The 55,528-nt window shown below is 69.8% G+C and carries 58 protein-coding genes and 2 tRNA genes (2 of these 60 only partly in view); 42 read left to right on the forward strand and 18 right to left on the reverse strand.

All coding sequences use genetic code 11. From position 1 onward, the window contains the following. Positions 1-134, reverse strand: the beginning of a protein-coding gene (locus ACIGFK_RS22235) for a superoxide dismutase (RefSeq protein WP_376662051.1). 523 nt of this gene lie to the left of the window's left edge; the window shows 134 of its 657 coding nt (coding positions 1-134); it begins with the start codon at positions 132-134; its stop codon lies beyond the left edge, outside the window. Positions 135-279: 145 nt separating this feature from the next. Continuing rightward, positions 280-1,701, reverse strand: a complete 1,422-nt coding sequence (locus ACIGFK_RS22240) for an amino acid permease (RefSeq protein ID WP_376662052.1) — start codon at positions 1,699-1,701, stop codon at positions 280-282. 287 nt (positions 1,702-1,988) lie between these two features. Here ACIGFK_RS22240 and ACIGFK_RS22245 point away from each other — a divergent pair, with 287 nt between their 5' ends. After that, complete coding sequence (locus tag ACIGFK_RS22245; RefSeq protein ID WP_376662053.1) at positions 1,989-2,573, forward strand: biotin transporter BioY; 585 nt, start codon at positions 1,989-1,991, stop codon at positions 2,571-2,573. An 87-nt stretch (positions 2,574-2,660) separates the two neighbouring features. On the opposite strand, the gene ACIGFK_RS22250 is transcribed toward ACIGFK_RS22245, so the two are convergent. Further along, the gene (locus tag ACIGFK_RS22250; RefSeq protein ID WP_376662469.1) at positions 2,661-4,094 is read right to left on the reverse strand and encodes an amino acid permease; all 1,434 of its coding nucleotides are present in this window, start codon (positions 4,092-4,094) and stop codon (positions 2,661-2,663) included. A gap of 220 nt (positions 4,095-4,314) precedes the next feature. Here ACIGFK_RS22250 and ACIGFK_RS22255 point away from each other — a divergent pair, with 220 nt between their 5' ends. Both ACIGFK_RS22255 and ACIGFK_RS22260 read left to right on the forward strand, forming a co-directional pair. Beyond that, on the forward strand, positions 4,315-4,800 hold the full coding sequence (locus ACIGFK_RS22255; protein WP_376662470.1) for a ribose-5-phosphate isomerase: 486 nt from the start codon (positions 4,315-4,317) through the stop codon (positions 4,798-4,800). Positions 4,801-4,882: 82 nt separating this feature from the next. After that, positions 4,883-5,689, forward strand: a complete 807-nt coding sequence (locus tag ACIGFK_RS22260) for an Fpg/Nei family DNA glycosylase (RefSeq protein WP_376661044.1) — start codon at positions 4,883-4,885, stop codon at positions 5,687-5,689. A 218-nt stretch (positions 5,690-5,907) separates the two neighbouring features. On the opposite strand, the gene ACIGFK_RS22265 is transcribed toward ACIGFK_RS22260, so the two are convergent. Further along, positions 5,908-7,143 (reverse strand): GNAT family N-acetyltransferase, encoded by a 1,236-nt coding sequence (locus ACIGFK_RS22265; RefSeq protein ID WP_376661043.1) that lies wholly within the window; start codon positions 7,141-7,143, stop codon positions 5,908-5,910. Between the two features lie 117 nt (positions 7,144-7,260). Between ACIGFK_RS22265 and ACIGFK_RS22270 the strand changes: the two genes are divergently transcribed. Both ACIGFK_RS22270 and ACIGFK_RS22275 read left to right on the forward strand, forming a co-directional pair. After that, positions 7,261-8,403 (forward strand): PP2C family protein-serine/threonine phosphatase, encoded by a 1,143-nt coding sequence (locus tag ACIGFK_RS22270; protein ID WP_376661042.1) that lies wholly within the window; start codon positions 7,261-7,263, stop codon positions 8,401-8,403. 135 nt (positions 8,404-8,538) lie between these two features. Continuing rightward, entirely contained in the window at positions 8,539-9,381 is an 843-nt protein-coding gene (locus ACIGFK_RS22275; protein WP_376661041.1) for an ABC transporter ATP-binding protein, read from the forward strand. A 147-nt stretch (positions 9,382-9,528) separates the two neighbouring features. Here the strand turns inward: ACIGFK_RS22275 and ACIGFK_RS22280 are convergent, their stop codons facing one another. Together ACIGFK_RS22280 and ACIGFK_RS22285 are read right to left on the reverse strand one after the other, a co-directional pair. After that, positions 9,529-10,131 carry an AAA family ATPase gene (locus ACIGFK_RS22280; RefSeq protein WP_376661040.1) on the reverse strand — a complete coding sequence of 201 codons (603 nt, stop codon included), beginning with the start codon at positions 10,129-10,131 and terminating at the stop codon, positions 9,529-9,531. Then, the gene (locus ACIGFK_RS22285; RefSeq protein ID WP_376661039.1) at positions 10,128-10,775 is read right to left on the reverse strand and encodes a DUF4232 domain-containing protein; all 648 of its coding nucleotides are present in this window, start codon (positions 10,773-10,775) and stop codon (positions 10,128-10,130) included. Before ACIGFK_RS22285 ends, ACIGFK_RS22280 begins: the two co-directional genes overlap by 4 nt. A gap of 147 nt (positions 10,776-10,922) precedes the next feature. Here ACIGFK_RS22285 and ACIGFK_RS22290 point away from each other — a divergent pair, with 147 nt between their 5' ends. From ACIGFK_RS22290 to ACIGFK_RS22300, 3 genes are all read left to right on the forward strand, one after another. Further along, a complete protein-coding gene (locus tag ACIGFK_RS22290) occupies positions 10,923-12,314 on the forward strand; it encodes a pyridoxal phosphate-dependent decarboxylase family protein (RefSeq protein WP_376661038.1) in 1,392 nt (463 codons plus the stop codon). Further along, the gene (locus ACIGFK_RS22295; RefSeq protein WP_376661037.1) at positions 12,311-12,766 is read left to right on the forward strand and encodes an HD domain-containing protein; all 456 of its coding nucleotides are present in this window, start codon (positions 12,311-12,313) and stop codon (positions 12,764-12,766) included. Before ACIGFK_RS22290 ends, ACIGFK_RS22295 begins: the two co-directional genes overlap by 4 nt. Before the next feature lie 130 nt (positions 12,767-12,896). After that, a complete protein-coding gene (locus ACIGFK_RS22300) occupies positions 12,897-13,091 on the forward strand; it encodes a hypothetical protein (protein WP_376661036.1) in 195 nt (64 codons plus the stop codon). A gap of 85 nt (positions 13,092-13,176) precedes the next feature. Here the strand turns inward: ACIGFK_RS22300 and ACIGFK_RS22305 are convergent, their stop codons facing one another. Beyond that, on the reverse strand, positions 13,177-13,578 hold the full coding sequence (locus ACIGFK_RS22305; protein WP_376661035.1) for a cupredoxin domain-containing protein: 402 nt from the start codon (positions 13,576-13,578) through the stop codon (positions 13,177-13,179). A gap of 925 nt (positions 13,579-14,503) precedes the next feature. Between ACIGFK_RS22305 and ACIGFK_RS22310 the strand changes: the two genes are divergently transcribed. Then, positions 14,504-14,842 (forward strand): hypothetical protein, encoded by a 339-nt coding sequence (locus ACIGFK_RS22310; RefSeq protein WP_400053251.1) that lies wholly within the window; start codon positions 14,504-14,506, stop codon positions 14,840-14,842. Positions 14,843-14,856: 14 nt separating this feature from the next. On the opposite strand, the gene ACIGFK_RS22315 is transcribed toward ACIGFK_RS22310, so the two are convergent. Together ACIGFK_RS22315 and ACIGFK_RS22320 are read right to left on the reverse strand one after the other, a co-directional pair. Further along, the gene (locus tag ACIGFK_RS22315; protein ID WP_400053253.1) at positions 14,857-15,369 is read right to left on the reverse strand and encodes a hypothetical protein; all 513 of its coding nucleotides are present in this window, start codon (positions 15,367-15,369) and stop codon (positions 14,857-14,859) included. Positions 15,370-15,402: 33 nt separating this feature from the next. After that, entirely contained in the window at positions 15,403-16,158 is a 756-nt protein-coding gene (locus ACIGFK_RS22320; protein ID WP_400053254.1) for a GntR family transcriptional regulator, read from the reverse strand. A gap of 78 nt (positions 16,159-16,236) precedes the next feature. On the opposite strand from ACIGFK_RS22320, the gene ACIGFK_RS22325 reads away from it, so the two are divergent. From ACIGFK_RS22325 to ACIGFK_RS22350, 6 genes are all read left to right on the forward strand, one after another. Further along, positions 16,237-16,515: a hypothetical protein gene (locus ACIGFK_RS22325; RefSeq protein WP_400053256.1), complete on the forward strand. Its 279-nt coding sequence runs from the start codon at positions 16,237-16,239 to the stop codon at positions 16,513-16,515. A 248-nt stretch (positions 16,516-16,763) separates the two neighbouring features. Next, positions 16,764-16,988 (forward strand): hypothetical protein, encoded by a 225-nt coding sequence (locus ACIGFK_RS22330; RefSeq protein ID WP_400053258.1) that lies wholly within the window; start codon positions 16,764-16,766, stop codon positions 16,986-16,988. Next, on the forward strand, positions 16,985-17,713 hold the full coding sequence (locus tag ACIGFK_RS22335; protein WP_400053260.1) for a GntR family transcriptional regulator: 729 nt from the start codon (positions 16,985-16,987) through the stop codon (positions 17,711-17,713). The genes ACIGFK_RS22330 and ACIGFK_RS22335 overlap by 4 nt, the downstream gene beginning before the upstream one ends. After that, positions 17,710-18,054 carry a hypothetical protein gene (locus tag ACIGFK_RS22340; RefSeq protein WP_400053262.1) on the forward strand — a complete coding sequence of 115 codons (345 nt, stop codon included), beginning with the start codon at positions 17,710-17,712 and terminating at the stop codon, positions 18,052-18,054. Before ACIGFK_RS22335 ends, ACIGFK_RS22340 begins: the two co-directional genes overlap by 4 nt. Positions 18,055-18,488: 434 nt before the next feature. Continuing rightward, the gene (locus ACIGFK_RS22345) at positions 18,489-18,821 is read left to right on the forward strand and encodes a trypco2 family protein (RefSeq protein WP_400053264.1); all 333 of its coding nucleotides are present in this window, start codon (positions 18,489-18,491) and stop codon (positions 18,819-18,821) included. Positions 18,822-19,230: 409 nt separating this feature from the next. Then, positions 19,231-22,656 carry a tetratricopeptide repeat protein gene (locus ACIGFK_RS22350; protein WP_400053266.1) on the forward strand — a complete coding sequence of 1,142 codons (3,426 nt, stop codon included), beginning with the start codon at positions 19,231-19,233 and terminating at the stop codon, positions 22,654-22,656. 347 nt (positions 22,657-23,003) lie between these two features. Here the strand turns inward: ACIGFK_RS22350 and ACIGFK_RS22355 are convergent, their stop codons facing one another. The 3 genes from ACIGFK_RS22355 to ACIGFK_RS22365 all read right to left on the reverse strand — a co-directional run bounded on the left by ACIGFK_RS22355 (position 23,004) and on the right by ACIGFK_RS22365 (position 24,644). Beyond that, the gene (locus ACIGFK_RS22355) at positions 23,004-23,474 is read right to left on the reverse strand and encodes a hypothetical protein (protein ID WP_400053268.1); all 471 of its coding nucleotides are present in this window, start codon (positions 23,472-23,474) and stop codon (positions 23,004-23,006) included. Between the two features lie 496 nt (positions 23,475-23,970). Further along, entirely contained in the window at positions 23,971-24,183 is a 213-nt protein-coding gene (locus ACIGFK_RS22360; protein WP_400053270.1) for a bacteriocin immunity protein, read from the reverse strand. Then, positions 24,180-24,644, reverse strand: a complete 465-nt coding sequence (locus tag ACIGFK_RS22365; RefSeq protein WP_400053272.1) for an NUDIX hydrolase — start codon at positions 24,642-24,644, stop codon at positions 24,180-24,182. The genes ACIGFK_RS22360 and ACIGFK_RS22365 overlap by 4 nt, the downstream gene beginning before the upstream one ends. 18 nt (positions 24,645-24,662) lie before the next feature. Between ACIGFK_RS22365 and ACIGFK_RS22370 the strand changes: the two genes are divergently transcribed. The 11 genes from ACIGFK_RS22370 (at position 24,663) to ACIGFK_RS22420 (ending at position 31,813) form a co-directional block, all read left to right on the forward strand. Next, a complete protein-coding gene (locus ACIGFK_RS22370) occupies positions 24,663-25,442 on the forward strand; it encodes a GntR family transcriptional regulator (protein WP_400053274.1) in 780 nt (259 codons plus the stop codon). Between the two features lie 139 nt (positions 25,443-25,581). Beyond that, on the forward strand, positions 25,582-25,920 hold the full coding sequence (locus ACIGFK_RS22375; protein WP_400053276.1) for a hypothetical protein: 339 nt from the start codon (positions 25,582-25,584) through the stop codon (positions 25,918-25,920). Positions 25,921-25,922: 2 nt separating this feature from the next. After that, complete coding sequence (locus tag ACIGFK_RS22380; RefSeq protein WP_400053278.1) at positions 25,923-27,284, forward strand: FtsK/SpoIIIE domain-containing protein; 1,362 nt, start codon at positions 25,923-25,925, stop codon at positions 27,282-27,284. Between the two features lie 84 nt (positions 27,285-27,368). Further along, a complete protein-coding gene (locus ACIGFK_RS22385; protein WP_400053280.1) occupies positions 27,369-28,019 on the forward strand; it encodes a DUF2637 domain-containing protein in 651 nt (216 codons plus the stop codon). Between the two features lie 12 nt (positions 28,020-28,031). Further along, positions 28,032-28,223: a mobile element transfer protein gene (locus ACIGFK_RS22390; protein ID WP_400053282.1), complete on the forward strand. Its 192-nt coding sequence runs from the start codon at positions 28,032-28,034 to the stop codon at positions 28,221-28,223. A gap of 17 nt (positions 28,224-28,240) precedes the next feature. Further along, entirely contained in the window at positions 28,241-28,399 is a 159-nt protein-coding gene (locus ACIGFK_RS22395) for a hypothetical protein (protein ID WP_384743931.1), read from the forward strand. Positions 28,400-28,422: 23 nt separating this feature from the next. After that, positions 28,423-28,731 carry a SpdD protein gene (locus ACIGFK_RS22400; RefSeq protein WP_400053284.1) on the forward strand — a complete coding sequence of 103 codons (309 nt, stop codon included), beginning with the start codon at positions 28,423-28,425 and terminating at the stop codon, positions 28,729-28,731. A gap of 89 nt (positions 28,732-28,820) precedes the next feature. After that, complete coding sequence (locus tag ACIGFK_RS22405; protein WP_400053286.1) at positions 28,821-29,009, forward strand: hypothetical protein; 189 nt, start codon at positions 28,821-28,823, stop codon at positions 29,007-29,009. A gap of 47 nt (positions 29,010-29,056) precedes the next feature. After that, entirely contained in the window at positions 29,057-30,472 is a 1,416-nt protein-coding gene (locus tag ACIGFK_RS22410) for a replication initiator (protein ID WP_400053368.1), read from the forward strand. Beyond that, positions 30,465-30,668, forward strand: a complete 204-nt coding sequence (locus ACIGFK_RS22415; protein ID WP_400053288.1) for an excisionase family DNA-binding protein — start codon at positions 30,465-30,467, stop codon at positions 30,666-30,668. Before ACIGFK_RS22410 ends, ACIGFK_RS22415 begins: the two co-directional genes overlap by 8 nt. Then, positions 30,668-31,813 (forward strand): tyrosine-type recombinase/integrase, encoded by a 1,146-nt coding sequence (locus ACIGFK_RS22420; protein ID WP_400053290.1) that lies wholly within the window; start codon positions 30,668-30,670, stop codon positions 31,811-31,813. The genes ACIGFK_RS22415 and ACIGFK_RS22420 overlap by 1 nt, the downstream gene beginning before the upstream one ends. 76 nt (positions 31,814-31,889) lie before the next feature. On the opposite strand, the gene ACIGFK_RS22425 is transcribed toward ACIGFK_RS22420, so the two are convergent. Further along, positions 31,890-32,126, reverse strand: coding sequence for a hypothetical protein (locus ACIGFK_RS22425; RefSeq protein WP_400053292.1), 237 nt, complete (start codon positions 32,124-32,126; stop codon positions 31,890-31,892). 153 nt (positions 32,127-32,279) lie between these two features. Beyond that, positions 32,280-32,350, reverse strand: a tRNA-Gly gene (locus ACIGFK_RS22430). A gap of 168 nt (positions 32,351-32,518) precedes the next feature. Between ACIGFK_RS22430 and ACIGFK_RS22435 the strand changes: the two genes are divergently transcribed. From ACIGFK_RS22435 to clpX, 5 genes are all read left to right on the forward strand, one after another. Further along, positions 32,519-32,595 (forward strand) — tRNA-Pro (locus ACIGFK_RS22435). Between the two features lie 160 nt (positions 32,596-32,755). After that, positions 32,756-34,144 (forward strand): trigger factor, encoded by a 1,389-nt coding sequence (gene tig / locus ACIGFK_RS22440; RefSeq protein ID WP_376661034.1) that lies wholly within the window; start codon positions 32,756-32,758, stop codon positions 34,142-34,144. 296 nt (positions 34,145-34,440) lie between these two features. Further along, the gene (locus tag ACIGFK_RS22445; RefSeq protein ID WP_376661033.1) at positions 34,441-35,058 is read left to right on the forward strand and encodes an ATP-dependent Clp protease proteolytic subunit; all 618 of its coding nucleotides are present in this window, start codon (positions 34,441-34,443) and stop codon (positions 35,056-35,058) included. 53 nt (positions 35,059-35,111) lie between these two features. Next, positions 35,112-35,780 carry an ATP-dependent Clp protease proteolytic subunit gene (locus tag ACIGFK_RS22450; protein WP_376661032.1) on the forward strand — a complete coding sequence of 223 codons (669 nt, stop codon included), beginning with the start codon at positions 35,112-35,114 and terminating at the stop codon, positions 35,778-35,780. Positions 35,781-35,942: 162 nt separating this feature from the next. Then, on the forward strand, positions 35,943-37,229 hold the full coding sequence (gene clpX / locus ACIGFK_RS22455; protein WP_030026955.1) for an ATP-dependent Clp protease ATP-binding subunit ClpX: 1,287 nt from the start codon (positions 35,943-35,945) through the stop codon (positions 37,227-37,229). A gap of 546 nt (positions 37,230-37,775) precedes the next feature. On the opposite strand, the gene ACIGFK_RS22460 is transcribed toward clpX, so the two are convergent. Together ACIGFK_RS22460 and ACIGFK_RS22465 are read right to left on the reverse strand one after the other, a co-directional pair. Further along, positions 37,776-38,681, reverse strand: a complete 906-nt coding sequence (locus ACIGFK_RS22460) for a hypothetical protein (protein ID WP_400053295.1) — start codon at positions 38,679-38,681, stop codon at positions 37,776-37,778. A 130-nt stretch (positions 38,682-38,811) separates the two neighbouring features. Then, entirely contained in the window at positions 38,812-39,441 is a 630-nt protein-coding gene (locus tag ACIGFK_RS22465) for a hypothetical protein (RefSeq protein WP_376661723.1), read from the reverse strand. Positions 39,442-39,540: 99 nt separating this feature from the next. Between ACIGFK_RS22465 and ACIGFK_RS22470 the strand changes: the two genes are divergently transcribed. Next, a complete protein-coding gene (locus ACIGFK_RS22470; protein WP_376661724.1) occupies positions 39,541-42,162 on the forward strand; it encodes a valine--tRNA ligase in 2,622 nt (873 codons plus the stop codon). 68 nt (positions 42,163-42,230) lie between these two features. Here ACIGFK_RS22470 and ACIGFK_RS22475 read toward each other — a convergent pair whose 3' ends face one another. Further along, positions 42,231-42,548, reverse strand: coding sequence for a vitamin K epoxide reductase family protein (locus tag ACIGFK_RS22475; RefSeq protein ID WP_400053297.1), 318 nt, complete (start codon positions 42,546-42,548; stop codon positions 42,231-42,233). A 175-nt stretch (positions 42,549-42,723) separates the two neighbouring features. On the opposite strand from ACIGFK_RS22475, the gene ACIGFK_RS22480 reads away from it, so the two are divergent. After that, positions 42,724-43,875: a sensor histidine kinase gene (locus tag ACIGFK_RS22480; RefSeq protein ID WP_400053298.1), complete on the forward strand. Its 1,152-nt coding sequence runs from the start codon at positions 42,724-42,726 to the stop codon at positions 43,873-43,875. On the opposite strand, the gene ACIGFK_RS22485 is transcribed toward ACIGFK_RS22480, so the two are convergent. Further along, positions 43,872-44,921 carry a rod shape-determining protein gene (locus ACIGFK_RS22485; protein WP_376661727.1) on the reverse strand — a complete coding sequence of 350 codons (1,050 nt, stop codon included), beginning with the start codon at positions 44,919-44,921 and terminating at the stop codon, positions 43,872-43,874. The genes ACIGFK_RS22480 and ACIGFK_RS22485 overlap by 4 nt on opposite strands. A 117-nt stretch (positions 44,922-45,038) precedes the next feature. Between ACIGFK_RS22485 and ACIGFK_RS22490 the strand changes: the two genes are divergently transcribed. From ACIGFK_RS22490 to ACIGFK_RS22530, 9 genes are all read left to right on the forward strand, one after another. Beyond that, the gene (locus ACIGFK_RS22490; RefSeq protein WP_376661728.1) at positions 45,039-46,556 is read left to right on the forward strand and encodes a bifunctional folylpolyglutamate synthase/dihydrofolate synthase; all 1,518 of its coding nucleotides are present in this window, start codon (positions 45,039-45,041) and stop codon (positions 46,554-46,556) included. Between the two features lie 3 nt (positions 46,557-46,559). After that, a complete protein-coding gene (locus tag ACIGFK_RS22495; RefSeq protein WP_376661729.1) occupies positions 46,560-46,910 on the forward strand; it encodes a DUF4233 domain-containing protein in 351 nt (116 codons plus the stop codon). Between the two features lie 665 nt (positions 46,911-47,575). Further along, entirely contained in the window at positions 47,576-47,986 is a 411-nt protein-coding gene (ndk, locus tag ACIGFK_RS22500) for a nucleoside-diphosphate kinase (protein ID WP_376661164.1), read from the forward strand. A gap of 296 nt (positions 47,987-48,282) precedes the next feature. Continuing rightward, entirely contained in the window at positions 48,283-49,302 is a 1,020-nt protein-coding gene (locus ACIGFK_RS22505; RefSeq protein WP_008738981.1) for a rod shape-determining protein, read from the forward strand. 145 nt (positions 49,303-49,447) lie between these two features. Next, entirely contained in the window at positions 49,448-50,389 is a 942-nt protein-coding gene (gene mreC, locus ACIGFK_RS22510; protein ID WP_376661165.1) for a rod shape-determining protein MreC, read from the forward strand. Positions 50,390-50,400: 11 nt separating this feature from the next. Continuing rightward, a complete protein-coding gene (mreD, locus tag ACIGFK_RS22515; protein WP_376661166.1) occupies positions 50,401-51,108 on the forward strand; it encodes a rod shape-determining protein MreD in 708 nt (235 codons plus the stop codon). Between the two features lie 12 nt (positions 51,109-51,120). Beyond that, positions 51,121-53,301: a penicillin-binding protein 2 gene (gene mrdA, locus ACIGFK_RS22520; protein WP_376661167.1), complete on the forward strand. Its 2,181-nt coding sequence runs from the start codon at positions 51,121-51,123 to the stop codon at positions 53,299-53,301. Between the two features lie 12 nt (positions 53,302-53,313). Continuing rightward, the gene (gene rodA / locus ACIGFK_RS22525; protein ID WP_376661168.1) at positions 53,314-54,513 is read left to right on the forward strand and encodes a rod shape-determining protein RodA; all 1,200 of its coding nucleotides are present in this window, start codon (positions 53,314-53,316) and stop codon (positions 54,511-54,513) included. 71 nt (positions 54,514-54,584) lie between these two features. After that, positions 54,585-55,528 carry the 5' portion of a CHAD domain-containing protein gene (locus tag ACIGFK_RS22530; protein ID WP_400053303.1) on the forward strand. 577 nt of this gene lie beyond the right edge of the window, so the window shows 944 of its 1,521 coding nt (coding positions 1-944); its start codon is at positions 54,585-54,587; its stop codon lies beyond the right edge, outside the window.

A 55,528-nucleotide genomic window follows, 5' to 3' on the forward strand; every position in this document is an offset into this window, starting at 1 on the left:
TCCAGCGTGTTGTTGGCGCCCGTGACGTAGGCCGCGTGGTGCTTGTCGTGGTGCAGCTCGATGATCTGCGGGTTGATCACGGGCTCGAGTGCCGCGTAGTCGTACGGAAGTTCGGGAAGCGTGTAGATGGCCATGCGTGTGATCCGGTCCCCTCGGCGTGCCAATCGCTTATTGCAATTAATGCGCAACTGCACGCTAGCAGTATGTATTCCACGCTGCGCAAACGGGTACGGCCCGGGACTCCCGTCCCGGGCCGTACCCACGCGCATTCCCGCCCGTTCAGGACCGGCGGTCCCGCAGCTCCCGCACCCACGCCACGACCAGCACCGCCGAGGCGGCGCCCGCCGACCACAGCAGCTGGGGCCGCGCCGAGTCGTCGAACAGCATCAGCACCAGCACCGCGGCCATGCCCAGCAGCGCGCACCAGGTCGCGTACGGGAACAGCCACATCGGCAGGGTCAGCCGCTCCGGCATGTCCCGCTCGATCCGGCGGCGCAGCTTCAGCTGCGAGACCGCGATCAGCGCCCACACGAACAGCAGCACCGCGCCGACCGCGTTGAGCATGTACAGGAAGATCGTGTCCGGCCACAGCAGGTTCAGCACGACCGACAGGAAGCCGAAGGCCACCGACGCGAACACCGCCCGCCGCGGCACCCCGCCGCCCGAGACCTTCAGCAGCGACCGGGGCGCCTCCTCGCGCTCGGCCAGCGAGAAGATCATGCGCGAGGACCCGTAGAGGTTCGCGTTCAGTGCCGACAGCAGTGCCACGAACACCACGATGTTCATGATCTGGCCGGCCGCCGGGATGCCGATGGAGTCGAGGGCGGCGACGTACGGGCTCTGGCCCGGCTCCAGCGAGTCCCACGGCAGCAGGGTGACGATCACCAGCATCGAGCCGATGTAGAAGAAGAGGATGCGCCACACGGCACTGCGCACCGCGCGGGAGACGGACCGGGCGGGGTCGTCGGACTCTGCGGCGGCGATGGTGACGACCTCGAGGCCGCCGAAGGCGAAGATGACGGCGAGCATGCCGGCGACCACGCCGCCGATGCCGGTGGGGAAGAAGCCGCCCTGGCCGGTGAGGTTGGCCAGGCCCACGGGATCCCCGGAGAAATCGGGCCCAGCCGGGAGCAGGCCGAAGATCGCGAGGGTGCCGAGGACCAGGAACAGCACGATGGCGCCGACCTTGAGCGCGGCGAACCAGAACTCGAACTCGCCGAAGTTCTTCACGGCGGCCAGGTTGCTCACGGTGAAGAGCACCATGAACAGCAGCACCCAGACCCACTGGTCGACGGAGGGCACCCAGCCGTTCGCGATCTTCGCCGCGCCGGTGGCCTCCACCGCCAGCACCACGACCAGCAGGAACCAGTACAGCCAGCCCGCGGAGAAGCCGGCCCAGCGCCCCAGGGCCTTCTCCGCGTACACCGAGAAGGAGCCCGAGGCGGGCATCGCCGCCGACATCTCGCCCAGCGCCCGCATCACGAGCATGGCGAGGACGCCGGCGAGCAGGTAGGAGCAGATGATCGCGGGACCGGCGATGCCGATGCCGGCCCCCGAGCCCACGAAGAGCCCGGCGCCGATCACGCCGCCCAGGCCCAGCATCGTCAGATGGCGCTGCTTGAGGCTGTGGCTGAGGGGTTCCGGGGGGAGCCCGGACGTCGGGGGAGGGGGCGGGGGGACTTCGGACAGGCGCTCGCGCATGAGGGGTGCTCGTACTCTCGTTGGGCCCGGCGGCGGTGAGGGTTCCGCATCAGGGTTGGCGGGACCCTACAGTCTCTCCGAGCGGAACCGTCGTGTGCAAAACGGACGTGCTGACAGATCTTCCCAGTGACGCGGATCACCCCGGGCGGGGCGTTGATCGCGTTCTTTGTGTGATTCCCACGAAACCGGCCGGTACGGCTTTGTGCCGGGCGGCGGTGGGACGGAGCCCGCGAGCCCCATAGCGTCGGTGATCGTCCCGCTCTGCCCCTCACCTTCCGGAGCCACCGATGAGCACCGCTTCCGTCTCCTTCCGGCCCGGCGCCGTTCTCGCCGACCTGCTGCCCGCGAGCCGCGTCCGCGACGTCGCGCTCGTCGTCGGCGGCGCCGCCCTGACCGGGCTGGCCGCGCAGATCTCCGTACCGGTCCCCGGCTCCCCGGTCCCGGTCACCGGCCAGACCTTCGCGGCGCTGCTCGTCGGCTCCGCCTTCGGCGCCCGCCGCGGGTTCCTCTCCCTCGGGCTGTACGCCCTCGTCGGCATGGCCGGCGTGCCGTGGTTCGCGGGCGGCACCTCCGGGGCGGGCGGAGCCTCCTTCGGGTACGTGCTCGGCATGCTGCTGGCCGCCACCCTCGTCGGCGCCCTCGCACGGCGCGGCGCCGACCGCTCGGTCCTGCGTACCGCGGGCACGATGGTGCTGGGCTCCGCAGTGATCTACGCGGTGGGCGTGCCGTACCTGATGGCCGCCACCGGCATGTCCCTGAGCGCCGCCGTCGCGGCGGGCCTGACCCCGTTCCTGATCGGCGACGCGCTCAAGGCCGCCCTCGCGATGGGCGCCCTGCCGGCCGCCTGGAAGCTGGCGGGCCGCCGCGGCTGAGCCGCCGCCCCGTTCGTACGGCAGCAGCCCCGGACCACCACGCTGTGGTCCGGGGCTGCTGCCGTACGGGTGCGCGCCTGCTGCGCTCTAGCGGAGCGCAGCGCGGCGGCGGCGGAAGTCCAGCACCACGCCGACGGCGACGACCAGGCCGGCGACCAGGGTGGACAGGGTGACGACCTCGCGGTTGGCGTCGTCCACGAACATGTAGCCGATCACGAACATGATCAGTGCGGCGGTGGCCCAGGTCAGCCACGGGAACAGCCACATCTTCACGGTCAGCTTCTCCGGGGCCTCGCGGACCAGGATCCCGCGCATCCTCAGCTGGGTGAAGCAGATGACCAGCCAGACGAAGAGCGCGATGGCGCCGGAGGAGTTCAGGAGGAAGGTGAAGACCGTGTCCTTGAACGCGTAGTTGAAGTAGACGGCGATGAAGCCGAAGACCGTGGAGCCGAGGATCGCGGCCACCGGAACGCCACGCGAGTTGACCTTGGCGAACGCCTTGGGCGCGTCGCCGCGCTCACCGAGCGAGAAGGCCATGCGGGAGGCGGTGTAGAGGCCCGAGTTCAGGCAGGACAGCACGGCGGTCAGGACGATGACCTCCATGATCGTGCCGGCGTGCGCGATGCCGATCGAGTCGAGGGCGGCGACGTACGAGCCCTTCTCGGTGATCGACTTGTCGTTCCAGGGGAGCAGCGTCAGCACGATGAAGATCGAGCCGAGGTAGAAGACGCCGATCCGCCAGATGACGGAGTTGGTGGCCTGGGTGACCGCCTTGCGGGGGTTCTCCGACTCGCCGGCGGCGAGGGTGACGATCTCGCTGCCCATGAAGGAGAAGACGACCATCAGCACGCCGGTGAGGACCGCGCCGTAGCCGTTCGGGAAGAAGCCGCCCGCGTCGGTCAGGTGGGCGAAGCCCGCACCCGGGTTGTGGGAGCCGGGCAGCACGCCGAAGACGGCCAGCATGCCGATGACCACGAAGGCGCCGATGGCGACGACCTTGATGCCGGCGAACCAGAACTCGAACTCGCCGTACGAGGCGACGGAGCCGAGGTTGGTGGCGGTCAGGACGGCCATCACGATCAGGGCCCAGGCCCACTGCGGGACGGCCGGGATCCAGCCCTCCAGGATCGAGGCGCCGGCGGTGGCCTCCACGGCCAGGACGACGACCCAGAAGAACCAGTACAGCCAGCCGATGGAGAAGCCGGCCCAGCGGCCCAGCGCGCGGTCGGCGTAGGCGGAGAAGGAGCCCGAGTTGGGGCTGGCGGCCGCCATCTCGCCCAGCATCCGCATCACGAAGACGACCATCGCGCCGACCAGCGCGTAGGAGATCAGGATGGCGGGACCGGCCTTGGCGATACCGCCGCCGGAGCCGACGAAGAGGCCGGCGCCGATGACACCGCCGATGGCGATCATGGACAGGTGGCGGTTCTTGAGACCGGCCTTCAGACCGTCGGAAGGCAGACCGTCACCGGGGTTGCCGGTGGGGCTGCCTTCCTTCTGAAGGGTCGTCGTGTCGCTCATGGACGGATCCTTAGGTTCTCGGGTTGCGAGCCCCGGCATTCAAACCTGAGATGAACGCAGGACGGAAGACCTCAATCCGGATCGTTGCGTTGGGACGAAAGTCCAGGACCTTGGTCCCGCCCTGTCCCATCTGCGTTCTTTGGGTTTACTTGAGCTTTAGAAGTGACTTACGCGACACCCTGCCGAGCTCTGTCGGGGGCTCTCGTGCCACACTCGTCCCATGCGCGTGTACCTCGGATCCGACCATGCAGGCTTTGAGCTGAAGAACCACCTCGTGGACTGGCTCAAGAACAACGGCCACGAGCCCGTCGACTGTGGGCCCCACATCTACGACGCGGTGGACGACTACCCGCCGTTCTGCCTCCGCGCCGCGGAGAAGACCGCCGCGGACGCCGACAGCCTCGGCATCGTGATCGGCGGCTCCGGCAACGGCGAGCAGATCGCCGCGAACAAGGTCAAGGGCGTCCGCGCCATCCTGGCCTGGAGCGTCCAGACCGCCCAGCTCGGGCGCGAGCACAACAACGCCAACGTGATCTCCGTCGGCGGCCGGATGCACACCCAGGACGAGGCCGTCAGCTTCATCGAGGCCTTCCTGAACACTCCGTACTCCGACGAGGAGCGCCACACGCGCCGCATCGAGATGCTCTCGGCGTACGAGCAGACGGGCGAGCTGCCCCCCATCCCGGCGCACCACCCGCAGGGCTGATTCCGCTTCCGGCCGTGCCACCCGTGGAGCGGGTGGCGCGGCCGTTTTCTTTGAGCACTCTGAGTACGTTGAGGAGCACGCAGTGCCCGAGGGGCATACGATCCACCGCCTCGCGCAGGACCACACCGAGCGGTTCGCCGCCCGCACGGTCCGGGTCAGCAGCCCGCAGGGCCGCTTCGCCGAAAGCGCCGCCCTGCTCGACGGGCGCGAGCTGGAGAGCGCCGAGGCGCACGGCAAGCACCTCTTCCTCGAGCTCGGCGACGCCTGGATCCACATCCACCTGGGCCTCTTCGGCAAGCTCGGCTTCGGGCCCGCCCCGGCGCCGCCGGCCACCGACACGGTCCGGCTGCGTCTGCTCAACGAATCCCACTACGCCGACCTGCGCGGCCCCACCGCCTGCGAGCTGATCGGCGACGGGGAGAAGAAGGCGATACACGACCGGCTCGGCCCGGACCCGCTGCGGCCGGCCGACGACCCGGACCGCGCCTGGGCCCGCATCTCCCGCTCCCGCACCACCGTCGCCGCGCTGCTCATGGACCAGAAGGTGATCGCGGGCGTCGGCAACGTGTACCGCGCCGAGGTCCTCTTCCGGCACGGCATCGACCCGTACCGCCTGGGCAAGGACCTCACCCGCGCCGAATGGGACGCCATGTGGGCGGACCTGGCCGGCCTGATGCGGGAGGGCGTGCGCAACAACCGCATCGACACCGTCCGCGACGAGCACCTGCCCGAGGCCATGGGCCGACCGCCGCGGGTGGACGACCACGGCGGCGAGGTCTACGTCTACCGCAGGGCGCACATGCCCTGCCACATCTGCGGCACCGAAATCCGCACCGCCGACCTGTCCACCCGCAACCTCTTCTGGTGCCCGGGCTGCCAACAGCGCTAGGGGGTGTCCGGCGGATCATGGCCGGGCGGGGCGGGGAGCGGCTCCGCGCAGCGGCACCCCGGGGCGGCCCGCAAGCAACGGGCCGCCGGGGCCGGGCGCGCGGCGGGGCACCTCCTCGGCCGTCGAACGTTTCCACGGGGTCGGACACGTACGGCGTGGTTGCGTTCGACGCCCTGCGGGGGCGCCCCACCGCACACCCGACCCCGGCGCGGGCGGTGCTAGAAGCCGTGCGGCAGCCAGGGGGCCACGTCACCCGCAAAGGCCCGCGAAGCCTCCCGCACCGCACCCCGCCGCAGCTCCCGCACCCGCCCCGCCGCCGCCAGCGACGTGAGGCTGATCCCGCCCAGGTACGCCGCCCCCAGCTCCCGCACCGACAGCGCCAGCTCCGCCGGCTCCCCGCTCCGCGTCACGCGAGCCGCGCCTTTCGCGTCGGCGACCACCCGCCACCGCCCCTCGTTCCACGGGCAGAACGCGTCCTCGACCTCCATCACCACGTCCAGCGCGGCCCCGTACGTCCGTGCTTCGAGCGCCCGCGGCAGGTCCACCAGCCGCACGTACAGCGAGTCCCGCGAGCGCGGCTGCGACCGCCGGACGTCGCTGACCAGGTGCAGCACCGGATCGTCCACCGGACGCCGGTGCGCCCGTACCGTCCAGGTCAGGTCGATCCCGAACAGGTAGCGCCACAGCGCCGCGTACGCCGCCGGGTCGAGCGCGTCGAGGTCGGTCACCTCGACCTTGCCGTCGGAGCCGGTCGGGTCCCACTCCGGCTTCACCCGGTAGCGGGCGTACCCCACCACCCCGCCGCCCTCCCGCTCGGCCACCACGCACTTCAGCGGAGACCCGCCGCCCCGCATCGCGGGCGCGTCCAGCAGCGGCAGGTGCTCCCAGCCCGGCTGCCGGGCGGGCATGCCCGGGCGGCCCGCGAGCAGCTCCTCGTACACCCGCTCGCAGTCGTCCAGCACGTCCAGCGGATCGGCCAGCCGCACCGTCACCCCGTCCGTCCCAGGCGGCACGGAAAGCCGTACGCGGGTCGTGTCGATGTCGACGGAGAGGGCGTACGTCGCGGTGGCGTACCCGAAGCGCCCGTAGATCGCCGGATCCGAGGCCGTCAGCACGGCGAGCGGCTCGCCACCCGCCCGGATGTCGTCCAATTGGCGGCGCATGAGCGAGGTCAGGATCCCGCGGCGGCGGTGGGTGGGGGAGACGCCCACCATCGTGACGCCCGCCGCCGGGACCAGCGCACCGCCGGGGACGGAGAGACGGAAGGTGAAGGCACCCGCCGAGGCCACGCAGACCGGACCGTCCCAGACGCCGAGCGACCGTTCCGTCTCCGTCAGCCGCCGGTACAGCTTCCGCTCCGCCGGGGATTCGGGCACTCCGCCGAAGGCCAGTTCAAGCTGGTCGTACCAGACATCCCACTCATCGGCCTGCAATACGCGCGTCTCAAGAGCCATATGGCCATCCTTACCAGGGCATTACGCCCCAGTCGACATGTTTTCGAGCGCAGAAGGTCCCCCGGTGCGGGGGTACCCCTGCGCACACGCAGCCGACATGGATAGGGTCCCGAAGCAATGGCCGGAGCACGCGTGGAGACGCTGATGGCCCGGGGGCGCATGCTGTCGCACCGGGCCCGTACCGCCCTGCGCAAATCCGCGGTCGACTACTTCCGCGGCGACGCCTCCGACTGGCTCGCCTTCGCCGGGCTGCTGCTCACCGTCCCCGCGATCGCCTGCGGCACGATGATGCTGCCCGTCTGGTTCTCGCCCTCCGCCCTCGTCCTGCCGATCGTGGCCGGCGGGCTGCTCCTGCGCCCCGCGAGCCTCCTCGCCCTCTACGCTGCGTCCGCCGCCGCGCTGATCGTCGAGGCCCTGGTCCTCGGCCCGTACACCCAGGGGCCCGCCCGGGTCACCCCCGGCACCGTCCTGGTGGTGGCGGCGTGCGGGTTCTTCGGCCTGGTCATCGCCCAGTTCCGCAGCCGCGTCGGCGTGCCGTGGCGGCGGGGCGGCACCATGCTCTTCGACCTGCGCGAACGGATCAGGGTGCAGAGCAAGCTGCCCGCCCTGCCGCGGGGCTGGCACCGCGAGATGGCCCTGCGACCGGCGGGCGGCCAGTCCTTCTCCGGCGACTTCGTGGTCGCGGCCCGCACCAACGGCGGCCGCACCCTGGAGATCGTCCTGACCGACGTGTCCGGCAAGGGCATGGAGGCGGGCTCCCGCGCCCTCCTCCTCTCGGGCGCCTTCGGCGGCCTGCTGGGCGCCCTGCCCCCGCACGGCTTCCTGCCCGCCGCCAACGGCTACCTGCTCCGCCAGGACTGGGACGAGGGCTTCGCCACCTCCATCCACCTCGTCCTGGACCTCGAGACCGGGGACTACGAACTCCTCTCGGCCGGCCACCTCCCCGCCCTCCAGCTCTCCGCGGGCACCGGCCGCTGGCAGGAGAAGACGGGCGAAGGCCCCCTCCTGGGCGTCTACGACGGCGCGGAGTTCACGCCCACCCGCGGCAGCCTGCGCCGGGGCGACGTCCTGATGCTCTTCACCGACGGACTGGTCGAGACGGCCGACCGCGAGATCAGCGAGGGCATCGACCGGCTCACGGGCGAGGCCGACCGCTACGTCGCGGCCGGCTGGGAGGGCGCGACCTGGCACCTGATCGAGAAGGTCGCCAAGGACGTCAACGACGACCGGGCCCTCCTCCTCATCCGCCGAGCCCCCTGACCGCAGGGGTGGGGTTTGCCCCACCTCCCGTCCGCCGGGCCGCGCCATGTCGGGGCCGTGCGGTGATCCGTAGCGTCAGTGACACGTTCACGGACACACGGACACGACGGCCCGCGGCACGGAAGGCGGCACATCATGGGGCTCCGACGGAGCAAGCAGCAGCGGCAGCAGCGGAACGACGGCCCCGCGCAGACGCCCGACCCGTACGGCACCACCACCCCCGCCGCCGCTGCCGTCGAGCTGCGCGGCGTGCGCCGCGCGTACGGCCGCGGCGCCGCCACCGTGCACGCCCTGCGCGGCATCGACCTCAGCCTGCCGCGCGGCAGCTTCACGGCCGTGATGGGGCCCTCCGGCTCCGGGAAGTCCACCTTCCTGCAGTGCGCCGCGGGGCTCGACCTCCCCACCGAGGGCTCCGTCCGCCTCGGCGGCACGGAGATCACCGGACTCGACGAGAACGAGCTCACCGAACTCCGCCGCAGCCGCCTCGGCTTCGTCTTCCAGGCCTTCAACCTCCTGCCCTCCCTCACCGTCGAGCAGAACGTGCTGCTCCCGATGAGGCTCGCCGGCGGCCGGCAGGACCGGGCCCGGGCCGCCGACCTGCTCGCCCGCGTCGGCCTGGAGGGCAAGGGGAGCCGCCGCCCCGCCGAGCTCTCCGGCGGCCAGCAGCAGCGCGTCGCCATCGCCCGGGCCCTGGTCACCCGCCCCGACGTGGTCTTCGCCGACGAGCCCACGGGCGCCCTGGACACCACCACCGCCGCGGAAGTACTCGGCCTCCTGCGGTCCGCGGTCGACTCCCTCGGCGCCACCATCGTCATGGTCACCCACGACCCGGCCGCCGCGGCCCACGCCGACCAGGTCCTCTTCCTCGCCGACGGCCTCATCGCCGACCGCCTCCCGCGCAGCCCGGCCACGACGATCGCCACCCGCATGACCACCCTCACGACCCGCGCCCACACGACGGCCGCCGTGGCCGCCTAGAGGCCGTCTCTTCCGGATCTCGCCCGACCCTCCCCCAGCCCCAGGGGGCCGGGAGGTACCCCCTGCTGCCCGGCACCGCACCTCGCCGCCTCGGCGGAGCGCCCGAGTACGTGACCGGCAAGATCCGAAAGGGCCGGAAGAGACGGCCTAATCGAAGCGGATGTGCCGCACGCCGATCAGGGCCCGCCGCAGGCGCCCCCGCAGGGGGCCGTCGGCGTCCGGGGCCAGGCTCAGGCCCGCCGAGGCGGCGACCCGGTCCGCGACCTGTGACACGGTGAGCCGGTCGGTCGCCAGGTGCTCCGCGAACTCCGGTTCCGCGAGCGCCTCCAGGCACCCGTCCAGCCGGGCCACCGCGAAGCCCTCCCGCTTCAGCCCGCGCCCCAGCCCCCGCTCGCGCAGCCTGCGCAGTACGGTCTCCCGCTGCGCCAGCAGCGCGAAGTGCCGTACGTCGTGGCCCCGTTCGCGCAGCCGGCCCACCGTCTCCGCGAAGTACGCCGGCTCCGTGACGGTCATCGGCACCAGGACCACCCCCGGGTGCCGCGCGGCCGCCAGCTCCAGCACCTCGAACACCCCCTGCCGCCATGCGGGCAGGTCCTGGAAGTCCCCGCGCAATGCGGCCGGCATCATCCGGTGCAGCCCGAACCCGACGTGCTCCGGATCGCACACCACGCTCCCCGCCAGCCGCCGGTGCAGCGCGTACGCGGTCTGGGTCTTCCCGCCCCCGAAGGGCCCGTTCAGCCACACGATCACCGGGCCGCCGCCCTCCACGGACCGAGCCCGAGCTTCCCGGTGTTGCCGAGGTCCACCGGCCGCCGCAGCCGGAGCGACAGCCGGGGCGCTCCGGCGCGCGGCTCGATCTCCACGATCGGCGCGGACACGGCGGGCACCGCGAAGTCGGTGACGAGATTGCGCCACACCATCGCCACCGAGGCGGCCTGCCCCGGCGCGAGCGTCACCGGTTCCGGGGGCGCGTCCACGTTCGGCACGCCGGTGGTGATGCCCGCCGCCCCGTGCTCGACGGACACCTCCACCGGATCGTTCCTGTCGTCCCGCAGCGTCAGCCGGGGATACCCCTCCAGTACGTAGGGCTGCGCGCCGCAGTTGACGAGCCCGACCTCCGCGACCCGCAGCCCCATCGCCGCGTCCCCGTCCCCCTCGACGAGCCGCACCCCGCCCTCGGGACACTCCGGCTGCGACGACGGCGACGGCTGCCCCGTCCGTGACGGCCCCGGCGGAGCGGGCCGGAGCGACGGCGCCGACGCACGCGGTGGCGTACCCGTCGGCCCCGGCGCGGCCCGCGGCGGCGGAGGCGTCTCGCAGCCCGCCACCCCCACCAGCACCCCCGACACGGCCACGACCCCCACAGCGCCCCGCACCCACCGCTTCGCGATCATCCCCCGACCCTACGACGCCCCCATCCACCCCGAACCCCCAGCCGCCCCGCTGCTCCGACGGCCCCCCCCGCACCCCACCTCCCGATCCGGGCCACTCGCCTCGGATTGGCCCGCCCCGCCGGGCCCGGCGGGGCATAGCGTGCCCCCATGGACCGCACGCTCGCCGCAGACCTCGCCCGGCTCCCCGAACTGCTCGAAGCCACCCGCCGCGCCGCGGCCGACGCCCTCGCGACGCTGGACGCGCGTCCCGTCGTACCGCCTGCCGGGAGGAATCCGTACGACCCCGAGCCCCTCCCGGACCACGGCGACGGCACGGAAGCGGCCCTCGCCGCCTTCCGCGAGCGCTGGGAGCCCCGCCTCTCCGCCTCCGCGGGCCCCCGCTACCTCGGCTTCGTCACCGGCGGCGCCACCCCGGCCGCCCTCGCGGGGGACTGGCTGACCGCCGCGCACGACCAGAACTCCAACTCCGCCCTCGACGGCGGCGGCCAGGACCTCGAACGCGAGACCACCACCTGGCTCCGCGAACTCTTCGGGCTCTCGGACGCCCACACCGGCACCTTCGTCAGCGGCGCCACGATGTCCAACACCACCGGCCTCGCGATCGCCCGCGAATGGCTCGGCGAACGCCTCGGGGTCTCCCCGGCCGACGACGGCGCCGCCGCCCTCGGCCCCGTCCGGGTCCTCTCCGGCGCCCCCCACTCCTCCATCGCCAAGGCCCTCTCGGTCCTCGGCCTGGGCCGCAACTCCCTCGTGCGCGTCCCGACCCTCCCCGGCCGCGAGGCCGTCGACCCCGCCGCCCTCGACCGCGCCCTCGCCGACGGCCCCGGCCCGGCCGTGGTCGTGGCCAACGCCGGCACCGTCAACACCGTCGACTTCGACGACCTCCGCGCGATCGGCGCCCTGCGCGAACGGCACGACTTCTGGCTCCACACCGACGCCGCCTTCGGCGCGTTCGCCGCCCTCTCGCCGGACCACGCCCACCTCACCGACGGCCTCGACGCCTCCGACTCCGTCTGCGTCGACCTCCACAAGTGGCTCAACGTCCCCTACGACAGCGCCGTCCAGTTCACCCGCCGCCGCGACCTCCAGGCCCGCGTGTTCGCCAACTCCGCCGCCTACCTGGGCCCCCTCGGCGAACACCCCGACCTCGTCCACCTCACCCCGGAGAACTCGCACCGCCTGCGCGCCCTCGCCGCCTGGTTCACGCTCCGCGCCTACGGCCGCCGGGGCCACCGCGAGATCGTCGAGCGCGACATCGCCTGCGCCCGCGCCCTGGGCGAGCGGCTCTCCGGGGACCCGTCCTTCCGGCTCCTCGCCCCGGTCCGCCTCAACGTCGTCTGCTTCACCCTCGCCGAAGCCCCCACCCAGGCCCGCCTGACGGCCCTGCGGGAGGCGGCCACCCCCGAGGTCTTCCTCACCCCGACCGTCTACGGGGGAACCCCCGCCCTGCGCGCCGCGTTCTCCAACTGGCGTACCACGCACGCGGACGTACGCCGGGCCGCAGAGGCCCTCCGTACGGCAGCGAAGGAGCTCACATGACGGCGGCCCCCCTGACCCTCCTCGAGATCGAGGCCCTCGCCCGCGCCGCGCACGAGGGCCAGACCGACAAGGCCGGCCGCCCCTACGCGGAGCACCTCGCGGCCGTGGCGGAGGGCGTCCGGCTGCGCGGAGGCAGCCCCGAGCAGCAGGCGGCGGCCTGGCTCCACGATGCGATCGAGGACGAGGCGCTCAGCCTCACCTGGCTGGATTCCGCCGCCCTCCCGCAGTCGGTGAAGGACATGGTCCTGGCCGTCACGAAGCGCCCCGGCGAACCGGTCGAGGAGTACACGGCCCGCATCCTGGCCACCCCCGGCGCCCTCCTGGTGAAGGAGGCCGACCTCGCCCACAACGCGGACCCGGCCCGCCTCTCCGTCCTGGACGCCGCCACCCGCGACCGTCTGTCCGCGAAGTACGCCTATGTCCGCTCCCTCTTGGGCCTCACCACCCCCTGACCGCACAAGCGGAACGATGGTGATTCGTCACGAGGCGGATAGCCGGGGCCGGTTGGTGGGAGGATGGTCCATGTGGGGGTGTGCTGTGCGCCCCGGGCCGACCAGGGGACGACCGAAGGTGTGATCAGTAGTGGCCATTTCGCTGTCAGTGGTGGTTCTGTTGGCGGTCATCCTGGTGGTGCTGATCCGCGGCAACCACATCAAGCCGGGCCCCGCCATCGTCGCCGCCCTCTTCGGCTTCTTCCTCGCGTCCAGCTCGATCGCGGACGACGTGAACCGTTTCCTGAACTCCCTGGCGACGATGATCGCGAACATCCAGCTCTAGACCCCTCCGCCGAACGGCCCCTGACGGGGATCGGTGGTCAGGGGCCGTCGGTCTCGCTCGGCACGCATGCGACGAAGCTGCGACGTCACTTGACGGTGAGCGTTCCCGTCATCTGCGGGTGGAAGGAGCAGACGAAGGGGTACTGGCCGACCTTGGACGGCGCGGTGAAGCTGCCGGACTTGCCGGCGTCGATGGTGCCGGTGTCGAAGGCGTAGCCGTCGGAAGCGGTCAGGGTGTGCGGGGTCGAGTCCTCGTTGACCACCGTGACCTTCGTGCCGGGTTTGACCGTCAGGGTCGACGGGTTGAACTTGAAGTCCTTGATGTGGACTTCCGTGGTCTCGGCCGTCACGCCCGACGCGGCGGCGGGCTGCGACACGGGCGCCGCGCTGGTACTCGTGACGCCGACGACGGCGAGCAGGGCGCAGGCGGCACCGACCGCTGCTGCCCGGGTGCGGTGACGATTGCGGCGGGAACGGGTGAACGACATGGTCACCCCTCTCACATGTCTGTGATGGTCCTGACCGGCCCTGACGGTCTCGCCTGCGACTTCGTCCGGCCGGCCGGCTGGTAGGCCGCCGCCCGCCGTGGGCGGGACGGCACGTGCGCCGCGGGTGTCCGTGATCAGCCGCGCGACGGCGTACGGGATGGTGTCGAGAGCCGGTGCGCCGATGAGTACAACAGGCCCGATCCGAGCTCTCCCCCCACTATCCCAGCCCACCGCCGGGCGGCCACTTCGCAGCCCCCGGGAACGACGAAGGGCCAGGCGGAGGAAACATCCTCTGACCTGGCCCTTTCGTCTTCAGAGCGGGTGACGGGAATCGAACCCGCGTAGCTAGTTTGGAAGATCGCGTACGCGGATCCCGCCTGACCTTCCCGTTCGCTGACCTGCGGCTGAGCCGCACCGGCACCGCCGTTCCCCGCGATTCCCCCTCCGCCGCTGCCCGATCGGGCACGCAAGGGGCACGGTGTCCCGGGAGCGGGCTCACTGTTGTGCGAGCTGCGCTATCCCGGTGATCGCACATGCCGGGCCCACGACCGCGAGCACCCACCCCACACGCCTTGCGATGCCGCGTCTCCGCTCCCGTGTCGCAGCATCCGGCGGAACACCCCGTCCGTACGCGTCGTGGGCGTCCTGTTGCGTCTGGTCGCCATACGCCGCCATGGCCTCGGCGCCGCTCCTGAGCGCCAGGAACCCGCCCACGAGACTCAAGCCCAGCCCCCAGAGCAGCAGGAAGACGGCCTCCCCCTGGGGTGACATCTCCCGGCCAGCCAGACTCGTGAGTGTGTGCATGGCTACCCCCTGTCGTGAGGAACGACTGACGTGCGGCGGCGAGCGGTATACGCGGTTGCGGCACATCCCTGCCGCATCGCAGGATGCCAGCCAGGGAGGGACGATGGAACGGCATTAGCTGATGCGGCTGCTGGCCGGCGACGACGAGGCATCCAAGGGCGCTCTGGCGGCCCTCGCCGACGGCTCCGAGTACGTCGTGTGGGAAGCCGGTACGAGGCTTTCAGACAGCCACGCAGGGACTTTCGCGATTCGGCTTCGAAGCGTGCGGCGGAAGGGCGCCGAGAACCTGGGATGGGAACGAGCGCTGGAACTCCTCCGGGAGCGCGCTCAGCCCATCCGCATCGGGCAGATCACAGCCTCCGACGGGTCGTGGATCTACACGGTCTTCCTCACGCAAGACGGCGGCGCACTGGTGGCCTGCGCCGGCGTACGGCTGGCGGGCTCGTACTCACAGCCTTAACGTTCGTTTTTTAATCAGGACACGGGGCCGCGCTGGCACTGCTCGTGTCGGCACGTGTCGTTTCGCTGGTGCAGCCGTCGAAGGTCTTGCAGAGCGGCGACAGGGAAGGGGCGCAGTACCCACTTCTCTCGATACCCGGCCTCGCCGTGAGTCCGCAACACCTCCTCAGCGGCCTCCATCACCGCGTGGCCCAGCACACTACGGGGCCGTGTCGTGCGCCAGGAGAGGGTGCCCGCGTCGTCGGGCGCGTCCCAGCTCGTCGCCCCGTCCGGGAACCGATAGATGGCGACGGACACGTCCGCACCTTGGCGCCGGAGTTGCCACCTCACGACGGCCGGTTCGAGGTCGAAGAAGAACCGCTGGACGGTCGAGGCCCCATAGAGCCCGACCATCGCATACAACGTGTCGGCCAAAGCATCCGTGCAGTAGCTGACGAAGTCCTTCCACTCCGAAGCGTCATCGGCAATCCGGCACGTAGCCCACCCAGAGCCGCTCAGTACCCAGCTGAACCGGAGATCACCCGTCATCCCTACCCCTCCCTATTCGATCAACGGCGGCCATCAGCGGTCGACGCGGACCTCGTAGACGATCTCGCACAGGGAGGTGGGGATGACGATGTCCGCCGTCTCCACGGGCTGCCCTTGGTCGCTGTAGTACGTCCGCCGGATGTGCGTCACCAGAGCCGCCTTCTGGATCCCGAGGAGCGATGCCTCCTCGGCGGTCGCCTGTCGCGGCTCCGGCTGTTCGACGGCATGGCTGACGGTGATCCCGATCTCGGACATCCGGTTCACGACGCCCGCCCCAGCATGCGGCCCACCCTCCGGCAGGACCACGAGAGTGCCAGCAGTCAGCTCGTACGGCTCCCAGCTTGTCGACAACTGCACCGGCCGACCGTCAGCAAGGAACTCGTAAACGGTCCGGACGCACAGCTGGCCCTCGGCGATACCGAGCCGCGCCGCGATCTCGGCAGGGGCCGGCACCTTCGCTTCGGTCCGGCTCTCCCAGTCGCCCTGCTTGCCCAAGGCCTGCATGTCCGCCCGGAACGGCGAACCGCCGGGCTGCTCACGCGCCGAGGACCGAACAACCCGCACACGCCGTCGCGGCTCGGCGACATAGGTGCCCGAACCCGCCCGTCCCTCAAGCACACCCTGGGAGATCAGCAACTCCTGCGCCCGGCGGACCACGTTCTCGCCGACACCGCACTCCTCGGCGATCTGGGCGCGCGAAGGCAGTCGATCGCCGGCAGTCCACTCGTGCTCCGCGATCCGCTGCCGCAGGACGTCGGCGATGCGGAGATAAGGCGGCTGCTCAGGCATGTGGAAAATCTAGTCCACTAGCTCTAATCTAGTTAACTAGCTTCACTCAACGTGATCGATCGGCGACGGAGGCTCTCGGTGCCCGCTTCGGAAGCAAGGGCCAAGGACCTCGCCACCCGGCTCGCAGCCCTTGGGCTGACCACACGAGTGGAGCCGCACGCCACGTACACCTCGATCGAAGCGGAGGTACCGGAAGCGCTGCCCGCCGAATCGTGGCGGGAGGTCCTGGACGTGGTGGCGGAGGCCGACCGATTCGGTCTCCTCGCCAGCAGCTTGACCGGCCGCACCCTCTGGGCCGCCGTAAACGAAGCGGTCCCCGCGACGGGCGACGTCCGGGGACCTGGCCATCAGCGATAGGAGCTGATCAGCGTGTCGAACCGTATGGTCCCCACCCCCGCCCGCACCAGTGGGCGCCCCCTCAGGCGGGGCCCACTGCCCGGCGCGGATGACCCCTACCGGTCGAGCTCGTGCGCGATCGGAACCCACCGTGAGTGCGCGCAGTCGTCCCCTGCCACGGCCCCCATCGGGGTGGCCGTGACCTACGAAGCCTGCGATTGCCCTTGCCACACGGCGGGGGACTGGTCCGAGCTGCGGCAGGTGACCCAGTGACGGGATGGACGCCAACCGGTGCCCTCGCCACGAACGTCGAGATCACCTCGACCAGTGTGCAGCGCGGCGACGTCATCCAGGTCGGCGGTCAGCCGTGCCGCGTCGTAGACCTGGTCCAACTCCCCGCCAACGCCAAGCGACTCCGATTCGAATCGGGCGAGCAGCTGACCATGCACGTCCGGACCCGTCTTGTCGCCCTTCGAATGCGGAGGCACTGGTGACCCAGCCCGCGCCCTCCCGCCGGCACGCCATCGCCGATGACATCCGAAAGCAGATCTCAGTAGGCCGCCTGAAAGCCGGCGAGCGCCTCCCTTCAGAAGCCCAACTCGCGGCCCGCTACAAGGTCAGCACGCCAACGCTCCGGAACGCCCTTGCTCTCCTCCAGGGCGAAGGGCTCGTGGAGAAGATCCACGGCAGCGGCAACTTCGTTCGCCACCCTCTCCGCAGGACCAGGTACGTCGGCGGCGGATACCCGCCGAGCGCCCTGACCCCGGCCGAAGAGCCCCTCCACACCACCGTCCGCGCCAGCAACCTCCGAGCGCACGGCCATCTGACCGCCCTCCTCAAGGTCTCGCCCCGCAGTCCCCTGATGGAATTCCTCTGCCTCAGCCACGAGGGGAGAACACCGCACAGCCTGGCCCGAATCTACGTGCCCCGAGACCTGGCGCCGGCCGACGTCCCGGAAGGGCTGTTAGCCGCACGACTGCCAGACCTGCGACCACCGCTGGCCGTGGTCCGGGAAACGGTCAGCACCCGGCTCCCCACTCCAGATGAAGCGGCGACCCTTCGCATCAGCTCGACCCTGGCCATCCTCTCGATCACACGCGTGGCGACCGACACCACCGGCCGCGTGGTGGAGGCGGCCCTTCTGGCACTCCCCGGCGATCGCGCCGATGCCGTCTTCACTACCCACCACACGACCGAAGTCAGGAGGGCGGAAGCGTGACACCCTCAATCGAACTGCGACTCCTGCCATGGTCGGGCCCAGACGGCAAGCCTTGCTTCTTGAGCGCCGACGACAATGCCAGCTACCTGTCCCGCCTAGCCGACAACGCCGAGGGGGCGCAACTCGGCTTGAGCGCCGAACTCCTCGACCACGCCGCTGAAGTCCTCGCCGACGAGGAGGCAGATCCGGATGAGCTCCGCCTCCTGGCAGCGGACCTGGCTGGAGCCTTGAGGGACGTGGTCCGGGTAGCAACCAGCCGAGGGCACCGCCTAGCGATATCAGCCCGATACACCCGCGAAGGAGAGACCGCAGCTCCTCGCTCACCAGCAGCCCCTGACTAGTGGCACCGCAGCCAACGTAAATGAAGCCCCCAGCCGATCGCTGGGGGCTTCACGGTTTGTGTGTGTCGGCGACTGGCAAACGACGTGGAGCCCGCCGCCGGCCGTTCCCCCTCCGGTGCCTGGACCCTTGCCATGCCGTTGATCCCGGACTCCAGCAGGGCCCGGGCGAGCCCGGCAAGTGGGTTACGTGGTGGAAGTTGGGGCAGCCCTCCCGCGCCCATTGCCGAGGCCTGCGATCGCCTCCGTGCGGAAAGCGCGAGCCGCCTCGTCCTCGACGATGACGGCCCGTCTGATGACTAGTGCGTGGCGGTAGGTGGGTGGCTTCGGCGGCAGAACTGATCTGCCTAGCCGAAATTGTGGATTGACTGCGGAGAGTTGGGCTGCGGTCCTTAAGGTGTCTTCATTTGGTGGTGCATCGAAATGGGGCGGGGCGAGTGGACATTCCTCTGGTAGACGCGGTGGCTGCGGTGCGCGACGAGTTGATCGCAGCGGCGGCGCTCGGTGGCAACCATCCGGATGTGGTGTTTGCCGTAGGGCCAGTGGAGATGGAGTTCGAGGTCGAGTTGCGGGCGGACGCGAAGGCGAAAGCCGGTTTCAAGCTGTGGGCGGTAGGAGCGGAGGCGGAGGCTGGGTTGTCTCGTGGTCGTACGCACCGGGTGTCGTTCACGCTGACGCCGAGGAGCCCGCAGGGTGGTGACTTGCTGGTTAGTGGCGCACTTGAGCGCCCCTCGGGCTCTGGTGACACTGCGGGCCGTATCCCGGACTGACCGGGTCACCACCAGATGAGGCCGCCTCCGGCCGGAGGCGGTTCGTTGCTTACACGTCTTGGGGCTGCGGGTGGAGCGGGCGCGTCTGATGGGGGTGACCCGGCTGGGTCACCCGGGTTCGGGGTATGCGATAGGCAGTCGGCTAGTCCTGACGTCCGCCCACGTCGTTGCCCGGGTCGGTGAGCGGGTGGATGTGTTCCGCCCCTCCGAGGATGGTGTTTTCTCTGGCGTGGTCGTGTGGTGCGGCACGCCGGGTGGGAGAGACGATGCAGCCCTTGTTCGTGTCGAAGCCACGCAGTGGCAGGCGCCAGCAGGATCAGTGCGCTGGGGCCGTTTGGCGACGGACCTTCCCGGCACTGACTGTGAGACCTGGGGTGTCCCTGACGTTGCACAGCGGCCCGGGGCCGGGGTGGAGACAACCCAGCTCAAGGGTCGTATGAATCCCGGCAGTGGGTTCGTCGGCAATCAGTATGTGATGGATCTGGCCCAGCACCTGCCGCAGTGGTCACTCACGGATACCTCGCCGTGGGGAGGCCTGTCGGGAGCGGCGATGTTCGGCGGCCGCCTGCTGACAGGCGTCGTTGCCTCGGACCGTGCCCACTCCGCCCATGGCCAGCTCAACGTGGTGCCCGCCTACGTCCTCCACCATGACCCTGCCTTCCGTGCCGTGCTTGCCGAGCATGGCGGCGGTGTGGGCAGGTTGGAGGCGGTGGAGTTCCAGCACCTCCAGGACCCCGCGAGCACCGCGCCCCGAGGTAAACCGCAGTCCCCCGCTGCGCTGCTGGAGGCAGGGCGTGAGACCGTCCCGTTTCATGGTCGTGAGGACCTGCTTGAGCAGCTGCGGGCATGGTGCGCGTGGGATGGGTTTGGAGCGTGGCTGCTGCACGGGCCCGGAGGCCAGGGCAAGACTCGCCTTGCCCACCAACTTGCCGCTCTCCTGGCGGCAGACAACTGGGCCGTGCTGCTACCGCGGCCGGACGCCTCTGTGGTCGAACTGAAGGAGATCCGGCACGCAACTAAGCCGCTCCTGGTCGTCCTTGACTATGCCGAGACTCGCACCAGTCAACTCAACGCCCTGATCGAGGCCGCTGCCGACCGCCCTGGGGCCACCCCGCTCAAGATCTTGCTCCTGGCTCGAACCGACGGCGACTGGTGGACCCGTGCGAAGACCGCCTCCAGCCTCGCCCAGAACTACCTGGACACCGCCCTCACCCACCGCCTGCCCCCGCTGGAGGACGACCCGGCCGACCGGCCGCAGGCTTACCATTCGGCTGCGAGCGCCCTCGCCACGGTTCTCCCCTGCATCACCGGTGCTGCCGCACACGACTGGCACGCCGCAGCGGCCACTCTGCAGGCGCCCCGCCTGGACCAGGACGGCTACGGCAACGCGCTCACCCTCCAAATGACTGCCCTCGCTGACCTCCTCGACACGGTTGCCCCAGCCGACTCTTCCGGTCCGGCTCAGCAGGGAGCCGAAGGGGTGGAGGACCGGCTACTCGGCCACGAGTTCCGCTACTGGCGCGATACCGCCACAGCCCGTGGGCTGGCGCCGGGGCTGAGCCTCGACACTCTAGAGAGGGCCTTGGCCGCTGGCCACCTGGTCGGTGCGGCGGACCGCGAGCAAGCGGATCGGACCTGGTGCAGGATTCCCGAACTGGCCGACCAGGCTCGTGATCGCCGTGATGGGGTCACCGGCTGGATTGGCGCCCTCTATCCGCCTACCGACTCGGGCCGGCCTTGGGGCAGCCTCCAGCCCGACCGACTTGCCGAACGGCACATTGGACGCGTTCTGGCCGCTGACCCCACGCTCGCCGAGAACCTTCTACAGGACGCCGATGCGGTCCAAGCCGCCCAGTTGCTGACCAACTACAGCCGTGCCGCCGCCCACCCCGTATTCCACGGCAGCCTCGACACACATCTGACCGACCTATGCGTACGGCGTCACCACCAACTGGCGAAGCATGTCATCGCCACTGCTATTCAGACGGATCGTCCGGCGCCCCTCATCACTGCTCTTGAGAAGATCACGACAGACCAGGGTGCATCCCTGAGAGACCTCACTAGCCTCCAGAGCTGGCTCCCAGAGTCCAGCCGGCGCCTTGTTGACTTGGCAGTTCGCCTCGCCAGAGAAATCGTCGACCGGTACCGAGTCCTTGCCGAGACCGGACCGACTGCATACCGACCCCCGCTCGCCGCCGCCCTGAACAATCTTTCCGTCCAGCTAAGTGCGCTGGGGTCTGGGGAGGAGGGTCTGGCCGCGATTGAGGAGGCTGTCGACCACTACCGCGCTCTCGCCAAGACCAACCCGGACATGTACCTGTCCGCCCTCGCTGGGGCCTTGAACAACCTTGCTGTCGACTTGGGAAAGCTGGGGCGTGGGGAGGAGGGTTTGGTCCCCGTCCAGGAAGCAGTGCGCATCCGCCGCCTTCTCGGCGGGACCAACCCTGACGCGTACCTGCGCTGCGACCTCGCCGTGGCCCTGACTAATCTCTCCAACCGGCTGGATGAGGTGGGGCGTAGGGAGGAGGGTCTGGCCGCGATCAAGGAGGCTGTCGACCATTTCCGGATTCTCGCAAAGACCAGCCCGGACGCGTACCTGCTCAACCTTGCTAGTGCCCTGAACAATCTCTCCGTCCAGCTGAGTGAGGTGGGGCGTGGGGAGGAGAGCCTGACTGTGGTCAAGGAGGCTGTCAGCCACTACCGCGTTCTCGCTGAGAACAACTCTGATGCGCACCTTCCAGACCTCGCCATGGGCCTAAACAACCTCTCTGCCCTGCTGGGGGCGGTGGGGCGTGGGGAGGAGAGTCTGACTGTGGTTGAGGAGGCTGTCGACCACTACCGCCTTCTCGCCAAGACCAACCCTGGTGCGCACCTGCCTAACCTTGCGACTTCCCTGAACAACCTTTCCAACCAGTTGGGTGAGGTGGGGCGTGGGGAGGATGGTCTGGCCGCGATCGAAGAAGCTGTTGGTCTATTCCGCGTGCTCGCTGGGACGAACCCTGGCGCGTACCTACCCAGTCTTGCGCGGACTCAGCACACGCTCGCCAACCGGCTGCGCGAGATGCGACGTTGGGAGGACGGTCTGGCTGCGATTGAGGAGGCCGTCGGCCATTTCCGCGTCTTCGCAGAGGGCAACCCTGGCGTGTACCTGTCCAACCTTGCGCTGGCCCTGAAAAGCCTCAGCAACCTGTTGGGTGAGGTGGGGCGTGGGGAGGAGGGTTTGGTCGCGATTGAGGAGGCCGTCGGCTACTACCGGACTCTCGCCAAGACCAATCCCCATGCCTACCTGCCTCACCTCGCGCAGGCCATGAACAACATCAGCAACCGGTTGGATGCGGTGGGGCGTGGGGAGGAGAGTTTGGCTGCTGTCGAGGAGGCCGTCGACTACTACCGGACTCTCGCCGAGAACAACTCCGATTTGTACCTGCCCAACCTGGCGACCGGCCTGAATAACCTCTCCGCCCATCTAGGCGCGGCGGGGCGTGGGGTGGAGGGCCTGCCTGTGGCCGAGGAGGCTGTCGGTCATTTTCGTGCTCTCACCAAGAGCAACGCTAGTGCGTACCTGCCCAAGCTCGCTATGGGTCTGAACAACCTCAGCAACCGGCTGGGTGAGGCTGGGCGTAGGGAGGAGGGTGTAGTTGCGGCCGAGGAGGCTGTCGGCCACTACCGCCTTCTCGCAAAGTCCAATCCTGATTCGTACCTTCCCTATCTCGCGACGTCCCTGAACAACCTCTCTGTCCAACTAGGTGCGGTGGGGCGTGGAGAGGAGGGGGTGCTTGCGGCTGAGGAAGCTGCGTACATCCGCCGATCTGGCGGAGCGCAACCTTCCCGATGAAGAAGGCGTCAAGAATCCTTGATCCGTCTTACAGGACCGAGGGACAGTCGCAGACCTCGAATCAGCTGATTCTGTACTCCGTGGGCTATGGGTGGGCCAGACGTGGGGTAGCTCAAACCTCCGTCGGGCGCTGCTGTGCAGTTCAAGTGCCATGTGAAGGCTGCAAGCGGAACCCTCTTGAAAACCGTCGTGGCGCGAGTCACCGTGGGTTCAAATCCCACACCCACTGCAGATGAATGGCCCCTGACCAGCATGAACGGTCGGGGGCCGTTCTTGTCTTCTGGATGATCTGCTCCGTGGTTCCCCGTGAGATCCCGCCTGATCGGGCACGGGAGGGCACGTTCAGGTCAGCTCCGAGACACCAGCTCGATCGTCACCGGTGCCGCTGAATCGATGTAGATCGTGTCTACGTCGTCCTCGGTAACGGTTTCGTCGGGGTAGTCGGCCGGCACTACGCCGAGCAGCGTGTGAGGGCGGGGAAGCCAGCCCACATCCTGTGGAGGGTCGTAGCGGCCGATATCGGTGATCCGCACCAGCGTCTCAGGTATGCCTACGAGGCAGTTGTCACCGACGCTCAGGTTCCACGGCTCAGGGTCGGTCCTGAACAGGCTCGTGGTCCAGTCTGGGGCGTCGGGCGACGTCGCAAAGGCCCTCTGACCATTCCACCTGAACCGAGACTGCGGATCGATCTCGCCCCATGGCCACTCGACCGCGATATCGAATCGGGACACGTTGGCTACTCGGGCCTGCGTCGGCGGGCAGCTCACGCGTAGAACGTCGCCGATTCGGAAGTCTTGATGCGGTGCGTTCTTGCCCATGCTGCCCCTGTCTTTGTTCGTTCCGAGAGCTGGACCGTACCGACTGCCTCAGCCACAGCTCGCCCAGGCTGTCATCCCGTCTGCCGTCGTCCCATACGGAGTGGTAGCAGGGCAGTCGCCAGGGGCCCAGGTGGAGCGCCCTGCTGGACGAACGACCTGGGCCCCTGGTGGCTGGTCTGCTACGGCTTGCCCTGGGACGACGGCAGACGGGATGACAGCCCCCACCCCGAACCACAACGCACCCGCGGTCGCACGACGAGCCCCCGCATCCCGGAGTCGGAGCGCCCCCGCCGGAGGCATCAGTCCTGGCAGAGGGGCGACCGATTAGGCCTGGCCCTCCCCATCAAGCTCTTAGCCATTGGCGCGCGGCCGGCGCCCCGGGCTGGAGCGGGGCGGAGACAGGAGCGCAGGCCCGGGGCGCCGGCCGCGCGACGCCGCCTTGGCGGCGGAAGCGCCCTTGATGAAGTAGGGAAACTCTTACCGCATCGCTTCGGGGTCAGAGAGCGATCGGTCGGTAGGCCATGGCTCGTTCGACTACCTGCTCGGCGGAAGGCTCCTGCCCGGGGTCTGGGTAGAAGATGTAGTCACTGATGTGCGGGCATCTCAGGCTCAGTTCCAGCGCTTCGATGATTGCGTCGTCCTCAGCCTCGCTCGCGGTGCCGCCGTCCATGACTAGCTGGACCAAGCGGACTGCCTCTTCACGGGTCATGACGTGACGAGGTGACGGCCGTCGTGGCTGCGGACGTGCGGGCCTGCGTGGTCTAGGGCGTCCAGGAGACGGATCGCGTAGACCTCGGACATCTGCTCGGACACCTCTTCCGGTGTGAGCCATGCGACCGCGGTCGATTCCGCTGAGGTGCGCTCTGTGCCGCCGGACGGCTTGCAGCGGAAGACCAGGGCGACGATGCCTCGGGTCGTGTTCTTGTAGACCCCCGTGAGCTCGTCCACCTCGACGTGGATGCCCGTCTCCTCTAGGACTTCGCGGCGAACGCCGGCCTCGGGGGACTCGGTGAGTTCGAGGACTCCGCCCGGCAGTTCCCAAGTTCCGTTGTCTGCCCGGCGGATCGCCAGGAGTCGACCGTCCTCGCGAAGCACTGCCCCGGCCACGGACACGGAGTGCAGTGGCGTTGACTTGGCCTGCGGGGAACCCGTACTCATGTACAGGAGCATAGGAGGAAGAGAAGGACTATGGGAACCGCAGCAGGAGGTGGCAGGGCCGTACCTCGCTACGTGCAGATCGCCGACGACATCGTCCAGCAGATCCGGGCCGGGGTTCTCGGCGCGGGCGACATGGTGCCGAGTGAGTCCGAGCTCGTCGAGCGCTACGGCGTGGCCGGCGGGACGATCCGGAAGGCCATGGTGGAGGTCCGCGCGAGTGGGCTCGTCGAGACGCGGCACGGCAAGGGCTCGTTCGTGAAGGCTCGGCCGCCTGTCCGGCATCGATCCTCGGATCGCTTCCGGCGTACGCACCGGCAGGAGGGTAAGGCGGCCTACCTTGCGGAGTCCGCTCAGTCCGGGGCCGAGGCATCGGTGAGCATGCTCTTCCGGGGGCCGATGGAGGCGCCGGAGGAGATCGCGGAGCGGCTCGGGGTGCCCGTGGGGACTCAGGTGCTCGCTCGTAGGCGGCTGTACTTCCGGAACGGGACCCCTGTGGAGACGGCTAGCTCGTACCTGCCGTGGGACGTTGCGAAGGACATCCCCGAGCTGTTCGCCGACAACCCCGGGCCCGGCGGAATCTATGCCCGGCTGGAGGATCACGGGCACGTCTTCGCCGAGTTCGTGGAGACGTTGCAGGCTCGGCCGGCCGCCAAGGCTGAAGCCACCGAGCTGTCGCTGAGTCCCGGTTCCCCGGTGGTGCACCTGCTGCGGAACGCGGTCACGACGGAGGGGCGTGTGGTCGAGGTCTGCGACACCCTCATGGCTGCTGACCAGTTCGTCTTCGAGTACCGGATCCCTGCGCGAGACTGACGTTCGATCAACTCCCCACAGCCCGCTGCGAGTTTCTCTTCGTAGCGGGTTGACTCATGTATAGGAGTGGTGCATTCTTCTTGATGTCACTCCTATACATGAGTGACGGAGTGAGACCCCTATAGAGGAGTAATCTGCTGTGCGTCAGATTCCCGTCGACACTTCCGGCGCGACCGTGATGGTCGCCCAGCCCCCGCAGCTGAAGATGCGCGACAAGAAGACCGGTCAGATCGCCTTGGATAGCGACACCGGCAACAGCCTCATGACCGTGGACGTGCTGTTCGTGATGAACGGCAACGCCGAGGTCATCTCGGTGACGGTGGCCGAGCCCGACGTCTCCGGTGAGCTGGCGATGGGCACGCCGGTCGCGCTGACCGGTCTGGTCGCCCGGCCTTGGGAGAACGAGTTCAACGGCCAGAAGCGCCACGGGATCAGCTTCCGCGCCGTGGCCGTTACGTCGCTGGCCAAGGCGGGCTGAGCATGACCGCCTTATGGGTCACGCTGCTGGTGGTGCTGGCCGTCGTGCTCCTTCTGCGCCGGCTGCGGCCCACCTGGTACTGGATGGCCTTCGGGGTCACCTTCGCGGTGGTCCGCGTCCTGATCCGCTACCGGTCGGTGATGGACGCCTGCGGGCTCACCGTTCCGCCGCCCCGCTGGCGGCTGGCACTCGCCCGGATCGCCAACCGCCCCGTTCCTGAAGCCCGGTCGCCCCGGATCCTGCGGCTTCGCCCCACCTCGACGGGTCTGGTCCTGAAGCTGAAACTCCGGCCCGGACAGGATGCCTTCGACTTCTCCGCCTCCGCCGACCGCCTGCGCCACTCCTTCGCGCTGCACAACGTCGTCTCGAGAGAGATCCGCTCCGGCGTGGTCGAGCTGAGGATGACGGGATACGACGTACTCCGGCGAGTGCGCATGCCCGCGGCTGTCGCTGCTGCCGAGGGGCTCCGGGTGCCTGTGGCCCTGCGGGAGGACGGGGCGGTGCATCACCGGGACTATCGGAAGGTCCCCCATGCCCTGAACGTAGGCGCGACTCAGTCGGGGAAGTCCGTCTATCAGCGCACCCTCGTTGCCGGACTGGCGTCGCAGAATGTCGCCCTCGTCGGCATCGACTGCAAGAACGGCGTGGAGCTCGCCCCGCTGGCGGCCCGGTTCACGGCCTTGGCGGACAACCCTGATGCCGCGGCTGATCTGCTGGCAGCCCTCGTCGACTACATGGGCCGCGTCTACCAGCTCATCCGAACCGAGCAGCGCATCAGCGTCGGCCTGCCGGACGCTGAGATCACTGCGGACATCTGGGACCTGCCTGAGCACCTGAGGCCCGTACCCGTCGTGGTCCTGGTGGACGAAGTCGCCGAGTTGGCCCTCGCCCCAAGCAAGGCCGACGAGGCACGCAGGGACCAGATCGTCACGCACCTGGTCCGTCTCTCCCAGCTCGGCCGCGCCGCTGGCATCTACCTGGAGATCTGCGGGCAGCGCTTCGGCTCCGAACTCGGCAAGGGCATCACCATGCTCCGGGCCCAGCTCACCGGCCGCACCGCCCACCGCGTCAACGACGAGACCTCGGCGAACATGGCCTTCGGGGACATCTCCCCGGACGCCGTCCTCGCCGCCGTACAGATCGACAAGGAGCGTCCCGGCACTGCCGTGGCCGGTGATTCGTCTGGCGGTTGGTCCCGCATCCGGGCCCCCCACACCACGCTCCGGCAGGCCGTGGACACCTGTAACACCTACGCGTACCGCACCCCAGCCATTCCCGAGCTGGAGCCCTTCCGGCCCGAGCGCCCGGTACGCGTCCACGTCGGCAAGGTCCAGCCGAAGGCTGCTTCGGCGCCTGCCTTCTGATCACTTCCTCACCACGGTGGGCGCGGCCTCATCGCGTCAGATCCCTACCCGCCCCATGCCTGGAACTGGAAGGAGGTGAACATCATGATTCGCCTGGTCCGCCCGGACGCCGTCCTCATCCAGGCCGTTATTGCCGGAGCGCTCTCCTTCGCCCACCTGCATGACCTCGCCCAAGCCGCAGGACAGGACGGCTGGAAGGCCTGGGCCTATCCGGTCAGCGTGGACCTGCTCCTCGTCGCCGCCTGGCACCGCCTACGAACCCTGCGGGACGCGGGGGAGCCCTCGCGCTCGGCCTGGTCGTGGTTCGCAGTCGCCCTCGCTGCCTCGCTCGGCGCGAACGTCGCCACCGCCGGCCTTCTCAACCTCGGCGACGTTCCGGACTGGCTCCGGATCCTCGTCGCCGGATGGCCTGCCTTGGCCTTCCTCGGCGGAACGCTCCTGGCCCACCGCCCTACGCCGCCCAGCCCGCTGGACTCCGAGCCCGACGACCCGGCACCTCTGCCCGTGGTCGAGCGGGAGACGGAACCCGGCATACAGGCCGATGACCTGCCCGCACTGCCTGCTCCGACTCCCGCGCTGACGGTCACCGCTCCGCCGGCCCTCGTCGCCCACGCCCAGAAGATCGCCGCCGACCACCGCGCCCGCACCGGCTCGGACATCGACACCGAGACCTTGCGCGCCCGGCTCGGCGTCCCGGCCCCACTGGCCGAGGCCATCGCCGCCCAGCTCACCTGACAGGAGACCGTCATGCCCGCACGGATCAACTTCCGCTCGCTCATGAAGATCGGCCCCGTCCAGATCGGCACCTACCGCGACCGTGACGGCCGCACCAAGAACGCCGCCATCTGCACCACCGCCGACTGCCGCTGGTCGGCCGACTACGGCACCTCGACCGCCGCCCGGCTCGCCGCCCGCACTCACCGCTGCCGCGTCAGCTGAACCGAAAGGCCATTGCCATGGACGTCCCGCTCTGGCTCGCCCTGATCGTCGTCGGCGCCCTCGGCGTGAAGCTCATCCGCCCGCCCTGGTGGCTGGTCGCTGTGATCCTCCTCGGCGGCTTCCTCCTCGCGGACAGCTTCCTCGCCCCGGCCATCGACACCGCACTCAACAAGTAGTCCACCCCGGAAGGAGAACGGCCATGTTCAAGCCGCAGTACCCGCGCCCCGACACCTACCCCCCGGCGACCATCCGCCCGACCCCCGTGCCGGTCGAGCCCTCCGCCGCGGCCCCCGCCAAGACCCCGGCTGGCCTCGGGGGCTTGGTCCAGAGCTCGCCCGGGACCGCACTCGCCCTCGCCGCCGGCGGAGTCGCCGGGGTGCTCGCCCTGGCCTCCGTCGCCGTCTCCCTGCTCCTGGCCGTTGCCGTCACCGCGGTCGCGCTGTCCGTCAGCAGCGTCGTCCTGCTGTTCCTCGTCCGCGCCCTGCGCCAGGAATTCAAGAGCCGTTGACCGGCCCCGGGACGGCCTCAACCGCCAAGTCTCCGCCGTCCCGGCGCCGCGCTCCTGCCCGATCCAATGAACCGGAAGGAAGCACCATCATGGCCCAGCCCACCATCTCGGCCGCTCAGGTCTGCCCCGACTGCGACGGCTTCCCCGCCGTGAAGATCACTCTCGGTGGCCGCGACCGTACCGGCGCCCTACGCACCATCTCGGCCCACTGCCCGGCCTGCCACGGCACCGGCACCCTCCGCTCCATCCGACGCCCCCGCTGGACGGTGACAGCGTGACCGACTCCGCGACCCTCGCGGACCTGGATCCCGGCCTCCTCGGCGACATGCTGAAGGTGGCCGGGGCTCCCGGTTACGCCCGCTGGGAGGACCAGATCCGCCGTACGGGCGGCTGCTCCGACCCGATCCACATCACCGGATGGACCGTCGCCAAGAACAAGACCTCGGGCGAGGTTCTGCATCGCTACTCCACAGCCGACGAACCCGGCGCCCGCCTCCGCATCGCCTGCGGCAACCGCCGCGCCTCCCGCTGCCCCGCGTGCGCCTGGACCTACGCGGGGGACACGTATCACCTGATCCGGGCCGGCCTCGCCGGAGACGACCGGCGCAACATCCCCGCCACCGTTCGCGAACACCCCCGCGTCTTCGCCACCCTCACCGCACCGTCCTTCGGCCCGGTCCACAACCGCCCCGGCGGCCGTCCCTGCCGCTGCGGCAAGCACCACCAGGAGAACGCGCCTGAACTTGGCACCGCCCTCGACCCGGCCACCTACGACTACGCCGCGGCCGTCCTCTTCAACAACCACGCCGGACAGCTCTGGCAGCGGTTCACGACCCGCCTGCGCCGTGAGATCGCCGCGTACGCCGGGCTGACCCAGCGGGAGCTGAAGGAAGAGGCGCGGATCTCCTACGGCAAGGTCGCCGAGTTCCAGAAGCGCGGGGCCATTCACTTCCACGCGGTCATCCGTATCGACGGGCCTGCCGGCCCGCTCAGCCCGCCGCCCTTCTGGGCCAGCACGGATCTCCTGGACCGGTCGATCCGGGCCGCTCTCGCCCACTCCTACACCTCGGTCTCGGTCCCGCCTGCCGCCGACCAGCCTGCCCGTACCCTCCGCTGGGGCACACAGCTCGACGTTCGCCCCATCAAGGCCTTCGGGGACGGCTCCGACATCACCGAGCAGGCTGTCGCCTCCTACGTCGCCAAGTACGCGACCAAAGCCGCCGAAACCACCGGCGCGACCGACAGGGCCGTGCACTGCCGGAGGTGCCGCGGATCTGGCCTCTCCGACCGCTACCACCGCCCCGGCTCCGCACTGAGTGGTTGCTCCCGCTGCCATGGCACCGGCCTCAGCGATGACCTCGCCCGGCTGCCCATCGCCGAGCACGCCCGGCGCCTCATGCAGGCCTGCGCCGCGTTACAACCCCTCTACCCGGACCGCCCGCTCACCCGCTGGGCCCACATGCTCGGCTTCCGGGGCCACTTCTCCACCAAGTCCCGCCAGTACTCGACGACCCTCGGCGCCCTCCGCCAGACCCGCGCCGACTACCGCGCTGCGCAGGAGCGGGACGCCCGCGGCCTGGACGGCATCGAGCCGGGCACCGTGCTCGTCCTCGCCTCCTGGCAGTACGCCGGCCACGGACACAGCCCGGGGGAGTCGGTACTTGCCGCCACCATCGCCCGCGACATCCAGCTGAACCGCCAGACCGCTCGCGAAGCCCTGCAAGGAGAGCAGCATGAATGAGCGCTACCTCAGCGTCGTCCAGGTCGCCGAACTGCTCGGCACTACCGTCCGGTTCCCCCGGCGGCTCGTCGAAGAGCGGCGGATCACCTACGTGAAGGTGGGTCGACACGTGCGGATCCCGGAGAGCGCGGTACGCGATTACCTCGCCGCCCACACCGTCGAGCCGCGTCGGCGCCGGCTGGGGGTGGCTGCCTGATGGCCGGAAAGCGTCGTCAGTTCGGACGGGTCCGCAAGCTGCCTTCCGGCAGGTATCAGGCCCGGTACGTCGGCCCGGACGGGCAGCTCCGGCCGGCCCCGGAGACCTTCCGGACCAAGCGAGACGCGGACGACTGGCTCGCCGTCAAGCAGACCGAGATGCGGCTTGGGGACTGGCACGACCCGGACGCCGGCAAGGTCGCCTTCGGTCCGTACGCCGTCGCCTGGATCAAGGAACGTGAGCTGACCAGCACCACCCGACAGCTCTACGGCTCGCTCCTCAAGCACCACCTGGAGCCCGCGTTCGGGGCCGTCAACGTTGCGGACATCTCGGCCCCACTCGTTCGGCGCTGGCGTGCCGACAAGCTCGCCGCCGGCACCGGGCCCACCACCGTGGCCAAGGCCTACGCCCTGCTGTGGGCGATCCTCGGTACGGCCCTGTCTGATCAGTTGATCAGGCGGAACCCGTGCCAGATCAAGGGCGCCAGCACCGTGCACACACCGGAGCGGCCGACCGCCACCATTCAGGAGGTGTACGCCTTGGCCGCGGCCATCCAGCCCCGCTACCGCGTGCTGATCCTGATGGCCGGGTTCCTCGGGCTGCGCTGGGGTGAGTTGATCGGGCTGCACCGCCGTGACGTCGACCTGGAGCGGGGCACCCTCCGCGTTCGCCGGGCCGTGGCCGAGCTGCAGAACGGGCAGCGGGAGATCAAGGCGCCGAAAAGCGCGGCCGGCAAGAGGACGGTCTCCATCCCAGGTGTGATCGTCCAGGAGATCCGCGATCACTTGGAGAAGTACGCCGAGCCCGGCGCCGACGGGTGTGTCTTCGTCGGGGCCAAAGGGGCGACTCCGCGCCGGAACCACTTCAACCTGCTGTGGCACAAGGCCTGTCGGAAGGCGGGAATCAAGGGGCTGCACTTCCACGATCTCCGGCACACCGGCAACACGCTGGCCGCCTCGACCGGGGCCAGCACCCGCGAGTTGATGGCTCGCATGGGCCACAGCACCGCCCGTGCCGCGCTGATCTATCAGCACGCCAGCGCCGATCGGGACCGGCTGATCGCCGACGCGCTGAGCGGGTTGGTGGAGGAAGGACGGACAGGCGTGAAGAACCAGGTGGGGAGTGCGGGAGACGCGGAGAGCTGAACGCAGCCCCCGTGGAGGCATTCAGGGCCAGGCGGAGGGATCCCCCTCCGACCTGGCCCTGTGCTGTGACTGGGGATCAGCCCTCGGCGTCAGGATCGGCGGCCGGCGGCGCGACCTCTTGCCAGTCGGTGACGGGCTTGGTGCGGAACATTCCCCGGTAGACCTGGCGGGTCAGCACGACGGCTCCCTCGCCGTACTCGTGCAGTTCCTCGAAGGCTTCCTCCGCGGACTCGTAGACGAACTTCCGTCCCTTGGCGTTGCGGATGATCCATTCCCGGTCGTGGCTGACGGCGAGTGCCATGCCTGCGCTCATGCGATACCCCCTAGACGATGCGCGTTGATCGTATGAGGAAGCACGCGCGGGGCATGGGGCACGCGGGGGACACGGAGGGCCGATCGGGGCCCCCGGGAACGACGAAGGGCCAGGCGGAGGAAACATCCTCTGACCTGGCCCTTTCGTCTTCAGAGCGGGTGACGGGAATCGAACCCGCGTAGCTAGTTTGGAAGACTAGTGCTCTACCATTGAGCTACACCCGCACGCACGCGCCGCAGGTCGTGATGACCTGGGCACGGACAGCATCCTAGCGGGTCGTTCAGCGCCTGCGCACACCACATTCGGGCCCGGCGCCCACAGCCGTCGAAAACCGGTCGGGAAACTCCGTGCATCGGAGCGTCTCCGGGCATGTACCCTACGTGTCGCACCGACGGGGTGTGGCGCAGCTTGGTAGCGCGTCCGCTTTGGGAGCGGAAGGTCGTCGGTTCGAATCCGGCCACCCCGACCACGAGACCGCGTTCGCAAGATCGCGTTGTGGGCTGATTGCCGCTTGCGGTTACTATGCAAGCTGCGTGCCCGTGTGTCTGATGTACCGGGCCCGATCCGCTGAACCGCTGAATCGCAGCGTCAGCAGAGACCCCAGCAGTCAGCCACAAGGAGACCAAACCGTGAAGAGCGCCGTGGAGACCCTGAACCCGACTCGGGTTCGGCTCACTGTTGAGGTGCCCTTCGAGGAGCTCAAGGACAGCCTCGACGCGGCGTACAAGAAGATCAACCAGCAGGTCACGGTGAAGGGCTTCCGCAAGGGCAAGATCCCGAACCGGGTCATCGACCAGCGCTTCGGCCGCGGTGCGGTGCTGGAGGAGGCCGTCAACGACGCCCTCCCGAAGTTCTACACCGAGGCCGTCAACGAGGCCGACCTGAACCCGCTGGGCCAGCCGGAGGTCGACATCACGGAGCTGAAGGACGGCGAGCTGCTGGCCTTCACCGCCGAGGTCGACGTCCGCCCCGAGATCGAGATCCCGGACTACTCCGGCATCGAGGTCGAGGTCGACGCGGTCGAGGTCTCGGACGAGGACGTCGAGAAGTCCGTCGAGCAGCTGCGCAGCCGCTTCGCGTCCACCAAGGACGTCGAGCGCGCCGCTGCCGAGGGTGACGTCGTCACCATCGACCTCGAGGCCAAGGTCGACGGCGAGGTGCTGCCCGACGGCGTCGCCTCCGACGTCTCCTACACCATCGGCTCGGGCGAGCTGCTCGAGGGCATCGACGAGGCCGTGACCGGCCTGGAGGCCGGTGGCGAGGCCACCTTCACCTCGCAGCTGAAGGGCGGCTCCGCCGAGGGCAAGGACGCCGAGGTCACCGTCAAGGTCACCAAGGTCTCCGCCCGTGAGCTGCCGGAGCTGGACGACGAGTTCGCGCAGCTGGCGAGCGAGTTCGACACCATCGAGGACCTCAAGGCCGACAGCCGCAAGCGCCTCGAGAACATGAAGCAGTACGACCAGGCCACGCAGGCCCAGGAGCGCGTCCTGGAGAAGCTGCTGGAGCTCGTCGAGGTCCCGATCCCCGAGAAGCTGCTCGCGGACGAGGTCCAGACCCGCAAGCACAACCTGGAGCACCACCAGCTCGGCCAGATGGGCCTGACCATCGAGAAGTACCTGGAGTTCCAGGGCAAGACGGTCGAGGAGTTCGACGCCGAGACCTCCGAGCAGGCGATCAAGGGCATCAAGACCCAGTTCGTCCTCGACGCGCTGGTCAACAAGGAGAAGCTGGGCGTCAACCAGGAGGAGCTCACCGAGCACCTCATGCGCCGTGCCGCCTCTTCCGGCATGTCCCCCGACCAGTTCGCCCAGGCGGTCGTCGAGGGCGGCCAGGTCCCGATGCTGGTCGGCGAGGTCGCCCGCGGCAAGGCCCTCGCGGTCGTCGTCGAGGCCGCCAAGGTCACCGACACCAACGGTGAGGTCGTCGACCTGTCCGACGAGGACGAGGAGCAGGTGACCGAGACCGTCGAGGCCGCCGTCGACGGTGACACCGAGGTCGTCGAGGACGAGGCCAAGTAAGGCCCCGGAGCACCCTCCGAGCAACACCCCGAGCAGTGCCCCGAAGGGCCCGTACGCAGCCGCGTACGGGCCCTTCGGCGTGGGCCCCGCACGGCCCCCGGACCTTGCGCTCCGAGCGAACAGTTCGGGAAGCGGGATGGCGTTGTCCGACCTGCGCGTTAGGGTCCATGAATACGAGGGCACGGGAGTACCCGGAACCACCCGGACGCCGGCGGACCTTTCCGCTCCGGCCGGGCCGCGCCCCAGAACAAGACGCTGAGACGGCACATGGCCGTCGGAGACGAGCAGGTGGCTACGTGACGAATCTGATGCCTTACGCCGCGGGTGAGCCGTCCATCGGTGGCGGCCTCGGCGACCATGTCTACAACCGGCTGCTCGGCGAGCGGATCATCTTCCTCGGCCAGCAGGTCGACGACGAGATCGCCAACAAGATCACGGCGCAGCTCCTCCTCCTGGCCGCCGAGCCGGAGAAGGACATCTACCTCTACATCAACAGCCCGGGTGGCTCCGTGACGGCGGGCATGGCGGTCTACGACACCATGCAGTACATCCCGAACGACGTCGTCACCATCGGCATGGGCATGGCGGCCTCCATGGGCCAGTTCCTGCTGACCGGCGGCGCCAAGGGCAAGCGCTTCGCCCTGCCGAACACCGACATCCTGATGCACCAGGGCTCCGCCGGCATCGGCGGCACCGCGTCCGACATCAAGATCCAGGCCCAGTACCTGCTGCGCACCAAGCAGCGCATGGCCGAGATCACCGCGTTCCACTCGGGCCAGACCGTCGAGGCGATCATCCGCGACGGCGACCGCGACCGCTGGTTCACCGCCGAGGAGGCCAAGGAGTACGGCCTCATCGACGAGATCATCTCGGCCGCGTCCAACGTGCCGGGCGGCGGCGGCACCGGGGCCTGATCCCGGACCCAGCGCCAGCACGAGCAGCCGACAGCCCGCAGAACGCCACCAGGATGGTGAACACCCAGATGCAGAACAACTTCTCCGCGAGCGGCCTCTACTCCGGCCCGCAGGTGGACAACCGCTACGTCATCCCGCGCTTCGTCGAGCGCACCTCGCAGGGCGTGCGCGAGTACGACCCGTACGCGAAGCTCTTCGAGGAGCGCGTGATCTTCCTCGGCGTGCAGATCGACGACGCCTCCGCCAACGACGTCATGGCGCAGCTGCTGTGCCTGGAGTCGATGGACCCGGACCGCGACATCTCCATCTACATCAACAGCCCCGGCGGCTCCTTCACGGCGCTGACGGCGATCTACGACACGATGCAGTTCGTGAAGCCGGACATCCAGACGGTCTGCATGGGCCAGGCGGCCTCCGCCGCCGCGGTCCTGCTCGCCGCCGGCACCCCCGGCAAGCGCATGGCCCTGCCGAACGCCCGCGTGCTGATCCACCAGCCGTCCGGCGGCACCGGCCGTGAGCAACTCTCCGACCTCGAGATCGCGGCCAACGAGATCCTGCGCATGCGCGACCAGCTGGAGACCATGCTGGCCAAGCACTCGACGACGCCGATCGAGAAGATCCGCGACGACATCGAGCGCGACAAGATCCTCACGGCCGAGGACGCCCTCGCGTACGGCCTGATCGACCAGATCGTTTCCACCCGCAAGACCAACAGGGGCTGACAAGCCCGATCCTTGCCGTCAGACGGCGTGGGGACGCCGTCGGATTCGGCGATGTGAACCACGTCAAGGGGGCCCCGCACGGGGCCCCCGGCAAGGTACCGTCGGATATGAGGCACCAGGAGCGCTGAACCAAGCGTCTCCCAGGCGAAGGGGAAGCACCTCGTGGCACGCATCGGTGACGGCGGCGATCTGCTCAAGTGCTCGTTCTGCGGAAAGAGCCAGAAGCAGGTGAAGAAGCTCATCGCAGGACCCGGTGTGTACATCTGCGACGAGTGCATCGACCTCTGCAACGAGATCATCGAAGAGGAACTCGCGGAGACCTCCGAGGTGCGGTGGGAAGAACTCCCCAAGCCCCGTGAGATCTACGAGTTCCTGGAGAGCTACGTCGTCGGCCAGGAGCCGGCGAAGAAGGCGCTCTCGGTAGCGGTCTACAACCACTACAAGCGCGTGCAGGCCGGCGAGAACGGCGGTGCGCAGGGCCGGGACGACGCGATCGAGCTCGCGAAGTCCAACATCCTGCTGCTGGGCCCCACGGGCTCGGGCAAGACCCTCCTCGCGCAGACGCTGGCCCGCATGCTGAACGTACCGTTCGCCATCGCGGACGCGACGGCGCTGACGGAGGCCGGGTACGTCGGCGAGGACGTCGAGAACATCCTGCTGAAGCTGATCCAGGCGGCCGACTACGACGTCAAGAAGGCCGAGACCGGGATCATCTACATCGACGAGATCGACAAGGTCGCGCGCAAGAGCGAGAACCCGTCGATCACGCGTGACGTGAGCGGCGAGGGCGTGCAGCAGGCCCTGCTGAAGATCCTGGAGGGCACGACCGCCTCCGTACCGCCGCAGGGCGGCCGGAAGCACCCGCACCAGGAGTTCATCCAGATCGACACGACGAACGTGCTCTTCATCGTGGGCGGCGCCTTCGCCGGCCTCGAGAAGATCATCGAGTCGCGTGCGGGCGCCAAGGGCATCGGCTTCGGGGCGACGATCCGCTCGAAGCGCGAGATCGAGGCCAGCGACCAGTTCCAGGAGGTCATGCCGGAGGACCTGGTGAAGTTCGGGATGATCCCCGAGTTCATCGGCCGCCTTCCCGTGCTGACGTCCGTGCACAACCTGGACCGCGAGGCCCTGCTCCAGATCCTCATCGAGCCGCGCAACGCGCTGGTGAAGCAGTACCAGCGGCTGTTCGAACTCGACGGCGTCGAGCTGGACTTCGAGCGCGAGGCCCTCGAAGCCATCGCGGACCAGGCGATCCTCCGCCAGACCGGCGCTCGCGGCCTGCGCGCCATCATGGAAGAGGTCCTGATGTCGGTGATGTACGAGGTCCCGTCCCGCAAGGACGTGGCCCGCGTGGTCATCACGGCGGACGTGGTCCGCTCCAACGTCAACCCGACGCTGGTCCCGCGCATCGTCCCGAAGGACCAGGGGCCGCACGAGAAGTCGGCGTAGCGAACACGGCAACGCAGAAGGGGCGCCCCGGCCGGGGCGCCCCTTCTGCGTGCCTCAACTATCAGCCCAAACAGAGTCAGAAATAGGTCGCGTGTTCGGTCTGTCGTTGTCTGCGCGTGCCCCCACAGTGATCATCGAGTGGCAACGCAATGATCATTTTCAGGATGGGGTGCGACAAAATGCTCAAGATCAGGCGGGCTTTGGGATTCGTGGCTGCCACGGCGTTGGCCGGTGCCCTCCCCGTTGTGGCGGCATCACCCGCACAGGCCACCTACACGGACTGCATTAGCTATTTGAGCAATGTCGGCTACCGCGTCGGCCCCAACGTATCCAGTGCCTGCAGCAATGGGTCAGGGGGCCTGGTGCTGAGGCAAGTGTGCGTCTCCCAACTGCAGCTTCTGGGCGTGGCTTCGCATCACGCCAATGAGGCGTGCTACCGCGCTGGGCAGTTCTAGGTCGACCCTTCGGTCTCTCGATTGCGGCACCTCAGGGGGCAACCTGGTGGCGACCATGGGGGCTCGATCAGCGATCGAGCCCCCTCCCGCATCAGCTCTTGACGCGGGCGGTGTTGTAGAGCTTCGCGGCGAGGTCCGCGTTCTGCTCCAGGGTGTAGCCCGGCTTCCCGGCGAGGAGGGAGGCCACGTCCGAGGCGCTGACCACGGCCAGGGTGCTGTAGTCACCCCAGATGCAGATCGGGAGGGTGACCTCCTTGGGCCCCTTGGCCGTCGTGTCCTTGGAGGTGAACTTGACCTCCTGGCACTTCATGACGGCGCCCTTGAAGCCGGCGGGGTTCATCTCCTTGGGGCTGCCGATGAGGGTCGCCTCGGACTTGCCGTCCTTGGCGGACTTCGCCTTGAACATGGCGAAGTAGCCGTCCACCGACTTCTCCGGGTCGGCGATCTCGCCGTAGAGACCCGAGAGGTTGAGGCCCTTCGTGGACAGCGGGTTCTTCGGGTCGCCGGACTGGTAGTTCATGCCCGCCTGGGCGGGGTTCTTGATGCCGGCGGCTTCGGCTTCCTTCTTGTCTTCGTCCTTGAACTCCGACTGCTTGTACTTCGGGTCCTGCTTGAAGTCGTCCACCGCGGGCGGCGGGACCAGCTTGTAGCCCTTGGTGTCGGAGGCGACCGAGCCGCCCGCGCCGCCGCCCTGCGTGAAGTACCAGCCGGCGCCGCCGATCACCGCGACCGCGACGACGATGCCGATGATGACGCCCGCCTTGGACTTCTTCGGGGGCGTGCCGCCGTACGGGGGCTGCTGCTGGTAGCCGTACGCCTGGGTCGGCGGCTGCTGCGGGTAGCCCTGGGGCGGGACGCCCGGCTGCTGCTGCGGGTAGCCGTAGCCCGGCTGCGGGGCGGGCTGGCCGTAGGGGCCCGGCGGCGGCGGGGGCTGCTGCCCGTACGGTCCGGGCTGCTGCGGCTGCTGGCCGTAAGGCCCCGGCTGGTTGTAGCTCATCTCTGCGTCCCCCTCAGGAACTTCTTCTTCTTTAGGAACTTCTTATGCTGCCCACATCCTTGCGGAAGATCGAAAGGGTTCGGGCGCCGGGGTCCCAGGCGTTACGCAACTACGACGCACTGGCGACGAACTACTTCGCGGGAACCTCCATCGCGGTCCGCAACTCCCGCGCGCGTCCCGCGAGGTCGTCGATGGTCACCGGCTTGTTCTCGATGGGGACGGTGACCGTCACCAGCGAGCTGTGGTCGCCCCACATGCACATCGGCAGTGACGCCCCCTCCACCGCGAGCGTGCCGCAACGCATCGCGCCGCCCGCGGGGCTGCCCGCATCGTGGGTGGTGATGTCGGCTTCCTTGACGCCCATGGACCGCAGGCCCTTGGCGAGTTCCGCACCCGGGTCCTCGTCCCCGAAGGCGGCCTGGGAGCCGCTGACCACCAGTTGCGCGGTGCCCGCCTGGTCGGCGTAGACCACGGCCACCCGTTTCGTGCCCTTCTTCTCCTCGCCCTGGCCCTGCTTGATCGCGTCGACCCGCGGCCCGGAGTCCTGGAGGGTCAGGCCCTGGAAGGCGGCGGGCGGCACGAGCTCGTACTTGCCGGCGTCGTCGGGGCCGCCGAGCGCCGCACCCAGGGCGAACTTGACGGCGAAGGCCCCGATGGCGAAGCCCACGACCGCTCCCACGCTCTTGAAGGCGCGCTTGCTCCTGGCGGGGGCGGGCTGCGGGGGCGGGCCGTATCCCGGCGGCGGAGTGAAATCGTTCATGGTGCGCATCAGACGGCTCCGGCGCGGCCGACCGCAATGGGCGGCCCCCCTGCGGTATGGATTCGTAACGGAGGCGGGACCCCCCGTATCCTGTGCCCCGTGACCGAGAACACGCAGACACCCAGTGCCCCCGACTCCGAACTGCCGACCACGTACGCGCCGGCCGAGGTAGAGGGGAAGCTCTACGAGCGCTGGGTAGAGCGTGGGTACTTCACGGCCGACCCCGCGAGCGAGAAGCCCGCGTACACCATCGTCATCCCGCCGCCGAACGTCACCGGCTCGCTCCACCTGGGCCACGCCTTCCAGCACACGCTGATGGACGCCCTGACCCGCCGCAAGCGAATGCAGGGCTACGAGTCCCTGTGGCTGCCCGGCATGGACCACGCCGGCATTGCCACCCAGAACAAGGTCGAGCAGCAGCTCGCCGAGGAGGGCAAGTCCCGCCACGACCTGGGCCGCGAGGAGTTCGTCGAGCGCGTCTGGCAGTGGAAGGAAGAGTACGGCGGCAAGATCCTCGGCCAGATGCGCCGCCTCGGCGACGGCGTCGACTGGTCGCGCGAGCGCTTCACGATGGACGAAGGCCTGTCCAAGGCCGTCCAGACCATCTTCAAGCGGCTCTTCGACGACGGCCTGATCTACCGCGCCGAGCGCATCATCAACTGGTGCCCGCGCTGCCTGACGGCCATCTCCGACATCGAGGTGGAGTACCAGGAGGACGCCGGCGAGCTCGTCTCCATCAAGTACGGGGAGGGCGAGGACACCCTCGTCGTCGCCACCACCCGTGCCGAGACGATGCTCGGTGACACCGCCATCGCCGTCCACCCGGACGACGAGCGCTACAAGCACCTGGTCGGCAAGCTCATCAAGCTGCCGCTCACCGACCGCTCGATCCCGGTCGTCGCGGACACGCACGTCGACCCCGAGTTCGGCACCGGCTGCGTCAAGGTGACGCCCGCCCACGACCCGAACGACTTCGCCATCGGGCAGCGCCACAACCTGCCCAACATGACGATCATGGACGAGCACGGTGTCATCACCGTCCACGGCCCCTTCCTCGGCCTGGACCGCTTCGAGGCCCGTTCCGCGGTCGTCGGGGCCCTGCGCCAGCAGGGCCGCATCGTCGCGGAGAAGCGTCCGTACCTGCACTCCGTGGGCCACTGCTCCCGGTGCAGCACCACCGTCGAGCCGCGCCTGTCCCTCCAGTGGTGGGTCAAGGTCGAGACCCTCGCCAAGGCCGCCGGTGACGCGGTCCGCGACGACCGGGTCACGATCCACCCCAAGGAGATGGAGAAGCGGTACTTCGACTGGGTCGACAACCTCAACGACTGGTGCATCTCGCGCCAGCTGTGGTGGGGCCACCGCATCCCGGTCTGGTACGGCCCGGACGGCGAGGTCGTCTGCGTCGGACCCGACGACGAGGTGCCCTCGGGCGAGGGCTGGACCCAGGACACGGACGTCCTGGACACCTGGTTCTCCTCCGGCCTGTGGCCGTTCTCGACGCTCGGCTGGCCGGAGAAGACCCCGGACCTGGCGAAGTTCTACTCCACCGACGTCCTGGTCACCGGCCACGACATCATCTTCTTCTGGGTCGCCCGGATGATGATGTTCGGCCTGTACGCCATGGACGGCGAGGTCCCCTTCAAGACGATCGCGCTGACCGGCCTGGTCCGTGACGAGCGCGGCAAGAAGATGTCGAAGTCCTTCGGCAACGTCGTCGACCCGCTGGACTGGATGGACAAGTACGGCTCCGACGCCGTCCGCTTCACCCTGGCCAAGGGTGCCAACCCCGGCACCGACGTCCCGATCGGCGAGGACTGGGTCCAGGCCTCCCGCAACTTCGCCAACAAGATCTGGAACGCGACCCGCTTCGCGCTGATGAACGGCGCCACCATCGAGGGCGAGCTCCCGGCCCCCGAGCAGATGTCGGCGACCGACCGGTGGATCCTGTCCCGCCTGAACAAGACCGTCGCGCAGGTCGACGCGCACTACGAGGACTTCCAGTTCTCGAAGCTCAGCGAGGCGCTCTACCACTTCGCGTGGGACGAGGTCTTCGCCTGGTACGTCGAGCTGTCGAAGACGACCTTCTTCGCGGGCGGCGAGCAGGCCAAGGTCTCCGGCCGGGTCCTCGGCGAGGTCCTCGACACCATGCTGCGCCTGCTGCACCCGGTGGTCCCCTTCGTCACCGAGACGCTGTGGACCACGCTGACCGGCGGCGAGTCCCTGGTCATCGCCGACTGGCCGAAGGACAGCGGCTTCCGCGACGAGGCCGCCGAGGCCGAGATCGAGCAGGTCCAGGCCGTGGTCACCGAGGTCCGCCGGTTCCGCAAGGAGCAGGGCCTCCAGGACGGCCAGAAGGTCCCGGCCCGCCTGGACCTGACGGGCACGGCGCTGGCCCCGCACGAGGGCGCCATCCGCCAGCTGCTGCGCCTCCAGCCGGAGGGCGACTCCTTCAGCGCCACCGCGACCCTCCCGGTCGCCGGCGCCACGGTCGCGCTCGACCTGTCGGGCACCATCGACGTGGCCGCCGAGCGCAAGCGCCTCTCCAAGGACCTGGCGGCCGCCGAGAAGGAGAAGCAGCAGGCCGAGGCGAAGCTGGGGAACGAGGCGTTCATCGCCAAGGCCCCCGACAACGTCGTGGACAAGATCAAGGGCCGGCTGGCCAAGGCCGAGGCGGACATCGCCCGTCTCCAGGCCCAGCTGGACGGGCTGCCGGCCGCGTAGTACTCCGTACGGCATCGCACGGCACGAAGGGGAGGGCCCCCGCACCACGGTGCGGGGGCCTTCCCCTTTCAGCCCGCCAGTGCGGGGCCGAACCGGTTCAGGATCAGCACCGCCACCACCGCGTACCCGGCCAGCAGCGCCGCGCCCAGCCCCGACAGCGCCGCGAAGCCCGCGGTGCCGAGCAGCATGTTGGGGAAGCCCAGCAGATTGCCCTGCCAGGCCGTCATCACGTCACCGCAGCTGAGGACCGCGCCGACGTTGCACCCCGGGTGAAGAGCGGGTCCTCCAGGGGTGCGGATGCGGTCGTACGTGAGGACGCCGGAGGCGAGCGTGCCGAGCAGGCCGCCGATCAGCAGGAGGAGGGACGTGCCCCGACGGGTGGTCATCCTCCCGACGCTACGGGCGCCGCGCCGGGCCCGGGCGGGGCGGAAGGTCGCCGGGGGCAGGGCGGAAGGCCCGCCCCGGACCGGGACCTCCGCCCTGTCCGAAGTGCCCTAAATCACGCCATGTGCGGCCCCTGTGGATCATCGTCGGCGGGGGGCGGCACGGATGATGGAGGGCATGCACGTCAAGCCCGCCCTCTCGGCGCTCCACCGGGTCACGGCCTCCGGCGCCCGGCTCGCGCGGGGCTGGTCCGGTTCACCGCGTGCGACGGACGCGCTCACGGCGCTCGGCTGCCTGGGCCTGACGGCGATCGACCTGCCGGGCCTGGCCGCCGCCGACAACTCGCTGACCGGCGCTTCCGCGGCCGTCGTCCTCGCGCTGGGCTGCGCCACCCTGCTGGTGCGGCGCCGGATGCCCTGGATCTCGTACCTCGCCGCGCTGCTCTTCATCGGCTGGCTGCACGAGCTCACCCTGATCCAGTTCGCGCTGTACTCGGTCGGCCGCTACCGGGGGCGCCGGGCCGGGGTCCTCGCCACCCTCGGCTACCTCGCCTTCGCGCTGTTCCTCTTCTGCTGCGTGCCGGGCTGGCCCGAGGCCAAGCACGAGTCGCTCAGCGGCTTCCTCGGCATCGTCGTGCCCATCGGGGTGCTCGCCTCGGCCGTCGGCATCGCCGCCTACCGGCACGACCTGGTGGCGGAGCTGAACGAGCGCCGGGCCGAGGCGGCGGTGCTCCAGGCCGTCCAGCAGGAGCGCACCTCGGTCGCCCGGGACGTCCACGACTTCGTGGGGCGCGAGCTGACCCTGCTGACCGTGCGCTCCGAGGTGCTGTCGGTGCGCTCGCGCGAGACCTCGTACGCCAAGGACTTCGAGGAGCTCGCCGACACCGCGCGCCGGGCCCATCTGGTGCTGAACGAGATCATCGTGCAGCGCGGCGAGCGGGCCTCGACCCCGGGGGTGGAGGGGCTGGCGGCGCTGGCGGAGGAGAGCGGGCGCGCGGGTTCGCCCGTACGCCTGGCCATGGACCCGGAGGTGAACGGGCTGTCGCCGCTGCGGCAGGCGGCGGTCTACCGGGTGGTCCAGGAGTGCCTGACCAACGCGGCCAAGCACGCCGGCGGGGAGACCGTCGAGGTGTCGATCGCGGCGGACGGCCCGCGGCTGCGGATCGCCGTCAGCAACGCGCTGCCCGCCCGCACCCCGGGCAGGGCCCCGGTCTCGGCGGGCTCGGGGACGGCGAGCATGTCCGAGCGCGTGCGCAGCCTGGGCGGCACCCTGACGGCGACGCGCACGGAGGACTCGTACGAGGTGGTCGCGACGCTCCCGCGGGGTTAGGCCTTCGCGGGGGTGAGCAGGCCGTTCAGGGTGTCGAGGTCCTCGACGCAGCGGCCGGAGCCGAGGGCCACGCAGTCCAGCGGGTCGTCGGCGACGAAGACCGGGATGCCCGTCGCGGAGGCCATCCGCAGGTCCAGGCCCGGCAGGAGCGCACCGCCGCCGGTCAGGACGATGCCGTGTTCCATCACGTCGCCGGAGAGCTCGGGCGGGCACTCCTCCAGGGTGGTGCGGACGGCGGCGATGATCGCCTCGACCGGCTCGTCGAGCGCGGCCCGTACGTCCGGGGCGCCCAGGACGAGGGTCCGCGGCATGCCGCCGGCCTTCTCGCGGCCGCGCACGGTGAAGGTGAGGGTCTCCAGGTCGGGCCGGTCGGGCACGGGCCAGGCCGAGCCGATGGCCACCTTGACGTCCTCGGCGGTGCGCTCGCCGATGAGGAGCGCGTGCTCCTTGCGCACGTAGTCCATGATCGCCGCATCGAGCCGGTCCCCGCCGACCCGCAGCGACTGCGAGGTGACGATCCCGCCGAGCGAGATGACGGCGACCTCGGAGGTGCCGCCGCCGATGTCGACGACCATCGAGCCGCGCGGTTCGGCGACCGGCAGCCCGGCGCCGATCGCCGCGGCCATCGGCTCCTCGATCAGGTGCACGCTCCTGGCGCCGGCCCGGGTGGAGGCGTGGACGATGGCCCGCCGCTCGACCTGGGTGACGCCCGACGGCACGCAGATCACCATCCGGGTACGGGGCCGGCGGCCCGGGACGGCCTTGCGGACGAAGTGCCGGATCATCTCCTCGGCGGCCTCGTAGTCGCAGATCACCCCGTCCTTGAGGGGGCGGATCGCGGTGATGGAGCCGGGCGTGCGGCCGATGGTCTCCTTGGCCTCCGTCCCGACGGCCAGGGCGGTGGTGGTGCCCGCCTTCACGGCGACCACGGACGGCTCATTGAGGACGATCCCGTGCCCCCGTGCGTAGACCAGGGTGTTCGCGGTCCCCAGGTCTATCCCTATGTCGCGGCTGGATCCTGTCGTGTTGCTGCTGGCCTGCGGCATTTGTTCCCCTATCTCCTGTCCGCAAGGCTTCCATGACGATCAGGTCGCTCCCGCCGCCGAAGGTCCCGAAGCGCCCGGGTCGAAAGTCCTGGGGGTCGGCGTCCGTAGACTGGGCGTGTGAGTGAGCAGCAGCCCGAGAGCCACGACCGCGACAAGTTCGACGAGTTCGACCAGATCGTGGCGGAAGAGTCCGACCGCGACCCCGACCTGGCGGTGATCGAGGCCGGCAGCCGCACCCTGCGCACCCAGGCCGGACCGGCCCAGGGCGACCCGGTGCCCGCCCGGCCCGCCGACCCGGAGGTCGCCAAGGCGCTGCTGGAGGTGGAGCAGGAGCTCTCCACGCGCTGGGGCGAGACCAAGCTGGAGCCTTCGGTGACGCGCATCGCGGCACTGATGGACGTACTGGGCGAGCCGCAGCGCGCGTACCCGACCATCCACGTCACCGGGACCAACGGCAAGACCAGCACGGCCCGCATGATCGAGTGCCTGCTGAACGCCTTCGAGCTGCGGACCGGCCGCTACACCAGCCCGCACGTGCAGTCGATCACCGAGCGGATCAGCCTCGACGGCGCGCCGATCGACGCCGAGCGGTTCGTCGAGACCTACCACGACATCAAGCCGTACGTGGAGATGGTCGACGCCAGCGAGGAATTCCGGCTGTCGTTCTTCGAGGTGCTGACCGCAATGGCGTACGCGGCCTTCGCGGACGCCCCGGTGGACGCGGCCGTCATCGAGGTCGGCATGGGCGGCACCTGGGACGCGACGAACGTCATCGACGCCGCGGTCGCGGTGGTCACCCCGATCAGCCTCGACCACACCGACCGGCTCGGCGCCACGCCCGGCGAGATCGCCCTGGAGAAGGGCGGCGTCATCAAGCAGGACGCGACCGTGATCCTGGCGCAGCAGCCGGTGGACGCGGCGCAGGCGCTGCTGAAGAAGGCCGTCGACGTCGACGCGACCGTCGCCCGCGAGGGCATGGAGTTCGGAGTCGTCTCGCGCGAGGTCGCGGTCGGCGGGCAGCAGCTGACGCTGCGCGGCATGGGCGGCGAGTACGACGGCATCTTCCTGCCGCTGTACGGCGCGCACATGGCGCACAACGCGGCGGTGGCGCTGGCCGCCGTCGAGGCCTTCTTCGGGGTGGGCCAGGAGGGTGCGCGGGTCCTGGACCTGGAGACCGTGCAGCGGGCCTTCGCCTCGGTGACCTCGCCGGGCCGCATGGAGGTCGTGCGGCGCAGCCCGACGGTGGTCCTGGACGCGGCGCACAACCCGGCGGGCGCGGCGGTCACCGCGGACGCGGTCACCGAGTCGTTCGGCTTCAGCCGGCTGATCGGCGTCGTGGCCGCGAGCGGGGACAAGGACGTGCGCGGGGTGCTGGAGGCCTTCGAGCCGATCTTCGCGGAGGTCGTGGTCACCCAGAACTCCAGCCACCGCTCGATGGACGTGGACGAGCTGGCCGCCATCGCGGTCGAGGTCTTCGGCGGTGACCGGGTGCAGGTGGAGCCGCGGTTGGACGACGCCCTGGAGGCGGCGATCACCCTGGCGGAGGAAGAGGCCGAGTTCGGAGGGGCCGGGGTCCTGGTGACCGGTTCCGTGATCACGGTGGGCGAGGCCCGCCTGCTGCTGAAGAGGGGCTGAGGAATGCGCACGCTGTGTGCCTCGACGCTGATCGGCGAGTTCTTCGTCATCGGTTTCGCGGGGCTGGTCGCGATGAAGGACCCGGACCTGACCCAGGCCACGGTCTGGACGGTCTGCGGGATCGCGATGCTGCTGTCGGTGCTGCTGTGCGGGATGCTGTCGCGTCCCGGGGCGGTCCAGCTGGGCTGGGCGCTGCAGATCGGCCTGATCGTGAGCGGGTTCGTCGTACCGACCATGTTCTTCCTCGGCGCGGTCTTCGCCGGCCTGTGGTGGTGCTCGGTGCACTACGGACGCAAGGTCGACGCGGCCAAGGCCCGGTGGGCGGCGATGGCGGAGGAGTCCCCCGCGGGGTGACCTGCGGTCCGCACGACCCCCGGCACCGCTGCCCGCAGGCCCGCAGGCCCGCACGCAGGACCGCGTCGTCGGCCCGCCCGTCGCCCGCCCGCCCGCTGGACGCGCCGTGCGCCCGTCCGCGGGCCTGTCCCGCAGGCCCGCTGGACGCGCCGCCCGCCCACCAGGCCTGTCCCGCCGGACCGCTGGGCCGTCGGCCTGCACGCCTGGCCTGTACGTAGGCCCAGCAGGCGCCCGCACGTCGGGCCGCCAGGCCCGAGGGGCGTGCCGCGGGCCCGGCCACGCCCGACGCGTCGCGGGCCCGCTCCGCACGTTCGGCCGGTTCGCCGCCAGGCCCGATGGGCGCGTCGCGGGGCCGTTCGGCCGGTTGGCCGCACCCGGCGCGTCGTCCGGGCGGCCTCGCCGACGGGGCTCGGGCGGCCCGGGAGGCCCGAGGCACCGGCCCGGCCCGCACCGGCCCGGCCCGCACCGGCCCGCACCGCACCGGCCCGCACCGCACCGGCCCGCACCGCACCGGCCCGCACCGCACCGGCCCGCACCGCACCGGCCCGCACCGCACCGGCCCGCACCGCGCCGGCGCGGCCCGGGAAGGCGGCCGCCGGACCGGCGGGGCCGAACGGCCCTGTAGATTCGCCCTACCGCACCCGTTTGCCGCAAGGAGCCCCGACATGACCCAGCGCACCCTCGTCATCCTCAAGCCCGACGCCGTCCGTCGCGGCCTGATCGGCGAGATCATCGGCCGCATCGAGCGGAAGGCCGGCTGGACCATTCCCGCACTGGAGCTGCGCACGCTGGACCAGGAGACCCTCGAGGCGCACTACGGCGAGCACAAGGGCAAGCCGTTCTACGAGCCCCTGATGGGCTTCATGGCGAGCGGCCCCGTGGTCGTCCTGGTGGTGGAAGGGGAACGCGCGATCGAGGGTGTCCGCCAGCTGGCCGGACCCACCGACCCGATCGCCGCGGCGCCCGGCTCCATCCGGGGGGACTTCGGCAGCATCGTGCGCGAGAACCTCATCCACGCCTCGGACTCCGAGGAGTCCGCGGAGCGCGAGCTGAAGCTGTTCTTCCCCGCTCTCTGAGCCCTCTCTCCTGACGAGACATCAGCCGAATAGCGCTCTCGACCTGGGGCGACCGAAGTAATTTCGGTCGCCCTTCGGTATTTCGGAGCGGAAGCGGGAACGCCTGGGCAAGACCCGTCGTCACACCTAAGGGGGCGGGTTTCCGATCCGGCGGGATTGCCGGAGTCCCGTCGCGCGGTCTCCGTACTCGCGGCACTACGATGGGGCCTCCACCCACACACCCACCTCGCCGACCTGACAGCAGCCGCTATCAACTGGAAGGCCAGACGCTCCTCATGGGGAACAAGGGGAACAACATGTCGTTCATCGGCCGTGACATGGCGATCGACCTCGGGACCGCCAACACGCTGGTGTACGTGAGGGGCCGGGGGATCGTCCTGAACGAGCCGTCCGTGGTCGCCATCAACACGAACACCGGCGGCATCCTGGCGGTCGGCTCCGAGGCGAAGAAGATGATCGGGCGCACGCCCGGCAACATCGTCGCCGTACGGCCCCTCAAGGACGGCGTGATCGCCGACTTCGAGATCACGGAGCGAATGCTCCGCTACTTCATCCTCAAGATCCACAAGCGCCGCTACCTGGCCCGCCCGCGTGTCGTGGTCTGCGTTCCCTCCGGCATCACGGGAGTGGAGCGGCGCGCCGTCATCGAGGCGTCCACGCAGGCCGGCGCCCGCCAGGTGCACATCATCGAGGAGCCCATGGCCGCCGCCATCGGCTCGGGCCTGCCCGTCCACGAGGCCACCGGCAACATGGTCGTGGACATCGGCGGCGGCACCACTGAGGTGGCCGTCATCTCCCTCGGCGGAATCGTCACGGCACAGTCCATCCGGGTGGCCGGCGACGAGCTCGACAACGCGATCATCCAGCACATCAAGAAGGAGTACTCGCTCCTCCTCGGTGAGCGGACCGCCGAGCAGATCAAGATCACCATCGGGTCGGCGTACGACCTCGACAAGGACGAGCACACCGAGATCCGCGGCCGCGACCTGGTCTCCGGCCTGCCCAAGACCGTGGTCATCTCGGCCGCCGAGGTCCGCAAGGCCATCGAGGAGCCCGTCAACGCCATCGTCGACGCCGTCAAGACCACCCTCGACAAGTGCCCGCCGGAGCTCTCCGGCGACATCATGGACCGGGGTATCGTCCTGACCGGCGGCGGCGCCCTGCTGCGCGGCCTCGACGAGCGGCTGCGGCGCGAGACGGGCATGCCGATCCACATCGCCGAGGACCCGCTCGATTCCGTGGCGCTCGGCTCCGGCAAGTGCGTCGAGGAGTTCGAGGCCCTCCAGCAGGTCCTGGACGCCCAGCCCCGTCGCTGATCCGTCGCCGGCACAACCCTCCACTGCCGGAGGGACCATGCGGAACACACAGGGATCCGCCGTACGGGTGCTACCGGGCCCGTGCGGCGGATCGTTGATATACAGGCAAAAGAGAATTCCGACGAGGAAGGCACGGCCGCCGCACGTGAGGGACACACGAGAGAGCCGGCTGCTCCTGGTGCTTCTGATCGCCATCGCGTTCGCTTTGATCACGGTGGACATCAGGGCAGGCGAGGAGTCACCGGTCGACGGTGCCCGGCAGGCCGCCGCAGCGGTCTTCGGACCCGTCGAAAAGGGCGTGGCGACGGCCGTCGACCCGGTCGCCAACGCCATAGGGGCGGTACGGGACTCCGGGAGCCGCCACAACCGCATCGCCACCCTGGAGCGGGAGAACGCGGCCCTGAAGGCCAAGCTCGGCAGCGACGACCAGACGCGCAGCCGCATCCGCGAGCTCGACGAGATGCTCAAGCGCGCCGGCGCCGGCCAGTACGGCATCAAGGGCGCCGAGGTCATCGCCATAGGAGCGGCCCAGGGCTTCTCCTGGACCGTCACCATCGACGCCGGCAGCAAGGACGGCATCGAGCGCGACATGACCGTCCTCAACGGGGACGGCCTCGTCGGCCGCGTCACCACCGTCGGCCCCGACACCGCCACCGTCGTCCTCGCCAACGACCCCGACTTCACCGTCGGCACCCGCCTGGAGAAGACCGGCGAACTCGGCTTCGCCACCGGCCAGGGCGACCGCGCCCTGTCCGTCCAGATGCTCAACGGCAAGGCCAAGGTCGGCCCCGGCGACCGGCTCGTCACCTTCGGCTCGCGCGGCAACAAGCCCTTCGTGCCCGGCGTGCCGATCGGTGAGGTCGTCAAGGTCGACGACGCCCGCGGCGACCTGACCCGCACCGTATGGGTGCGTCCGTTCGTCGGTTTCTCGCGCCTGGACATCGTCGGCGTCGTCGTGATGCCGCCGCGCGAGGACCCGCGCGACGCCGTCCTGCCGCCGAAGCCCGAAGCCCCCAAGCCCACCCCGACCGTCACCGTCACGGTCACCCCGTCGGCGAACGCCACGGGCAAGCCGGCCGACGAGTAGGAGCAGCCCCCATGCCCTTCAACCGGATCCTGCTCTCGGCCACCCTCGTCGTGGTGGCCCTCGTCGTCCAGGTCTCCGTCCTGGGCCGGCTCCAACTGCCCGGCGCCGTCCCCGACCTGATGCTCCTCACCGTCGTCGCCCTCGCACTCGTGTACGGGCACGTCAGCGGTGCGCTCATCGGCTTCACCGCCGGCCTCCTCGCCGACCTCGCCCCGCCCGCCGACCACGCCGCCGGGCGGTACGCGCTCGTCCTGTGCGTCATCGGCTACCTGGTCGGCCTGGTCCGCCCCGACAGCGGGCGGTTCCGCTCCGCGTGGGGCCCCATGCTCACCGTCGTGGCCGCCGCGATCGGCTCCACCCTCCTCTACGCGGGCGTGGGCGCACTCGTCGGCGACACCGCCGCCCGCCACGTCGGGCTGGTCGGGCTGCTGTTCACCGCCACCCTCTACGACCTGCTCCTCGCGCCCTTCACGGTGCCGTTCGTCATGGCACTGGCCCGGCGCGCCGAGAGCGACCCGATGGCCGTCGAGGCCGGCGGCGGCCCCGCCAACAAGGCCGCCGACGTCTCCGCCGGCTGGCTGGCCGGAGGGACCGGCCTGCGCATCGGCAGCCAGCGCGGCGGCCTGCGCCTGAAGAGCGCGCGCTTCCGCGCCGACAAGGCCGTCCGCATAAAGGGGGTCAAGGCGGCCAAGGGCGTGAAGAGCATCCGCAAGCTGTAGGGAGGAGCAGGCGTGACGAACGTTCCCGAGACCGGCCGCACCTCCCGGGTGCAGATCCGGCTCATCATGGTCCAGGTACTCGTCTTCTCCATGTTCATCACCCTCGGCGGACGCCTCTGGTACCTCCAGATCCGCAACGGCGACGAGTACTACCACGAGGCGAAGAGCAACCACGTGCAGCGGGTCGTCCGGCCCGCCGTGCGCGGACAGGTCCTCGACGCCCGCGGGGTGGCCCTCGCCGACAACGAGACCCGCCTGGTCGTCTCGGCCAGCCGCACCGCCCTGATGAAGATGCAGGACAAGGGCAAGGGCGTCTTGACCCGCCTCGCCGGCGTCCTCGACATGACCCCCAAGGCGGTCATGGACAAGGTCCGGCTCTGCGACTCCCAGACCCCCAAGCCCTGCTGGAACGGTTCCCCCTACCAGCCGATCCCCGTCACCCTCGAAGCCACCACCCAGCAGGCCCTGACGATCCGCGAACGCCCCGAGGACTTCCCCGGCATCACCGCCGAACCCACCGCCGTGCGCCGCTACCCGGCGCCCGGCGGGGCCCGCACCTCCCAGGTGCTCGGGTACCTCTCGCCCGTCACCGACGACGAGATCCAGAAGGCCAAGGACACCGACTCGCCCCACCTGCGCTCCGACCAGGTCGGGCGCTCCGGGATCGAACGCACCTACGACCGGCAGCTGCGCGGCAAGGCGATGGTCACCTCCTACGAGGTCGACAACCTCGGCCGGGTCATGCACCAGACCCAGTCCGACAACGGCGTCCCCGGCTCCACCCTCGTCACCAGCATTGACGCCCGGGTCCAGGCCGTCGCCGAATACGAGCTCCAGCAGGCGATGAAGACCGTCCGCCACGAGGTCGACAACATCACCAACCGCCCGTACGAGGCCGACTCGGGCGCCGTCGTCGTCATGGAGGCCAAGACCGGCCGCGTCGTCGCCATGGCCTCCCAGCCCGACTACGACCCCAACGCCTGGGTCGGCGGCATCAACGCCAAGGACTACGCCAACCTCACCAGCAAGAGCTCCAACTACCCGCTCCTCAACCGGGCCATCCAGGGCCAGGCCCCCGCCGGCTCCATCTTCAAGGTGGTCTCCGCGAGCGCGGCCGTACGGGCCGGCTACGACTTCGACGGCAAGTACAACTGCAGCGCCTCCTACGACATGGGCGGCCGCAGCTTCGCGAACTTCGAGTCCAAGGGCCACGGACCCATCACCCTCGGCGAGGCCCTCAAGTTCTCCTGCAACACCGTCTTCTACGCCCTCGGGCACAAGGAATGGAAGAAGGACGGCGGCCTCACCCCCAAGAAGGACGCCCACGACTGGTTCTACCGGACCGCCCGTGAGTTCGGACTCGGTGCCGAGACCCACATCGACCTGCCGAACGAGGTCACCGGCCGCATCCCCGACCGCCGCTGGAAGCAGAACTTCTGGAAGGCCAACAAGGGCGCCTGGTGCAAGCAGGGCAAGAAGGGCGGCACCTACGTCGAGCAGATCGCCTACGAGAGCTGCCTCGAAGGCAATCAGCTGAAGGCCTACGACAGCATCAACTTCGCCATCGGCCAGGGCGACGTCCTCGTCACCCCCATCCAGATGGCCACCGCCTACGCCGCCATCAGCAACGGCGGCACCCTCTACAACCCCACCGTCGGCAAGGCCGTGATCAGCGCCAACGGCAAGCACGTCGAGATGATCAAGCCCCAGGCCCACGGCCGGCTGCCGATCGGGCCGAAGACCATCGCGGACCTCGACAAGGGCCTGCGCATGGTCGTGGAGCCCGGAGGCACCGCCGCCTGGCGGTTCACCGGCTGGCCGATGGACAAGATCCCGATGCACGCCAAGACCGGCACCGCCCAGGTCTACGGCAAGCAGACCACCTCCTGGCTGGCGACCTACACCAAGGACTTCGTCATCGTCATGACGATCTCCCAGGGCGGCACCGGCTCCGGAGCCTCCGGCCCCGCCGTCCGCAACCTCTACAACGCGATCTACGGTCTCGACATGGAGGGCAAGCAGGACCTGAAGAAGGCCCTGCTGCTCCAGCCCGAGGCCAAACTGCCCAAGATCCGCCCCGACGGTTCCATCGACGCCCCCGAGATCCGGCCGTACGTGCCGCCGTCCCCGGAGGTACCGGAACCGCCCGCACTCGCCGGGCCGCCTGCCGCGCGCCCCGCGCGGCATGACTGAGGACCGAAAGACATGCAGACCGCCAACAAGTTCTCCGTCTCGCGGTACGCGCCCGAGCGCGGGGCGCTGGCCAAGCTCACCGCCCGCGACTCCGTCGTGCGCCGGCTCGACTGGCCGATACTCCTGTCCTCCGTCGCCCTGTCCTTCATCGGCGCCCTGCTGGTGTGGTCGGCGACCCGCAACAGGACCACGCTGAACCAGGGGGACCCGTACTACTTCCTGGCCCGGCACGCCCTGAACACCGGCATCGGCCTCGTGCTGATGATCGGCACGATCTGGCTCGGCCACCGCACCCTGCGCGGCGCCGTGCCGATCCTCTACGGGATCTCGCTGCTGCTGATCCTCGCCGTGCTCACCCCGCTCGGCGCCACCATCAACGGCGCCCACGCGTGGATCGTGATCGGCGGCGGGTTCTCCCTCCAGCCCTCCGAGTTCGTGAAGATCACGATCATCCTGGTCATGGCGGTGCTGCTGGCCGCCCGGGTGGACGCGGGCGACCTCGTACACCCCGACCACCGCACCGTCGTCAAGGCGCTCTGCCTGGCCGCCGCCCCGATGGGCATCGTCATGCTGATGCCCGACCTCGGCTCCGTGATGGTCATGGTCGTCATCGTGCTCGGCGTGCTGCTGGCCTCCGGCGCCTCCAACCGCTGGGTGCTGGGCCTGATCGGCGCCGGCGCCGCCGGCGCCATCCTGATCTGGCAGCTCGGCGTCCTCGACGAGTACCAGATCAACCGCTTCGCCGCCTTCGCCAACCCCGAGCTCGACCCCGCCGGCGTCGGCTACAACACCAACCAGGCGCGCATCGCGATCGGCTCCGGCGGGCTGATGGGATCGGGCCTCTTCAAGGGCTCGCAGACCACCGGCCAGTTCGTCCCCGAGCAGCAGACGGACTTCGTCTTCACCGTCGCGGGGGAGGAGCTCGGCTTCGTCGGGGCCGGGTTGATCCTCGTACTCCTCGGCATCATCCTGTGGCGCGCCTGCATGATCGCCCGCGAGACCACCGAGCTGTACGGGACGATCGTGTGCGCCGGGATCATCGCCTGGTTCGCCTTCCAGTCCTTCGAAAACATCGGCATGACCCTCGGGATCATGCCCGTGGCCGGTCTTCCGCTTCCGTTCGTCTCCTACGGAGGCTCGTCGATGTTCGCCGTCTGGGTGGCCATCGGACTCCTCCAATCGATCAAGGTGCAACGGCCCCTGTCGGCCTGATACCGGCCTCGCTGCGTCCGAATACGCCGTTCACCCTGCCGACGTGATCCGTTCAGGACTACGGTCGATCCATGGCGGACACGAAGCGCGAGATCGAGCGGAAATTCGAGTTCTCTAAGGCCAAGAGCGCCCGGCGCGGGGTACCGGACCTGACGGGGACGGCTGCCATTGCGGCCGTCTCCGACCAGGGCACCGTCGACCTCGACGCCGTCTACTACGACACCCCCGACCAGCGGCTCGCCGCCGACGGTCTCACCCTGCGCCGCCGGACCGGCGGCGCCGACGAGGGCTGGCACCTCAAACTCCCCGTCTCTCCGGGCGTGCGCGACGAGGTCGCCGCCCCGCTCGGCGACACCGTCCCGCGCCCGCTCGCGGCCCTGCTCCGCTCCCGGGTACGCGACTCCGAGCTGGAACCGCAGGTCAGACTCCTCTCCTCGCGCAAGGTCAGCCACCTCCTCGACGCCGACGGGGCCCTGCTCGCCGAACTGAGCACCGACCAGGTCCGCGCCGAGCGCGGCGACGCCGCCGCGGCCTGGACCGAGGTCGAAGTGGAACTCGCCGACGGAATCGACCCCGCACTCCTCGACGCCGTCGAGGCGGCCTTCCGCAAGGCCGGGCTGAAGGTCTCCGACGCCCCCTCGAAGCTCGCCCGCGCCCTCGCGGAAACCGGCACCGCACCCCCCGCCAAGCCCGCGGCCACCCCCGCCGACGGCACGGCCGGCGCGCACGTGCTGGCGTACCTGCGCGAACAGCGCGACGCCCTGATCGCCCAGGACCCGGCCGTCCGCAGGAACCTGCCGGACTCCGTCCACCAGATGCGCGTCGCCTCCCGCCGCATGCGCAGCGCCTTCAAGACCCACCGCAAGGTGCTCGACCGCTCCGTCACCGACCCCGTCGGCGAGGAGCTGCGCTGGCTCGCCGGCGAACTCGGTGTCGACCGCGACCAGGAAGTGCTGCTGGAACGCATCCGCACCCACCTCGACGAGCTCCCGCGCATCCTCCAGCCCGGCCCCGT

Origin of the sequence: Streptomyces sp. NPDC085524, assembly GCF_044541755.1 — a bacterium.
Taxonomy (GTDB): domain Bacteria; phylum Actinomycetota; class Actinomycetes; order Streptomycetales; family Streptomycetaceae; genus Streptomyces.

Bases quoted from the DNA above. Each gene is read 5' to 3' on its own strand.
- ACIGFK_RS22240 (WP_376662052.1), bottom strand. From the start codon at position 1,701: ATGCGCGAGCGCCTGTCCGAAGTCCCCCCGCCCCCTCCCCCGACGTCC.
- ACIGFK_RS22245 (WP_376662053.1), top strand. From the start codon at position 1,989: ATGAGCACCGCTTCCGTCTCCTTCCGGCCCGGCGCCGTTCTCGCCGAC.
- ACIGFK_RS22250 (WP_376662469.1), bottom strand. From the start codon at position 4,094: ATGAGCGACACGACGACCCTTCAGAAGGAAGGCAGCCCCACCGGCAAC.
- ACIGFK_RS22255 (WP_376662470.1), top strand. From the start codon at position 4,315: ATGCGCGTGTACCTCGGATCCGACCATGCAGGCTTTGAGCTGAAGAAC.
- ACIGFK_RS22265 (WP_376661043.1), bottom strand. From the start codon at position 7,143: ATGGCTCTTGAGACGCGCGTATTGCAGGCCGATGAGTGGGATGTCTGG.
- ACIGFK_RS22270 (WP_376661042.1), top strand. From the start codon at position 7,261: ATGGCCGGAGCACGCGTGGAGACGCTGATGGCCCGGGGGCGCATGCTG.
- ACIGFK_RS22275 (WP_376661041.1), top strand. From the start codon at position 8,539: ATGGGGCTCCGACGGAGCAAGCAGCAGCGGCAGCAGCGGAACGACGGC.
- ACIGFK_RS22285 (WP_376661039.1), bottom strand. From the start codon at position 10,775: ATGATCGCGAAGCGGTGGGTGCGGGGCGCTGTGGGGGTCGTGGCCGTG.
- ACIGFK_RS22290 (WP_376661038.1), top strand. From the start codon at position 10,923: ATGGACCGCACGCTCGCCGCAGACCTCGCCCGGCTCCCCGAACTGCTC.
- ACIGFK_RS22295 (WP_376661037.1), top strand. From the start codon at position 12,311: ATGACGGCGGCCCCCCTGACCCTCCTCGAGATCGAGGCCCTCGCCCGC.
- ACIGFK_RS22305 (WP_376661035.1), bottom strand. From the start codon at position 13,578: ATGTCGTTCACCCGTTCCCGCCGCAATCGTCACCGCACCCGGGCAGCA.
- ACIGFK_RS22310 (WP_400053251.1), top strand. From the start codon at position 14,504: ATGCGGCTGCTGGCCGGCGACGACGAGGCATCCAAGGGCGCTCTGGCG.
- ACIGFK_RS22315 (WP_400053253.1), bottom strand. From the start codon at position 15,369: ATGACGGGTGATCTCCGGTTCAGCTGGGTACTGAGCGGCTCTGGGTGG.
- ACIGFK_RS22320 (WP_400053254.1), bottom strand. From the start codon at position 16,158: ATGCCTGAGCAGCCGCCTTATCTCCGCATCGCCGACGTCCTGCGGCAG.
- ACIGFK_RS22355 (WP_400053268.1), bottom strand. From the start codon at position 23,474: ATGGGCAAGAACGCACCGCATCAAGACTTCCGAATCGGCGACGTTCTA.
- ACIGFK_RS22360 (WP_400053270.1), bottom strand. From the start codon at position 24,183: ATGACCCGTGAAGAGGCAGTCCGCTTGGTCCAGCTAGTCATGGACGGC.
- ACIGFK_RS22365 (WP_400053272.1), bottom strand. From the start codon at position 24,644: ATGCTCCTGTACATGAGTACGGGTTCCCCGCAGGCCAAGTCAACGCCA.
- ACIGFK_RS22370 (WP_400053274.1), top strand. From the start codon at position 24,663: ATGGGAACCGCAGCAGGAGGTGGCAGGGCCGTACCTCGCTACGTGCAG.
- ACIGFK_RS22380 (WP_400053278.1), top strand. From the start codon at position 25,923: ATGACCGCCTTATGGGTCACGCTGCTGGTGGTGCTGGCCGTCGTGCTC.
- ACIGFK_RS22385 (WP_400053280.1), top strand. From the start codon at position 27,369: ATGATTCGCCTGGTCCGCCCGGACGCCGTCCTCATCCAGGCCGTTATT.
- ACIGFK_RS22390 (WP_400053282.1), top strand. From the start codon at position 28,032: ATGCCCGCACGGATCAACTTCCGCTCGCTCATGAAGATCGGCCCCGTC.
- ACIGFK_RS22395 (WP_384743931.1), top strand. From the start codon at position 28,241: ATGGACGTCCCGCTCTGGCTCGCCCTGATCGTCGTCGGCGCCCTCGGC.
- ACIGFK_RS22400 (WP_400053284.1), top strand. From the start codon at position 28,423: ATGTTCAAGCCGCAGTACCCGCGCCCCGACACCTACCCCCCGGCGACC.
- ACIGFK_RS22405 (WP_400053286.1), top strand. From the start codon at position 28,821: ATGGCCCAGCCCACCATCTCGGCCGCTCAGGTCTGCCCCGACTGCGAC.
- ACIGFK_RS22410 (WP_400053368.1), top strand. From the start codon at position 29,057: ATGCTGAAGGTGGCCGGGGCTCCCGGTTACGCCCGCTGGGAGGACCAG.
- ACIGFK_RS22415 (WP_400053288.1), top strand. From the start codon at position 30,465: ATGAATGAGCGCTACCTCAGCGTCGTCCAGGTCGCCGAACTGCTCGGC.
- ACIGFK_RS22420 (WP_400053290.1), top strand. From the start codon at position 30,668: ATGGCCGGAAAGCGTCGTCAGTTCGGACGGGTCCGCAAGCTGCCTTCC.
- ACIGFK_RS22425 (WP_400053292.1), bottom strand. From the start codon at position 32,126: ATGAGCGCAGGCATGGCACTCGCCGTCAGCCACGACCGGGAATGGATC.
- ACIGFK_RS22450 (WP_376661032.1), top strand. From the start codon at position 35,112: ATGGTGAACACCCAGATGCAGAACAACTTCTCCGCGAGCGGCCTCTAC.
- ACIGFK_RS22460 (WP_400053295.1), bottom strand. From the start codon at position 38,681: ATGAGCTACAACCAGCCGGGGCCTTACGGCCAGCAGCCGCAGCAGCCC.
- ACIGFK_RS22465 (WP_376661723.1), bottom strand. From the start codon at position 39,441: ATGAACGATTTCACTCCGCCGCCGGGATACGGCCCGCCCCCGCAGCCC.
- ACIGFK_RS22475 (WP_400053297.1), bottom strand. From the start codon at position 42,548: ATGACCACCCGTCGGGGCACGTCCCTCCTCCTGCTGATCGGCGGCCTG.
- ACIGFK_RS22480 (WP_400053298.1), top strand. From the start codon at position 42,724: ATGCACGTCAAGCCCGCCCTCTCGGCGCTCCACCGGGTCACGGCCTCC.
- ACIGFK_RS22485 (WP_376661727.1), bottom strand. From the start codon at position 44,921: ATGCCGCAGGCCAGCAGCAACACGACAGGATCCAGCCGCGACATAGGG.
- ACIGFK_RS22495 (WP_376661729.1), top strand. From the start codon at position 46,560: ATGCGCACGCTGTGTGCCTCGACGCTGATCGGCGAGTTCTTCGTCATC.
- ndk (WP_376661164.1), top strand. From the start codon at position 47,576: ATGACCCAGCGCACCCTCGTCATCCTCAAGCCCGACGCCGTCCGTCGC.
- ACIGFK_RS22505 (WP_008738981.1), top strand. From the start codon at position 48,283: ATGTCGTTCATCGGCCGTGACATGGCGATCGACCTCGGGACCGCCAAC.
- mreD (WP_376661166.1), top strand. From the start codon at position 50,401: ATGCCCTTCAACCGGATCCTGCTCTCGGCCACCCTCGTCGTGGTGGCC.
- rodA (WP_376661168.1), top strand. From the start codon at position 53,314: ATGCAGACCGCCAACAAGTTCTCCGTCTCGCGGTACGCGCCCGAGCGC.